This is a genomic window from Chitinophaga rhizophila (genome assembly GCF_019492185.1).
Classification (GTDB): Bacteria; Bacteroidota; Bacteroidia; order Chitinophagales; family Chitinophagaceae; genus Chitinophaga; species Chitinophaga rhizophila.
Genome location: NZ_JAICCF010000001.1, coordinates 2,133,850 through 2,191,152, shown reverse-complemented (window position 1 = coordinate 2,191,152; position 57,303 = coordinate 2,133,850). Strand labels below are relative to the sequence as shown.

The 57,303-nt window shown below is 45.6% G+C and carries 56 protein-coding genes (2 of these 56 cut by a window edge); 38 read left to right on the top strand and 18 right to left on the bottom strand.

Annotation, left to right across the window (positions count from 1 at the left end; translation table 11 throughout):
* Both K1Y79_RS08340 and speD read right to left on the bottom strand, forming a co-directional pair.
* Positions 1-1,815, bottom strand: the 5' portion of a protein-coding gene (locus tag K1Y79_RS08340; protein WP_220249518.1) for a DUF4178 domain-containing protein. It extends 87 nt beyond the left edge of the window; the window shows 1,815 of its 1,902 coding nt (coding positions 1-1,815); its start codon is at positions 1,813-1,815; its stop codon lies off the left edge, out of view.
* A 5-nt stretch (positions 1,816-1,820) separates the two neighbouring features.
* On the bottom strand, positions 1,821-2,174 hold the full coding sequence (gene speD / locus K1Y79_RS08335; RefSeq protein WP_220249517.1) for an adenosylmethionine decarboxylase: 354 nt from the start codon (positions 2,172-2,174) through the stop codon (positions 1,821-1,823).
* Positions 2,175-2,294: 120 nt separating this feature from the next.
* Between speD and yiaA the strand changes: the two genes are divergently transcribed.
* The gene (gene yiaA / locus K1Y79_RS08330) at positions 2,295-2,720 is read left to right on the top strand and encodes an inner membrane protein YiaA (RefSeq protein WP_220249516.1); all 426 of its coding nucleotides are present in this window, start codon (positions 2,295-2,297) and stop codon (positions 2,718-2,720) included.
* A gap of 83 nt (positions 2,721-2,803) precedes the next feature.
* Complete coding sequence (locus K1Y79_RS08325; protein ID WP_220249515.1) at positions 2,804-3,136, top strand: DUF4870 domain-containing protein; 333 nt, start codon at positions 2,804-2,806, stop codon at positions 3,134-3,136.
* Between the two features lie 107 nt (positions 3,137-3,243).
* On the opposite strand, the gene K1Y79_RS08320 is transcribed toward K1Y79_RS08325, so the two are convergent.
* Positions 3,244-4,308, bottom strand: a complete 1,065-nt coding sequence (locus K1Y79_RS08320) for an isoaspartyl peptidase/L-asparaginase family protein (protein WP_220249514.1) — start codon at positions 4,306-4,308, stop codon at positions 3,244-3,246.
* Positions 4,309-4,441: 133 nt separating this feature from the next.
* Here K1Y79_RS08320 and K1Y79_RS08315 point away from each other — a divergent pair, with 133 nt between their 5' ends.
* The 4 genes from K1Y79_RS08315 to K1Y79_RS08300 all read left to right on the top strand — a co-directional run bounded on the left by K1Y79_RS08315 (position 4,442) and on the right by K1Y79_RS08300 (position 11,767).
* Positions 4,442-6,604: a hypothetical protein gene (locus K1Y79_RS08315; RefSeq protein ID WP_220249513.1), complete on the top strand. Its 2,163-nt coding sequence runs from the start codon at positions 4,442-4,444 to the stop codon at positions 6,602-6,604.
* Positions 6,605-6,633: 29 nt separating this feature from the next.
* Positions 6,634-7,773, top strand: coding sequence for a glycoside hydrolase family 88/105 protein (locus K1Y79_RS08310; protein WP_220249512.1), 1,140 nt, complete (start codon positions 6,634-6,636; stop codon positions 7,771-7,773).
* A gap of 168 nt (positions 7,774-7,941) precedes the next feature.
* Positions 7,942-9,099, top strand: a complete 1,158-nt coding sequence (locus K1Y79_RS08305; protein ID WP_220249511.1) for a PepSY-associated TM helix domain-containing protein — start codon at positions 7,942-7,944, stop codon at positions 9,097-9,099.
* A gap of 214 nt (positions 9,100-9,313) precedes the next feature.
* A complete protein-coding gene (locus tag K1Y79_RS08300) occupies positions 9,314-11,767 on the top strand; it encodes a glutaminase family protein (protein ID WP_220249510.1) in 2,454 nt (817 codons plus the stop codon).
* 1,077 nt (positions 11,768-12,844) lie between these two features.
* On the opposite strand, the gene K1Y79_RS08295 is transcribed toward K1Y79_RS08300, so the two are convergent.
* Positions 12,845-13,084 (bottom strand): hypothetical protein, encoded by a 240-nt coding sequence (locus K1Y79_RS08295; protein ID WP_220249509.1) that lies wholly within the window; start codon positions 13,082-13,084, stop codon positions 12,845-12,847.
* Positions 13,085-13,246: 162 nt separating this feature from the next.
* Between K1Y79_RS08295 and K1Y79_RS08290 the strand changes: the two genes are divergently transcribed.
* The gene (locus K1Y79_RS08290) at positions 13,247-14,707 is read left to right on the top strand and encodes a sialate O-acetylesterase (RefSeq protein WP_220249508.1); all 1,461 of its coding nucleotides are present in this window, start codon (positions 13,247-13,249) and stop codon (positions 14,705-14,707) included.
* Positions 14,708-14,737: 30 nt separating this feature from the next.
* Positions 14,738-15,625: a DMT family transporter gene (locus K1Y79_RS08285; protein WP_220249507.1), complete on the top strand. Its 888-nt coding sequence runs from the start codon at positions 14,738-14,740 to the stop codon at positions 15,623-15,625.
* A gap of 60 nt (positions 15,626-15,685) precedes the next feature.
* On the opposite strand, the gene K1Y79_RS08280 is transcribed toward K1Y79_RS08285, so the two are convergent.
* Positions 15,686-16,105 carry a hypothetical protein gene (locus tag K1Y79_RS08280; protein WP_220249506.1) on the bottom strand — a complete coding sequence of 140 codons (420 nt, stop codon included), beginning with the start codon at positions 16,103-16,105 and terminating at the stop codon, positions 15,686-15,688.
* A gap of 98 nt (positions 16,106-16,203) precedes the next feature.
* Positions 16,204-16,446 (bottom strand): hypothetical protein, encoded by a 243-nt coding sequence (locus K1Y79_RS08275; protein WP_220249505.1) that lies wholly within the window; start codon positions 16,444-16,446, stop codon positions 16,204-16,206.
* Positions 16,447-16,953: 507 nt separating this feature from the next.
* On the opposite strand from K1Y79_RS08275, the gene K1Y79_RS08270 reads away from it, so the two are divergent.
* The 7 genes from K1Y79_RS08270 (at position 16,954) to K1Y79_RS08240 (ending at position 26,696) form a co-directional block, all read left to right on the top strand.
* Positions 16,954-17,553 (top strand): RNA polymerase sigma-70 factor, encoded by a 600-nt coding sequence (locus K1Y79_RS08270; RefSeq protein WP_220249504.1) that lies wholly within the window; start codon positions 16,954-16,956, stop codon positions 17,551-17,553.
* A gap of 41 nt (positions 17,554-17,594) precedes the next feature.
* Positions 17,595-18,605 (top strand): FecR family protein, encoded by a 1,011-nt coding sequence (locus tag K1Y79_RS08265; RefSeq protein ID WP_220249503.1) that lies wholly within the window; start codon positions 17,595-17,597, stop codon positions 18,603-18,605.
* A 52-nt stretch (positions 18,606-18,657) separates the two neighbouring features.
* Positions 18,658-22,149 carry a TonB-dependent receptor gene (locus K1Y79_RS08260; RefSeq protein WP_220249502.1) on the top strand — a complete coding sequence of 1,164 codons (3,492 nt, stop codon included), beginning with the start codon at positions 18,658-18,660 and terminating at the stop codon, positions 22,147-22,149.
* A 24-nt stretch (positions 22,150-22,173) separates the two neighbouring features.
* Positions 22,174-23,793: a RagB/SusD family nutrient uptake outer membrane protein gene (locus tag K1Y79_RS08255; protein ID WP_220249501.1), complete on the top strand. Its 1,620-nt coding sequence runs from the start codon at positions 22,174-22,176 to the stop codon at positions 23,791-23,793.
* 65 nt (positions 23,794-23,858) lie between these two features.
* Positions 23,859-25,004 carry a SusE domain-containing protein gene (locus tag K1Y79_RS08250; RefSeq protein WP_220249500.1) on the top strand — a complete coding sequence of 382 codons (1,146 nt, stop codon included), beginning with the start codon at positions 23,859-23,861 and terminating at the stop codon, positions 25,002-25,004.
* Between the two features lie 46 nt (positions 25,005-25,050).
* Entirely contained in the window at positions 25,051-26,193 is a 1,143-nt protein-coding gene (locus tag K1Y79_RS08245) for a glycoside hydrolase family 76 protein (protein ID WP_220249499.1), read from the top strand.
* A gap of 215 nt (positions 26,194-26,408) precedes the next feature.
* On the top strand, positions 26,409-26,696 hold the full coding sequence (locus K1Y79_RS08240) for a GIY-YIG nuclease family protein (RefSeq protein ID WP_220249498.1): 288 nt from the start codon (positions 26,409-26,411) through the stop codon (positions 26,694-26,696).
* Between the two features lie 10 nt (positions 26,697-26,706).
* Here K1Y79_RS08240 and K1Y79_RS08235 read toward each other — a convergent pair whose 3' ends face one another.
* The 8 genes from K1Y79_RS08235 to K1Y79_RS08200 all read right to left on the bottom strand — a co-directional run bounded on the left by K1Y79_RS08235 (position 26,707) and on the right by K1Y79_RS08200 (position 34,315).
* Positions 26,707-27,420, bottom strand: a complete 714-nt coding sequence (locus K1Y79_RS08235; RefSeq protein ID WP_220249497.1) for an RloB family protein — start codon at positions 27,418-27,420, stop codon at positions 26,707-26,709.
* Entirely contained in the window at positions 27,401-28,690 is a 1,290-nt protein-coding gene (locus tag K1Y79_RS08230; RefSeq protein ID WP_220249496.1) for an AAA family ATPase, read from the bottom strand. Before K1Y79_RS08230 ends, K1Y79_RS08235 begins: the two co-directional genes overlap by 20 nt.
* A gap of 104 nt (positions 28,691-28,794) precedes the next feature.
* Positions 28,795-28,956, bottom strand: a complete 162-nt coding sequence (locus tag K1Y79_RS08225; protein ID WP_220249495.1) for a phosphatidate cytidylyltransferase — start codon at positions 28,954-28,956, stop codon at positions 28,795-28,797.
* A 301-nt stretch (positions 28,957-29,257) separates the two neighbouring features.
* The gene (locus K1Y79_RS08220; RefSeq protein WP_220249494.1) at positions 29,258-31,849 is read right to left on the bottom strand and encodes a mechanosensitive ion channel family protein; all 2,592 of its coding nucleotides are present in this window, start codon (positions 31,847-31,849) and stop codon (positions 29,258-29,260) included.
* 225 nt (positions 31,850-32,074) lie between these two features.
* The gene (locus K1Y79_RS08215; RefSeq protein WP_220249493.1) at positions 32,075-32,656 is read right to left on the bottom strand and encodes a nitroreductase family protein; all 582 of its coding nucleotides are present in this window, start codon (positions 32,654-32,656) and stop codon (positions 32,075-32,077) included.
* A 44-nt stretch (positions 32,657-32,700) separates the two neighbouring features.
* Positions 32,701-33,138, bottom strand: a complete 438-nt coding sequence (locus K1Y79_RS08210; RefSeq protein WP_220249492.1) for an acyl-CoA thioesterase — start codon at positions 33,136-33,138, stop codon at positions 32,701-32,703.
* Between the two features lie 49 nt (positions 33,139-33,187).
* Positions 33,188-33,784 carry an RdgB/HAM1 family non-canonical purine NTP pyrophosphatase gene (gene rdgB / locus K1Y79_RS08205; protein WP_220249491.1) on the bottom strand — a complete coding sequence of 199 codons (597 nt, stop codon included), beginning with the start codon at positions 33,782-33,784 and terminating at the stop codon, positions 33,188-33,190.
* Positions 33,785-33,817: 33 nt separating this feature from the next.
* On the bottom strand, positions 33,818-34,315 hold the full coding sequence (locus tag K1Y79_RS08200; protein WP_220249490.1) for a hypothetical protein: 498 nt from the start codon (positions 34,313-34,315) through the stop codon (positions 33,818-33,820).
* Positions 34,316-34,509: 194 nt separating this feature from the next.
* Here K1Y79_RS08200 and K1Y79_RS08195 point away from each other — a divergent pair, with 194 nt between their 5' ends.
* The 4 genes from K1Y79_RS08195 (at position 34,510) to rpsG (ending at position 37,351) form a co-directional block, all read left to right on the top strand.
* Positions 34,510-35,619 carry a branched-chain amino acid aminotransferase gene (locus tag K1Y79_RS08195; protein ID WP_236059525.1) on the top strand — a complete coding sequence of 370 codons (1,110 nt, stop codon included), beginning with the start codon at positions 34,510-34,512 and terminating at the stop codon, positions 35,617-35,619.
* Between the two features lie 430 nt (positions 35,620-36,049).
* Complete coding sequence (locus K1Y79_RS08190) at positions 36,050-36,352, top strand: hypothetical protein (protein WP_220249489.1); 303 nt, start codon at positions 36,050-36,052, stop codon at positions 36,350-36,352.
* Positions 36,353-36,469: 117 nt separating this feature from the next.
* Complete coding sequence (gene rpsL, locus K1Y79_RS08185; protein ID WP_012789278.1) at positions 36,470-36,850, top strand: 30S ribosomal protein S12; 381 nt, start codon at positions 36,470-36,472, stop codon at positions 36,848-36,850.
* Positions 36,851-36,883: 33 nt separating this feature from the next.
* Entirely contained in the window at positions 36,884-37,351 is a 468-nt protein-coding gene (gene rpsG / locus K1Y79_RS08180; RefSeq protein ID WP_220249488.1) for a 30S ribosomal protein S7, read from the top strand.
* Between the two features lie 512 nt (positions 37,352-37,863).
* Here rpsG and K1Y79_RS29265 read toward each other — a convergent pair.
* From K1Y79_RS29265 to K1Y79_RS08160, 4 genes are read right to left on the bottom strand one after another with little or no spacing between them, the layout of a single operon-like run.
* On the bottom strand, positions 37,864-41,181 hold the full coding sequence (locus K1Y79_RS29265) for a collagen-like domain-containing protein (RefSeq protein ID WP_220249487.1): 3,318 nt from the start codon (positions 41,179-41,181) through the stop codon (positions 37,864-37,866).
* A gap of 30 nt (positions 41,182-41,211) precedes the next feature.
* The gene (locus K1Y79_RS08170) at positions 41,212-41,703 is read right to left on the bottom strand and encodes a hypothetical protein (protein WP_220249486.1); all 492 of its coding nucleotides are present in this window, start codon (positions 41,701-41,703) and stop codon (positions 41,212-41,214) included.
* A gap of 33 nt (positions 41,704-41,736) precedes the next feature.
* Positions 41,737-42,909 carry a type IX secretion system outer membrane channel protein PorV gene (porV, locus tag K1Y79_RS08165; RefSeq protein WP_220249485.1) on the bottom strand — a complete coding sequence of 391 codons (1,173 nt, stop codon included), beginning with the start codon at positions 42,907-42,909 and terminating at the stop codon, positions 41,737-41,739.
* A 17-nt stretch (positions 42,910-42,926) separates the two neighbouring features.
* Entirely contained in the window at positions 42,927-43,430 is a 504-nt protein-coding gene (locus K1Y79_RS08160; RefSeq protein ID WP_220249484.1) for a T9SS type A sorting domain-containing protein, read from the bottom strand.
* Between the two features lie 413 nt (positions 43,431-43,843).
* On the opposite strand from K1Y79_RS08160, the gene fusA reads away from it, so the two are divergent.
* From fusA to rplF, 19 genes are all read left to right on the top strand, one after another.
* Positions 43,844-45,991, top strand: coding sequence for an elongation factor G (gene fusA / locus K1Y79_RS08155; RefSeq protein ID WP_220249483.1), 2,148 nt, complete (start codon positions 43,844-43,846; stop codon positions 45,989-45,991).
* Positions 45,992-46,456: 465 nt separating this feature from the next.
* A complete protein-coding gene (locus K1Y79_RS08150; protein ID WP_220249482.1) occupies positions 46,457-47,056 on the top strand; it encodes an outer membrane beta-barrel protein in 600 nt (199 codons plus the stop codon).
* A 1,699-nt stretch (positions 47,057-48,755) separates the two neighbouring features.
* On the top strand, positions 48,756-49,061 hold the full coding sequence (gene rpsJ / locus K1Y79_RS08145; RefSeq protein WP_012789286.1) for a 30S ribosomal protein S10: 306 nt from the start codon (positions 48,756-48,758) through the stop codon (positions 49,059-49,061).
* Between the two features lie 214 nt (positions 49,062-49,275).
* Positions 49,276-49,893 carry a 50S ribosomal protein L3 gene (gene rplC, locus K1Y79_RS08140; RefSeq protein ID WP_220249481.1) on the top strand — a complete coding sequence of 206 codons (618 nt, stop codon included), beginning with the start codon at positions 49,276-49,278 and terminating at the stop codon, positions 49,891-49,893.
* Between the two features lies 1 nt (position 49,894).
* Positions 49,895-50,533, top strand: coding sequence for a 50S ribosomal protein L4 (gene rplD / locus K1Y79_RS08135; RefSeq protein WP_220249480.1), 639 nt, complete (start codon positions 49,895-49,897; stop codon positions 50,531-50,533).
* Between the two features lie 58 nt (positions 50,534-50,591).
* Entirely contained in the window at positions 50,592-50,891 is a 300-nt protein-coding gene (gene rplW, locus K1Y79_RS08130; RefSeq protein WP_089809394.1) for a 50S ribosomal protein L23, read from the top strand.
* An 85-nt stretch (positions 50,892-50,976) separates the two neighbouring features.
* Positions 50,977-51,810 carry a 50S ribosomal protein L2 gene (gene rplB / locus K1Y79_RS08125; RefSeq protein ID WP_220249479.1) on the top strand — a complete coding sequence of 278 codons (834 nt, stop codon included), beginning with the start codon at positions 50,977-50,979 and terminating at the stop codon, positions 51,808-51,810.
* An 85-nt stretch (positions 51,811-51,895) separates the two neighbouring features.
* Positions 51,896-52,162, top strand: coding sequence for a 30S ribosomal protein S19 (gene rpsS, locus K1Y79_RS08120; protein ID WP_012789291.1), 267 nt, complete (start codon positions 51,896-51,898; stop codon positions 52,160-52,162).
* Positions 52,163-52,248: 86 nt separating this feature from the next.
* Positions 52,249-52,608: a 50S ribosomal protein L22 gene (rplV, locus tag K1Y79_RS08115; RefSeq protein WP_220249478.1), complete on the top strand. Its 360-nt coding sequence runs from the start codon at positions 52,249-52,251 to the stop codon at positions 52,606-52,608.
* Between the two features lie 43 nt (positions 52,609-52,651).
* Complete coding sequence (rpsC, locus tag K1Y79_RS08110; protein WP_220249477.1) at positions 52,652-53,452, top strand: 30S ribosomal protein S3; 801 nt, start codon at positions 52,652-52,654, stop codon at positions 53,450-53,452.
* A gap of 42 nt (positions 53,453-53,494) precedes the next feature.
* Positions 53,495-53,914 (top strand): 50S ribosomal protein L16, encoded by a 420-nt coding sequence (rplP, locus tag K1Y79_RS08105; protein WP_220249476.1) that lies wholly within the window; start codon positions 53,495-53,497, stop codon positions 53,912-53,914.
* A 72-nt stretch (positions 53,915-53,986) separates the two neighbouring features.
* Positions 53,987-54,193 carry a 50S ribosomal protein L29 gene (gene rpmC / locus K1Y79_RS08100; RefSeq protein WP_220249475.1) on the top strand — a complete coding sequence of 69 codons (207 nt, stop codon included), beginning with the start codon at positions 53,987-53,989 and terminating at the stop codon, positions 54,191-54,193.
* 61 nt (positions 54,194-54,254) lie between these two features.
* A complete protein-coding gene (rpsQ, locus tag K1Y79_RS08095; RefSeq protein WP_176842403.1) occupies positions 54,255-54,512 on the top strand; it encodes a 30S ribosomal protein S17 in 258 nt (85 codons plus the stop codon).
* A gap of 71 nt (positions 54,513-54,583) precedes the next feature.
* On the top strand, positions 54,584-54,952 hold the full coding sequence (gene rplN, locus K1Y79_RS08090) for a 50S ribosomal protein L14 (protein ID WP_012789297.1): 369 nt from the start codon (positions 54,584-54,586) through the stop codon (positions 54,950-54,952).
* A 159-nt stretch (positions 54,953-55,111) separates the two neighbouring features.
* Positions 55,112-55,450: a 50S ribosomal protein L24 gene (gene rplX / locus K1Y79_RS08085; RefSeq protein ID WP_162334092.1), complete on the top strand. Its 339-nt coding sequence runs from the start codon at positions 55,112-55,114 to the stop codon at positions 55,448-55,450.
* The gene (gene rplE, locus K1Y79_RS08080; protein WP_220249474.1) at positions 55,450-56,025 is read left to right on the top strand and encodes a 50S ribosomal protein L5; all 576 of its coding nucleotides are present in this window, start codon (positions 55,450-55,452) and stop codon (positions 56,023-56,025) included. Before rplX ends, rplE begins: the two co-directional genes overlap by 1 nt.
* A 70-nt stretch (positions 56,026-56,095) precedes the next feature.
* On the top strand, positions 56,096-56,365 hold the full coding sequence (rpsN, locus tag K1Y79_RS08075) for a 30S ribosomal protein S14 (RefSeq protein WP_220249473.1): 270 nt from the start codon (positions 56,096-56,098) through the stop codon (positions 56,363-56,365).
* Positions 56,366-56,482: 117 nt separating this feature from the next.
* A complete protein-coding gene (gene rpsH / locus K1Y79_RS08070; RefSeq protein WP_220249472.1) occupies positions 56,483-56,881 on the top strand; it encodes a 30S ribosomal protein S8 in 399 nt (132 codons plus the stop codon).
* A 149-nt stretch (positions 56,882-57,030) separates the two neighbouring features.
* On the top strand, positions 57,031-57,303 hold the beginning of the coding sequence (gene rplF / locus K1Y79_RS08065) for a 50S ribosomal protein L6 (RefSeq protein ID WP_220249471.1). The gene runs 282 nt beyond the window's last position; only the first 273 of its 555 coding nucleotides appear in the window; it begins with the start codon at positions 57,031-57,033; its stop codon lies beyond the right edge, outside the window.

Genomic DNA, 57,303 nt, shown 5'->3' with positions numbered 1-57,303 from the left:
CCATATCAGTAACAGTCCGAGGCAGATCCACAGGTTATGCATACTGGATACATTGTAGTAAGCAGTAACATGGTAAGAGTGTGCAGGCCGGAATGATGCATCACGCATAGCTGTTAGTTGCAGGGTGTAGTCGCCTCCGGGAATGCTGCTCATGTATACTTCTGCCTTTCTGTTACCTTCCGACCAGCTCTCGCCGTCGTCCATACCGCTGTAGTATTCAATGCCCTTGCTCACACTGTATTCTTTACCACTACTCTTATTCACAAGCGTAGCTTCTACTTCCACCCAGGTATTATCCAGCGAAGAACTGATTTCCAGCATCACATTGCTGCTGCTTTTATTCAGATATACATCGCCTACTACGGATGTTTGGGTATTTGTGGAATCGTTAAAATAAACTTCATTGTCAACCAGTAACTTCCGCTCATTGACACTGGCCACTGAAAGGTGTATCAGTATCAGTATGGCAACAGCTGCAAGGGTATACTTTACCATGTCTTTCAGATTGACATAGCCGTTAGGTTGTAATGCGCCGGTACCAAGTTTTATAGGCAGAGTTGCAGCATCTCCGAATGCTTCCTGTAATTCCTTGTCAGTAACATGTTGCCCTTTAAACCAGGCAATACCTTCGGTTGCACTTTCTTCCCTGCTCCACATAATAGGAGGGGAGATGAACTCCCAGCACTGTACGCTGCCATCATTAAACGGATTAGCAGGAAATTCTCCCTGCGCACTGATTACGCTGAAGCTATAGGAGTTGAAAAGGTCATATTCTTTTCCCTCATACCGGAAACCTTCTGTCAACATGTCCTGTGGAACCGGCGTTTTCCCGTATTCCCGCAGGTAGATCCAGTGGCCTTCAAATTCGCTCAGGAAAGCATAACCTTCCTGCTCGTTGAATAATGTATACTCCGTCCACCTTGCCTTATGAGGATTTCGCTCTTCCTTCATAATATATCCGATCACCTTATAGTTGATCCCTTTGATCATACCGGCAGCGCCAGGTGTGATACTTGGGCTGGGCTTTGCCTTTTTATTATATGTGGCAGGAGTGAAATCCAGCAGGTTTTTATATACATATGGCTGGCTGCAATTGCCGCAGGCTGCACTTTGTGCATATGGGAAGGTGCTGACCTGAATGACATTACCGCATTGGCAGCGGAATGTCATTCCATTGTTTTCATATGGTCGTTTGTTCGTTAGTGACAGGGCGGAAAAAGTGGTATAGTGTACTTCAAATGCTGGTTGTACCTGTGGCCAGTATTCTATGATATGAATAATATTCCCTGAGGCACTGGAAAAGTCGTAGGTCAGGAATGTCGTATTACATTCCGGAATATACAGTTCACCTTCCACATCCCACTTTCTGCTGGTTTCCTTGCGCAGCAGCATATACTCTTCCCCATTCAGGACCTTTTTATTGCCGGGTTTCAGGTTCCTGATCACATCTCCTTTCAGCTCTGATGGTGTTTGTCTGGGCAGATGAATGGCATATATACCATACCCTTCTACCAGGTAGGCTGGATTTTCATCCTGGAAGATGATAGTCCAGTAATTGATAACGGTCTCTTCATTCCAGGTACGGAATCGGCCAAGAACTGTAAACGTCTTTCCGTTCCACTGTCCGTGGGTACCGGGTGCAATAACCGAAGCTTTGTCTGCAATAGTGTGAAACGGTCTGGGAATAAAACTGCCATCTCCCATTTTATTGATAACGGTACCACACTCACATACTTTGACGGTAGTATGAGGTGATGTAAAGGTAATGGTACGACTACAGGAAGGGCATGGATAGGTAGATGTAGGCACGGGCATTTTGTTTAGCGTTTGAGGAATTGTTCCTGTTCGACAGTCGCATTAAAATGATCCTTGATCGCGCTGTATATCTTATCTACCGTACCATCATTATTCCGGAGATAATTGCTCAGGTATATGTCTATATTGATTTTACCATGTTCCGGCCAGGTATGAATGGAAAGATGGCTTTCACTCAGGCATACCACGCCCGTATAGCCCTGGGGGCTAAAATTATGATACACTTCCCCCAGTTTTTGTAACTGATGGGTCTTAATAAGGCCATCTGCCAGCGTTCTAAAGGCTTCAAATGTATTAAGTGCTTGATGCTCAGGTGTATATAGGGTCGCGATTAGGTGGGTCCCCTTGTTGTAGTGCATAAGTATCACGGATAATTCACTGCCAAAATAATGAATCCTGACGATTTATACCTGAAAACCGCTATTCCGGGCAGCACTATTTTGCGCTACTTTTGATTTCGTAATCAGTTCACAACGCAAATGAAGCAAAAACCATCGCTTGCCTTTATTGCTACCTCCTGGCTCGCATTATTGATAGGAGTGTTAGGTTATATCATTGGATTGTGGAACGCAGAAATGCAACTCAATGAGAAAGGCTACTATTTTACCATACTGATGTATGGTCTGTTTGCAGGTGTTTCTGTACAGAAATGTGTTAGAGACCGCCTTGAAGGAATCCCGGTTACAGATATCTACTACGGTATCGCCTGGGTATCCACCCTACTCAGTATCGTTCTGCTGACTGTAGGCCTCTGGAATGCGACACTGTTGCCAAGTGAAAAAGGGTTTTATGCCTTCGCTTTCCTGCTGAGCATCTTTGGTGCTATCAGCGTACAAAAGAATACACGTGATACTCAAGCCGCAAAAGCTAGTAACACGACCATAGACACAACTTCTGAAAGGTAACCCACCCTGATATTGATGGCAAACGGAAAGGCTGTAGTAGCAATACTCGTCCCTATCCGCCCAAAATTTAAACCATATCTTTTATGAAAAACCAAACGTTGGCTATTATTGCCTACATCACGTTGATCGGATGGATATATACCTATGTCCGGTACAGAAATAGCCCTGTGAAAAGCAGGCTTGTACAGTACCACCTTAACCAGGCCCTGGGCATATTTATATTCGCTGCGATTCTGTGGATTGGTATTCAGATTATCTCAGCAATCATCCCGTCAATAGGCTCAATATTAGCGGTTGCCGGCCTTCTTCCATTGGTCTTAATGACTTTTGGTGCAGTTGCTGCATCAAAAGAAATTCTAAGCCCTGTCCCCGGAGTTGGAAAATTGTTTGAGAACAGGTTTAATTTTTTGAACTGATCTGTTCATGGATCTTTAGCCGTTACTAATTGACTATATCCTGATACCCTATACTAACTGAAAAAGAATACCGGGAGCCCCGTCCTGGGGCTACCCGGACCTCAGTCTTATTTATAGATCTCTATGGTGATTTTGCCATCGGCACTCACCATTCCCCTGTACATACCTTCAGTATTAAACGGAAGTGCCGCATGGCCATCTTTGTCCAGCGCTATCAATCCGCCATTGCCACCCAATTTGCCTACTTTATCTATCACCGCCTTTCCCGCTTCCTCTACGCTTAAACCCTTATAATCCATCAGTGCTGACAGATCATAGGCAACCACACAACGGATAAAATACTCTCCCCAACCTGTACACGAAACAGCTACGGTCTTATTATTGGCATATGTACCTGCTCCGATGATAGGTGCATCACCCACTCGTCCATACTTCTTATTAGTCATTCCACCGGTAGACGTTCCGGCTGCAAGATTGCCTGCTTTGTCCAGCGCGACCGCTCCCACCGTACCAAACTTGTTATCAATATTTTCTATGCCCAGTTTCCCCGCCGGCTGATAACTATGATCCAGCTTACTTTTAAGCGAATCCTGACGTAGCGCTTTCTGTAGCCCCTCCCAACGCTCCTGTGTGCGGAAATACGAAGGATCTACGATCTCCAGTCCCACTTCCCTGGCAAATTGCTCTGCGCCACTACCTGTCATCATTACATGTTCAGATTTCTCCATTACGGCTCTTGCTGCTGTGATCGGATTGCGGACGACTGTCACCCCTGCTACTGACCCGGCCTCCAGCGTCTTTCCATTCATGATGGCGGCATCCATTTCATTCCGTCCATCATGAGTAAATACAGCGCCTTTTCCGGCATTAAATAAGGGATTATCTTCCAGTACCCTGATCGTAGCTTCAACCGCATCCAGGCTACTCCTGCCTGCCTGTATCACTTTATAACCTGCTTTTAACGCATCTTCCAGCCCCGCTTTGTAGGCAGCCTCCTTCTGTGCGGTCATATTCTTCTTCAGAATAGTACCGGCCCCGCCATGGATAACCAGTACATATTTTTCCTGGCGGATACTGTCTTCATGTGCACATATAGTGCTGGTGCCTGCCCTCAGACTGCTGCATACTACAAGCATCCAGGTGGCGGATAGTAGAAAGGAAATTGTTTTCATACGGACTAAATTATAAAATCCGCTCCAGTTGTTAGTAGGACACCATGGGATACTTTGTAAGCCTAGATATTGGAAATTAATAATCCGTTTTTGCGCAAACGTTTACATACATTTATCGAAATGTGTTTCCACGATGATGAGTAATAGCATATCCGCCCGGCTAATCGCGCTTTCTTTTTATGTCTCTCTGCTGCTGATCACCTCCTCTTCCAGGAGCCAGGAGCGTATAGACCGTATGGCATTAGTACAGCGACATACTGTAACTAACAACAAATTTGATTCTCTCTCGGCATTGACGCTGGGCAATGGTGCCTTTGCCTATACCGTAGATATTACTGGTATGCAATCCTATCCGGAGGCATATGCACAGGGCATCCCCCTGGGTACACAGTCTGAATGGGGATGGCATAGCTTTACTGATACCGCTGGTTATCGCTTTGAAGAAAGTCTGAAAACATATCACCTCAACAACAGAGATGTTACCTATGCGGTGCAATGGAATACGCCTGATAGGCATAAACGAGCCTCCGATTGGTTCCGCCAGAATGTACACCGCCTGCAATTGGGCAATATCGGCTTGTATATTACCTTGAAAAATGGTACGGCCTGTACCCTCGCGGATATAAAAGATGTGAACCAGCAATTGGATCTCTGGAATGGCGTCGTTAAAAGCCGCTTCACCGTAGAAGGGGTTCCCGTAGAAGTACAGACTGCTGTTCATCCCGAGGTTGACGTCATCGGTGTAAAGATATCATCTGCCCTGCTGAAAGAAGGTCGTATCAAACTGCGGGTCCGCTTCCCGTATCCCACCGGCGCATTCACTGATGCGGGTGTGAACAGGGAGTTTCCCGACAGGCATACTTCCCGCATTATCGACTATGATCAGCGTTCCTTCACGATGGAACATACGCTTGATAAATACCGCTATTACTTAAAGGTATCAGGTACTGAAGCGCTCACCGTAACACAACAGCAACGTCACGATCACCTCGTTACGCCTGCCGCTGCCGGCGGTGTTCTTGAATGCAGCTTCCGTTTCAGTGAGCAGCTGCCTGCCTATCGCAATGTGCCTAACTTCGGCACTGTGCGCATGCTTAGTGAAGATCACTGGCAGCATTTCTGGCAAAGCGGAGGCGCAGTCGATTGCTCAGGTAGCACGGACCCCCGGGCTAACGAACTTGAAAGAAGAATTATCCTTTCCCAATACCTGATGGCAGTACAATGTGCTGGAACAGTACCTCCACAGGAAACCGGCCTTACCTATAACAGCTGGTTTGGCAAACCACACCTGGAAATGCACTGGTGGCATGCCGTCCATTTTGCTCTCTGGGGGCGCCCCGATATGCTGGAGAAAGGACTGAACTGGTATACAACTGTTGCCGGTAAAGCAGCAGCAATTGCTAAACGTCAAGGCTATGAGGGCATCCGCTGGCAGAAAATGACAGACCCCGCCGGCAATGAAAGCCCGTCTTCTGTAGGCGCATTCCTTTTATGGCAGCAACCACATTTTATATATATGTCTGAATTGCTCTATCGGCACTATCACGATAAGGGCACTCTTAATAAATATAAAGACCTTGTATTTGCAACGGCAGATTTTATGGCTTCCTACCCCGCATTTGACAGTGCCCGGCAGCGCTATACCCTGGGACCCGGCATGATACCGGCACAGGAACGCTTTAAACCCGAGAGTACCTTCAATGCTACTTTCGAGCTGGCCTACTGGCGCTGGGGCTTATCTGTTGCGCAGGAATGGCGTACCCGCCTGGGATTGCCCCGTAATCAACGCTGGGATAATGTGCTCGACAGCCTTTCACCGCTTCCTCAGCAGCAAGGCCTTTATCTGGCAGCTGAGAGCGCCCCTGATTCTTACACCCATCCTCCATATATGACAGATCATCCGGCTGTATTTGGCGCGCTGGGTATGCTGCCCGCTCGTCCCTATGTAGACACGGCTGTCATGCATCGGACCTTTAATAAGATATGGACGTCCTGGAATTGGCAGGAAACCTGGGGCTGGGATTTTCCGCTTACTGCCATGACTGCTACCCGCCTGGGATTACCTGATAAAGCAATGGATGCACTCTTCATGCCGGTACAGACCAATACCTGGCTGACGAATGGCCACAATTACCAGGATGGCCGTTTGCGCATGTATCTGCCTGGAAATGGTGGTCTGCTGTCGGCTATCGCCCTGATGTGTGCAGGATATGATGGCTGTAAAGAGGCATTGCCAGGAATACCCGACAATGGTAAATGGCGGGTCATGTGGGAAGGACTGAATCCCATGCCTTAAACTGATCATCCACGTAAAAACTATACATAATGAAGATGCGTCTTTTAGTAGCTGCGGCCTTGCTGAGTATCTGTACTTATGTGCCGGTACAGGCACAATCATCTCTGCCGCCAAAAAAGGAAGTTCTGAAAACCCTTACCCTTGCTAACCGCTACTTCATGAATAAGTGGCCCGATGCCGGCAAACAGATCGTTCTGCATAAGACCTGGCCATCCAATATCTGGACCAGAGCCGTGTACTATGAAGGACTAATGGCATTGCATCAGATAGATCCGCAGAAAGAGTATTACGATTATGCTATACAATGGGGCGAAAAACATAAATGGGGACTTCGCGGTGGTATCACTACCCGCAACGCAGATAACCAGGCATGCGGACAAACCTACATTGACCTCTATCTGATAGATAAAAAGAAACACGAACACCGCATTCACGATATCAAGGCTTCTATCGACAGCATGATGAAGACCGAGAAAGTAGATGACTGGAACTGGATTGACGCCATCCAGATGGCAATGCCGGTAATGGCGCAATTGGGCAAACTATATAATGACACAGCATATTTCCGTCGGATGTATGAAATGTATGCCTATAGTAAATTCCAGCATGGCACAGAGGGGCTTTATAATGCGAAAGAGTCTCTCTGGTGGCGCGATAAAGATTTTGTTCCTCCTTATAAAGAGCCTAACGGCGCTAATTGCTACTGGAGCCGGGGCAACGGCTGGGTGCTGGCTGCACTTGTACGTACCATGGATCTGCTGCCTGAAAAGTCTCCCTACTATAAAATATTCCTGCAGGACTTCAAAGATATGTCTGCCGCTATCCTGAAGATTCAGCGTCCTGATGGTTTTTGGAATGCCAGCTTACATGACCCCTCAAACTATGGCGGTAAGGAACTGACAGGTACTTCTCTGTTCGTGTATGGCATGGCCTGGGGAGTACGTAAAGGCTATCTTGATAAGAAAACGTATCAGCCTGCTATTACCAAAGCCTGGAATGCCCTGGCAAAAGAATGCGTTCATGAAAATGGTATGCTGGGATATGTACAGAGTACGGGTAAACAACCTTCTGATGGTCAGCCAGTCAGTTATGACAAGATCCCTGACTTTGAAGATTTTGGCCTGGGTTGCTTTCTGCTGGCGGGTTCAGAGATTTATAAAAGCAAGTAATTTGGTTTGACTTGATATTAACGGTCGGCGGATATCTCAAAAGATATCTTCCGGCCGTTTCTCTTTATATATTACCAGTCACGAAAAAATTCCCTTTTCGAGCATACATTCCCTGTAATTTGTCGCAATTTTATCCTATTGGCAACCTTCGAAGGAATGCAATTGCGTATGACTGTAAAAAAACTCATCGGTAAAGTCCACCTCTGGCTTGGCTTTATTTCCGGCCTTGGCGTGTTCATCATTGCTGTTACCGGCTGTATCCTTGCGTTCCAGCAGGAAATAGAAAGTATCACTAAACCTTATCTGCATACTCCTTCCCGCCAGGGAGAGAAGCCCCTGCCTCCGTCGGTACTAAAGGCAATTGCCATGAAAGAAGTCACCGACAAACAACCCAATGGTATCAATTATCCAGGTGCTGATAAGAGCGTCTCCGTAATGTTCTACGGTGCTGAGCCTGATTACTACTACCAGGTTTTTATGGATCCCTATACCGGTAAAGTCATTAATGTATGGAGCGAAGAAAGCGACTTTTTCCACTTTATCCTACATGGGCATTATTACCTGTGGCTGCCGCCAAAGATCGGCCAGCCTGTAACGGCATCTGTCACCCTGATCTTTGTGGTTATGCTGATCTCCGGACTCGTTCTGTGGTGGCCAAAGAATAAAGCCGCCGCTCGTCAGCGCTTTACTATTAAGTGGGATGCTAAATGGAGAAGGAAGAATTATGATCTGCATAACGTGCTGGGATTTTATATACTGGCAATAGGGCTATTACTGGCAACCACTGGCCTGGTTTGGGGCTTTGAATGGTTCAGTAAGTCATTGTACTACACAACCTCCGGTGGTAAGGAATTACCTCCATACGCGCCACCATTATCTGACACAACAAAGCTGGCCAGGTACACAGCACCCGAAGACCAGGTGTGGGAAAAGTTATATAATAAAGCTCCGCAGGGTGCCGCTATCAATATTGGGTATGTATCCGGTAAGTCTGACGCTATTGCAGCATCTGTCAACTACCGTCCCGGTACTTATTATAAAATGGATAACTACTATTTCGACCGGAATACATTGGCAATATTGCCTGCTGAAGGTCCATATACAGGAGAATACGCCAAAGCCAGCTTCGGCAACAAGTTAAGACAGATGAACTACGATATCCATGTCGGCGCTATCATCGGATTGCCGGGTAAGATCATCGTTTTTATGGCAAGTCTGATCTGCGCCAGTCTGCCGGTGACTGGTATTTATATCTGGTGGGGCCGCAGACATAAAAAGGTGAAGAAGAGTCCCGTATCCGTGCCTGCCGCCCGTGCTACTGTCTGATTTCTATACACTTCATAAAAAATAAGCGTAAATACTACGTTTCAAAAGAAATAATTTCTATTTTTCAGCAGTGAGGATGTTCACTGTGTTGTTGTATTAATCCACGTATCATTTATAAAACAGGTCCATGAGTCTCAACAATTCTGCAGCTATTGCGGATGGAGCGACGCATTTCCACGTATTCTATTATTATCATATAAAGCTCCACAAAATCATGAAGAGAATTTTTGGTATTGCAGCCATATTGCTGTCACAGCAGTTGTATGCGCAGCAACAGCAGGCTCCCGCTTATCCGCTGATTACACATGATCCGTACTTCAGTGTATGGTCAACGACCGATCAGCTGAATGCGTCTACAACCCGCCACTGGACAGGCACAGAACAGTCGCTGACAGGCTTTGTTAAAGTCGATGGCGTTATTTATCGTGTACTTGGCGCTCCCGGACATCTGTATAAGTCCCTCGCTGCCACTGCCGATGCCGCGCCGTATAGCGTACGTTACACAGAGTCAAAGCCTGCCAATGGATGGGAAGATCCAGCATTTAATGACGCAGACTGGAAGACTGGGAATGCGCCGTTTGAAAAAGAACAGAAGACTCAAGGTACTCCGTGGTTTTCTGATGACGTATGGGTACGCAGAACATTCACAGTAGATGATATCAATGTGGATAATCTGCTGCTGAAAATCAATCACGATGATAATGTAGAGGTTTACCTGAATGGAGAACTGATCTACAATTACGTGGGATGGTTAAATCATATGTCATATTTCCCTATCAAGGAAGAAGCGAAGAAGAAACTGCGTAAAGGCAACAATGTACTGGCCATGCATTGTACCAATACTAAGGGAGGCGCTTATCTGGACGGAGGTATAGTTACGGAAGTGAAAGACAAGTGGGCAGATAAGGTGCAGCTTGCAACACAGAAAGATGTTGAACTGAGTGCAACACAAACTGCTTATAATTTCACCTGTGGGAAAGTAGATGTGAAGCTCACCTTCACTTCTCCGCTGTTGATGAAAGATCTGGATCTGATGGCACGCCCTGTCTCATATGTGTCTTATAAAGTAAAGGCCAATGACGGTGCTAAACACAATGTAGAAGTGTATTTCGGCGCTTCTTCAGATCTGGCGGTTAATACGTCTGCACAGGAAGTTATTGCACAACAGTACAATAGTGAAGGCTTATCTATTTTGAAAACCGGTTCTGTTGCACAACAGGTATTGGCAAAAAAAGGAGATGACCTGCGCATTGATTGGGGATATCTATATGTAGCAGTTCCACAGTCTTCCAATGTAAAGCAGTATACTACTAAAGAAGGTATTGCAGCAGGTGCATTTGCCGGTAAAGATAAAATTGAAAAGGTAGATAAGGGCACGCAACTGGTGCTGAACACCACTGTATCATTGGGTAAAGTCGATGGTACTGAAAAAGAACAATTGTTCCTGGTAGGTTATGATGACATTTATTCAATACAATATTTCGGCACTAACCTGAGACCTTGGTGGAAGAAAGACGATAGTTATACTATTGAAAAAGAATTAAAGAAAGCGCAGGATGAATATGCTACCATTATCGGTCGTTGTAATGCGTTTGATAAAGAGCTGTATGAGGATGCAAAGAAACGAGGCGGTGATAAGTATGCTAAATTATGTGTACTGGGTTATCGTCAGAGTATCTCCGCACACAAGCTGGTAAAGAGTCCGCAGGGAGAAACACTGTTTCTTTCAAAGGAAAATTTCAGCAATGGCTGTATCAACACAGTAGATGTGACATATCCTTCCGCACCGCTGTATTTGATTTATAATCCGGAGCTGATGAAAGGAATGCTGACAGGAATTTTCTATTTCAGTGAGAGCGGAAAATACAAAGAACCATATGCGGCACATGACCTGGGAACTTATCCGCTGGCGAATGGTCAGACCTATGGAGAAGGCATGCCTGTAGAAGAATCTGGCAATATGATTATTCTGACAGCTGCAATTGCAAAGGCAGAAGGTAATGCGAATTATGCAAAGCAACACTGGAAGACGCTTACCACATGGGCAGAATATCTGTTAAAAGAAGGTTTTGACCCCGCTAATCAGTTGTGTACAGACGACTTCGCAGGTCACCTTGCGAGGAATGCCAACCTATCAGTGAAAGCTATTGTCGGACTTGGTAGTTATGCGCTGCTGGCGGATATGCTGGGAGAAAAAGCAACAGCAGAAAAGTACAGGAACGCTGCAAAAGAGATGGTGCCTAAGTGGATGCAACTGGCAGATGATGGCGACCACTATACCCTTGCATTTGAAAATAAAGGAACCTGGAGTCAGAAGTATAACCTCGTTTGGGATAAGGTGCTGAACCTGGATCTGTTTCCTGAATCAGTGTACCAGAAAGAGATCAAGTACTATCTGACCCGTCAGTTAACCTACGGCTTGCCGTTGGATAGCCGTAAGAATTACACTAAATCTGACTGGATTATCTGGACAGCTACACTGACTGATAATGCTGCAGATTTCTCAGCTTTCATTGATCCGCTATATAAATATGCACAGGAGACTTCTTCCCGTGTACCTATTAGTGACTGGCATGAAACGGCGGATGGAAAAATGGTCGGTTTTCAGGCAAGAAGTGTAGTAGGAGGATATTTTATGCCCCTGTTAAGCAATACAATAAAAAAATAATTGCAAAGCCATGCGGCTGAAAGTGAATAGGGTGGCTCGTTTACAGCGGGACCATCCTATTCTTGTTTAAGTGTAGTAATACTACTACAAAAGAATATCAGAAGCGGTCATATATTTGTATCAACAAAGAAAGAAATAATAATAGTAACGATATTTCTACTGTCCTATCTCATAAAAAAGGTGCCCCTTTCCCTATTTAATTTAATGTTGATAAATCTCATTCAAGATATTAAGCATTGTATGCTTTGATGCGTACTGTGTAAAGAACTTGGTTTTTATTAGGATATGGTTAGATAGGGTTGTCATTCTTGGCGACCTTCTTTTTTTTATACAACTCCCCATTCCCGGTTATCCACTTTCAAAGTTATGTTGACACTTATATACCCATAAGAGATCAATGATGTCAGGTGTATACTATGCTTTAATTGTATATGAGGTGGAGATTATTATAAATAATTGTATTTCAGTTTATTACGAGCTGAATAGCTGCTTCACTACTATTGAATATATACCGCTTTTTCTACTCTCTTTAGTCTTGCCCTAATACCCCGGAACAACGGGGGCGGGGGCTATGATATCCTGCTCCATAGTTATTATTGAACCGGAAAGATCAGGGCGCTTAAATTCCGGGTATTGTCAGGATAGTCTGTGGACGAACAAGCGACGAACAAGCGACGGCCAAGCGACGGCCAAGCGCACTGCAAAAAATAGCCAGGTGAATGGCTGGAATAGACTCCTGAGGTAGAATTACGTCATGCATATTATTAGTACCGGCTAGGTAGACTGGTTTGAAAAAAGAGCAGATCAGGGCAAAAAAAAGAGTCCGCAAATATGACTTTGCGGACTGCTCACTTTTTTGGGTAATGGACATATTGAGGTTTAATTACATGGATGCTTGCCTAGGGTACAATGAATGCTGGGGAGCACAATGAATGAAAACCCGGGGGCAGACAATGAATGTATTGGAGCTAAACAATGAATGTATTGGAGCTAAATGGATGAAAATATCAATGGATGGTTGGGGAAATAATGGATGAATGGGGTATGGATGTTTTGGGGAACGAACCGATGAAATAATTAGTTCTGACTAAATTCACTGAAGAAACGACGTGCGACGTGTTTGAATCTGATTACATCGTTTTCGTCTTCCAGTTTTATATCCGGATGATTTGTTGTCGATTGATAATAGCTTAAAGCTGCTGACGCGATATCCAGGTTTCCGCTTGCATCCGCACTAGCTTTGATATAACGGCTATTGCTATGCAGGTAGTGCAGGGCTTTGATGTCGAAATCTAAAGTGATAACACCGCTTATCATAGTTGAATCGTTTTATGCATAGAGGTATAAAAATTTCGTGCCAAAGTGTAAATGCCCTCTGAAACCGGCACCCAAAGCCATTATATAGGATACTTTGCTGATAGGGGGTTGTGGATCTATTCCCCATTTTGTATCTTGACGAGTGGAAAAAAACAATAATTCATGCAACTGACCACGTTACTAAAACCCGTTCTTACCGGAGTGCTATCATGTGCTTTAGTGATAAATAGCTATGCTGATGTTCGTTTACCCTCGCTGGTCGGTAGCAATATGGTATTGCAGCGCAATAAGCCGCTGAACGTCTGGGGCTGGGCTGATAAAGGGGAGAAGGTAACTGTCTCCTTCCGCAACGGTACTTATTCAGCTGTTACCGCGGCCGATGGGAAATGGAAGGTACAGCTTCCTGCGCAGCAGGCAGGCGGCCCTTATACAATGACTGTATCCGGCCACAATACGATCAAACTGGAGAATATACTGGTAGGCGAAGTGTGGATTGCTTCCGGCCAGTCCAATATGGAGATGCCGCTCAAAGGTTGGGGAAAGATCCTGAATTATGAGCAGGAGATCAAAGCAGCTGATTATCCTGAGATTCGCCTGTTCCAGTTGAAACATACTACTAGCACCGCTCCGCTGGAAGATGCGAATGCATGGGACGGTGGGTGGCAAGCCTGTACGCCACAAAGTATTCCTGAATTTTCCTCAGTTGGTTACTTTTTTGCCCGCGAGATCTACAGTCACCAGCATGTACCCGTAGGTGTTATCCATACATCCTGGGGGGGAACGGTGGCCGAGGCGTGGACAAGTGGGGAATCTATCAGGAAGATTCCCGCATTTGCTGATACCGTTAAAGCATTTGAAACTTTGCCGGCCCCGCAAGCTCCTGCCAATCCCAATAAGCCTACGTTATTATATAACGGTATGATCCATCCACTGCTTTCCTATGCATTCCGGGGTGTGATCTGGTACCAGGGTGAAGGCAATGCCAACAGGGCTTACCAGTACCGTGAGGTATTTCCTACGATGATTAAAGACTGGCGCAAACATTTTAATAATGGCAATTTCCCGTTCTATTTCGTCCAATTGGCCAACTTTAAGGAAAAACAGTCACAGCCTATGGAGTCTGATTGGGCCGAATTACGCGAAGCCCAGTTAATGACGCTGTCACTGCCCAATACCGGTATGGCCACCGCTGTGGATATCGGAGACGCCAAAGACATTCACCCTAAGAACAAACAGGAAGTTGGCAGGCGCTTGTCGCTCATTGCGCGTGCAAAGGTATATGGTGAGAAAATACCGTTTTCAGGCCCCATTTATCAGTCTAAGAAGGTAGCGGGTAACAAGGTGACGCTTACTTTCAAACATGTCGATAACGGGCTTAAAACAAAGGAAGGGAACATATTAAAAGGCTTTGAGGTAGCTGGAGCTGACAAGAAGTTCCATCCTGCAGAAGCAACCATCAAGGGAAATATGGTTATAGTTACCAGCAAAGATGTGGATAAACCCGTTGCAGTACGTTATGGCTGGGCAGATAACCCGGATGGTAATCTTTATAATGGTGCCGGATTACCAGCCAGTCCATTCCGTACAGACAATTACCAGGGCATTACCTATGGTAAGTTCTGAATCTTATATTCTTAATTCCTATTTTGCACAATGCGTCAGCTGATTATAGGAATCCTCTTTGCCCTGCTATGGGCTTCCGCCGCAGTAGCGACTAAATTCGGTATATACTCCGCAGATCCGCTCATTCTTGCCAATGTCAGGTTTCTGATGGCAGGAGGGGGGATGCTGCTTTTTGCATACCTGGGTAAGCCAGACGAGCACCGATTACCTAAAGGAAAGGAATGGAAGCAGCTGCTGATATTCGGTGGACTGAATACCACCGTCTATCTCGGGTGTTTTGTAATTGCTATGAAATATGTCTCTGCAGGTATTGGTAGTTTATCCACAGCTACCAGTCCCCTGTTTATAATGGTGATATCTGCGCTGTGGATGAAGCGGGCTTTGAAGTGGTATGAGATTACAGGTATGTTGCTGGGGATGGCCGGCGTAGGGCTGGCTACATGGCCGCTGTTACAGGATAGTCATGCCACGGTAGGAGGTGTGCTCATCCTGCTGGCAGGCATGCTGGCAGTCTCGGTGGCCACTGTTTACTACGCCCGTATTGAATGGGACATGCCCAACCTGTTGATCAATGGGTGGCAGGTCTTCCTGGGTGGACTACTGTTTCTTCCTATCACCGGGATATTTGCTGATTTTAAGACCACCCGCCTGGATCTGCGCTTCTGGCTGTCAGTCGGTTGGCTCATTATCCCCGTTTCAGTAGTTGCCCTGCAATTATGGTTTTACCTGGTGAGGAAAGATGCAGTGCGGGCCTCTTTGTGGTTATTTCTTTGCCCGGTATTCGGATTTGTATACTCATGGATGCTGCTACGCGAACCAATTACCTGGTTTACGTTTGCAGGTACTTTCCTGGTTATCGGCGGACTGTATCTTGCCCAGAAGGAGAAGTTTCAGGGAAAGGCAGCGGAGGTCAAATAAGAGACAATAATTTCCCTGGCTGTCTGCGATAGACAGTCAGGGTTACATATCACTCCTCATTTATTCTTCAAAATCAATGGATTTGATCTTGTTGGCCAGGTTGTCAATGCTCTGAAGCTCGATTTCGGCCATTTTCCTTTTCAGGGTGGCTGCTTCTTCAGGGGAGATGATACCGTTTTGTAAAGCTGCCTCGATTTTCTTCTGCAGCAGTTTCTTAGACCTTTCTACTTTCTTGACTTTGAAATATGCATTGGACTTCCGGGAAATGAATTTCCAGAACAAGGACAATACGATGGACACGCTGGGTGCAATGATTACCAGCCATGACTTGAGGGCGTATGTATCAGGAAGATTATTTGCAAGCAGCACCAGTAAAGTACCACCTCCTGCTCCGGCTATACTGGCAGATGTTGAATTTGGTTGCTGGGTATTAGAAGCTTGCTGGGATGGGTTAGCAACCAGTGAATTTTCTTGTTCCAACGAAAAAAAATGGTTTTATAGGATAATATTATAGTTGATATAGTGGATGATGGTATGTTGGCCAGGCGATAGTAATAAGGTATAAATGAAGTATGTAACTATTTCCCTAATAATACATCGAGGGTACGGAGTATCTGTTGTGTATCATTCTGTTTTTCGAGATCAAGCACTACAATATGTCCTGATTTGTCTTCCACTACCAGCGCCTTTGGCGTATGTCTGCGGATTCTCTTAAGCCTGGCTGTCTCCCGGGATGCATTTAACAGCATTAACGCCGGAAAAGATAGTGTGGCAAACGCCGCAATGATCACCAAGATGGTTGAAAAGGTAGCTGACATCATAACTGATTTTATGGTTTACTGGTTTTAGTCATAGCTATTAAATTTACGCAAATTCTGTCAGAAAAACACTTATTATATGTTTCATATATAGCCCCTGCGCGATTTAAAATTATTCCTAATCTGAGACTTCCCAAATATTTTTTTTACTCCTGTAAGTAGTTCGTCTTTTTTTCCTGTCCTTCTGTATATACTGGTCCAAAGTCCGGGCCAGCTACGCATCAGACTGGACAAGCACTAGCAAGAAACTAAGGGGGTAATACACGTAGAAAACTGATACTAAAGCCATAATGAGTACTATGCCAGCCCGGGCCATAAACCGATACCACATAACAGCGTTATGTAGACTGATAAGATCTTAATAAATTGGAGAACATTTTCCAAGGATTGGGGTTAATTTAAGACTATACCGAAATTGAAACTGGGGACAAATTCCGCGATAATGATGATTATATTTACTACCCGGGGGAACGTTCCGTTTGTAAACGGTAGCTCAGCACAGCACAGAGTATGAGTAACAGTGAAAACATCAGGTATTGGCAGCAGCAGATTGCTTGTGAAAATGATGAGAAAGCTTTTTCAGAGCTCTTCCGGCATTTTTATGACCGGTTATTATACTTTGCTGTCCAATATGTCTACGCCCGTGAGGCGGCGGAAGAGATTGTCTCTGACGTGTTCGTTAAGATATGGAACCGGCGGGAGGAGCTGGACAAAATTGCCAATCTGGAAGTATATCTCTTCGTGGCAGTGAAAAACCATTCGCTTAATTACCTTGAACAGTATTCTTCTCTGCGTATTTCGCCGCTCAGTGACGATGCCGGTATTGCCCAGCTGACCAATTCCATTGATCCCGAAAGAACAATGGAATGGAAAGAGATCCTGTTTAAAATGGACCAGGAGGTAGGCCGCCTGCCCGATCAGTGCCGCCGCGTTTTTAAATTGATCAAAGAAGAAGGCTTTAAGTATAAAGACGTCGCTGAGATATTGAACATCTCACCACGTACTGTGGAAACGCAGTTGTTCCGTGCTATGAAGCGTCTCAACGAAGTGATTGGTCCTTATATCTCCAACAGGCTGAAGTCAAAAAATAAAAATCAGGATCGGCTGTAAGTAGTTTTTCCTTTTCGTCTGTCCTTCTACTACAACCACATATGATCAACGAAGAATTATTTACCACGTTAGCCGCCAGGAAACTGGCAGGAGAAGCTACTCAGGCAGAGTTGCTGGAGCTAGAAGCCTTGATGCAGGAAGAACCTGCATTACGCGAACGTTATCAGCTGCTGCAACAGTACTTCAAAGTGTCCTCATATCATACATCTGCAGATACAGAACAGGCTTTGCAACGCACGATGTCCCGTTTACATATTCCTGCCGCTGTTACACCGGTGAGAAGATTGTTTCCGTGGAAATGGATGGCCGCAGCTACAGCCGCTGTATTAATTGGTGTAGCCTCGTTGATGGTACTCAGGCCCAATGATCGTCCTGCCGAAATGGCGAAACTGATGGAAAGACAGAATGGGAAAGCTACAAGGGCTTCTATTGAACTCGCTGATGGTAGTAAGATATGGCTCAATGCTGAAAGTAAGTTGTCTTACCCGGATGTATTCGACGGCAATACCCGTGAAGTGTATCTTACCGGAGAAGCATTCTTCGATATTGCACCCAATCCGGATAAACCTTTTATTGTGCATTTCAGTGCCGGGAGTGTCCACGTACTCGGTACCTCATTCAATGTACGCGCTTATGACAATGAGGCCGTACAGACGTCTGTAAGAACAGGGAAAGTAGCATTCATCCCTAACAGCAGGCAAGGGGCGCAGCCCGATACTATCTTTATCACACCTGATGAGAAAGTAACGCTGCAGACAGCTGTTGTTACCAATAACAGCAATAGTATTGTAAAGGAAATCACATCCGCAGAAGATGATAAGGCATGGACAGAGGGGCGACTCATATTCAGAGATAAAACACTGGAAGAAATAGCTTCCGAGCTGGAAAGAACCTTCGGCAAGAAAGTTACCTTCGGTAGTGAAGCTCCCCGGTATTACAGGCTTACCGGCGCTTTCCAGGATAACAGCCTGCAGGATATCATGTATTATCTCGCAAGATCAAAAGCATTTCATTACACCATCACCGATAGCACATTACTGATCACAGAATAATAGTTCACGTTCACATTAACAATCAAATCAATCATTCACAAACAGCTGCGTTATGAAAGAAAGACCGCTACCCATGCGTTTTTCAGGAATTTTCCGCTCGTTGTTTTTCCCGCTGCTGGTCTGCATGGCGTTCGTAAACATGCTGGATCTGAAAGCGCAGAGTGCATTTGCTGCGAATGCAAATCATCCTGCCTACAGCCAGGGGCAACAGGCAAAAGATACTGAACTCCCTTTTGAAAGCCGAATTAGCCTGGAGGTTAGCAATGAGCACCTCGGTCAGGTACTGGAGAAAATCGAGAAGCAAACTTCCTTTGTATTCGTCTATTCCAATGACGAAATCCGGGCCGCCCAGAAAATAACACTGTCTGTAAAAGACAGGAAACTGGGTGAAGTACTGGAAATGGTACTGGCTCCGCTGGATATCAAATTTGAAATGATCAGTAACAAGATCATTCTCCGCCAGCAGGGAACTACCACCACATATCAGCAGAACGATATCACGATCAATGGCCGGGTCGTTAATAATAAGGGAGAAGGTCTCCCAGGTATTAATGTTCGTTTGCAGGGTACCAGCACCGGTACCACTACAAATGACCAGGGTTTTTTTACGTTAAAGATCCCGAATGGGCAAGCCAATGGTACCTTAGTTTGCTCTTCCGTTGGTTACATCCCATCGGAAATAGGGATCAGCGGGAGAACCAATATTACCGTAATGCTCACTGAAGACTCTAAGGACCTGGGAGAAATAGTGGTTACTGCTTACGGTTCACAAAAGAAAACGCAGGTAACAGCGGCTATCAATACTATCTCCACTAAAGATATTGAGAGCCGTCCTGTTGCCAACATGTTTCAGGCGTTACAGGGTACTGCTCCTAACCTGATCCTTCAGCAGAACAATGCTGAACCGGGTGCACAGATGAACCTCAACATCCGCGGTGTAGGTAGTCTGACCGGCAATGCTCCGCTCATTATCATCGATGGTGTACAGGCAGGTAGAGACGGTTTACAGAACCTTAACCCTTACGATGTGGAAAGCATCTCTGTACTGAAAGATGCGGCCTCCTCCGCCATCTATGGGTCACAAGCTGCCAATGGCGTTATCTACATTACTACAAAGAGAGGTTCTAAAGATGAGAAACCCAGTGTTTCCTACAATGGTATGTATGGTATTCAAACACCAACCACACTGCCACGTAACGTAGAAGCATGGGAATATATGACACTGAAAAACGAAGCACTGGTTAACTCCGGTAAAACGCCTCAGTTCTCAGCAGATCAGATCAGTCAATGGCACCAGCGTGGTTCTGAACCTGCTTACCTGAGGGAAATGGTGCGCGACCGTACTCCTATGCAGAACCATAGCCTCAGTATGACTGGTGGTGGTAAAACCAGCAGCTACCTGGTATCCTTGGGCTACGTTGATCAGGGTAATATGCTGCAAAACTCTTACGTAACAGACGACTTCTATTACAAACGCTACAATGCCAGGGCAAACCTTGCAGTAGACGTAAGTCAATATGTTAAGGTGAATGTGAACCTTGCTTATACAAAAGGTATCAAACGCAGGCAGCAGTCCGACATCGGATTCCTGATCCGCGACGCTATCCGTACTCCGCGTATCTATCCGGTACTGGATACCCTGGGCAATTTTGTGGTGCCTTCCCTGAACAGTAACAATGTACTGGCTCAGCTGAAGTACGGTGGTTTTAACAGAGAAGAAAAAGATAACCTGCTCGGTGGTCTGGACATCACAATCTCTCCGGTAAAGCACTTCAAACTGAACTTTAACGCATCTGGTACTTATACTATCACTAACGAACAGGACCGTCAGAATAAATATTCCTACGCACCATACTATACAACAGCAAACCCTCCGCTGTTTAACAGAATGTACGAGTATGAATATAAAGACCTTGCCTCCAACGTATATGCTACCGCTGAATATGAAAACACGTTCAACAAGCATTATGTAAAAGCACAGGTAGGCGGTCGTAGCGATGCGATTAATGAAGTATATGGTCTGAAAGCAACCCGTTACGGTACTACCAATCTGGATGATGACTGGACTATTGGTGGCGGATACATTCCTAAGCCTGATGGCACATTTGACTATGCCAATATCGGTACGTACAACGAGATCATCAATCCTAAGCTGTATGCGCTCAACTCGCTTTTCGGTAGAGTAAACTATGCATACAATGACAAGTATCTTGCAGAGATTACCTGGCGTTATGATGGATCTTCCAAATTGGCTCCTGGCCACCGCTGGCAATTCTTCCCTGCCTTCTCCCTGGGTTGGAGAATTACAGATGAAGAGATTTTCAGTGACTTTAAGCAACGCTTTGGTAACGTAAAGTTCCGCTATTCCTGGGGACAGGTGGGTAACTCCAACATCGGTGGCTTCAACTACCTGGCAAGAGTTACGCTGAACAGCGGGAAATATCCTTTCAACAATACGCCAAATGCCGGTGCCGATTTCTCCGCATATAACGAAACATTGCAGTGGGAAATCTCAACCATGAGCAACTACGGTGTGGATGTAGATTTGTTTAATAACAAGATCTCTGCATCCTTCGACTACTTCAATAAAAACACTGATGGTATTTACCTGTTCCAGGTAGTACCAGGTACGGCCGGTATCGGGTCCTCCCTCCAGAACGTTGGTAAAGTGCAGAACAAGGGCTGGGAGCTGACAGTTTCCTATCATGCAAAAACAGGAGCGGTGAACCATACTGTTTCCGCTAACCTGTCTGACAACCTCAACAAAGTGGTGAAATACGGAGAGCAATCCATACAGGGTAGTGACTTCTCCTTTATTGTTAAAGAAGGTTTCCCGATTGCCTCTTATTTCGGTTACAAGTCAAGCGGCCTGTATCAGAACCTGGATGATATCAAAAATGCGCCTCGTGTACCTTTTGCTTATAATCAACAGGTGATGCCTGGTGATGTGCGCTACATCGACCGTAACCAGGATGGCGTTATTGATGCGGATGATCGCTATGTATTTGGCAATCCTTTCCCTCGTTACACTTTCGGATTCAACTATTCAGCCAGCTGGAATAACTGGGATTTCTCTATGTTCTGGCAGGGTGTAGGTAAAAGAAGCCAGTTCCTGCGTGGCGATATCGTAGAGGCCTTCCACAATAATGAAGACCATGCTTTCGAGCAGCACCTGGATCGCTGGACGCCTACCAATGCTGATGCATCTTATCCTCGTCTGACAATTGGTAATGCTAACGCTAATAACTTCGCGTATTCTGACTACTGGTTGTTCGATACGAAATACCTGCGCTTAAAGAATCTGCAGTTTGGTTATACACTGCCTCGTAGTGTTAGTCAGACGTTGCATATCCAGAGCGCGAGAGTGTATTTCACAGGACAGAACCTGCTCACATTCACTCCACGCCGTTTCCGCGAACTAGGTGTAGATCCGGAGTTTACACAGTTTGACGATAAACTGTCATTCACCAATTACAACGCTATTGCAGGACGTAGTTATCCGAATGCAGCTACTTTCTCGTTTGGCCTCGATCTGAAATTCTGATGATAGTGTTTAATGATTAATCGTATGAAGAAATTAATATTATCCATACTCTGCGTATCTGTACTGTTTGCCTGTCGCAAACTAGATCAGCCTATCACGACTGATTATACAGATGCTGCTTACTGGCAGACCCAGGACGATGCACTTGCTGCGCTGGCCAGTTGTTACGAAAACCTGTCTGATGATCAGTATTATTTCGGAGATGAGGCACTGAGCGACAATGGTTATGTAAGTGGCATCGGCTACAAAGCGGTGTCATTGATAGCTGCCGGTGCTTATGATCCGTCTAATCTGCGTGTGTCTGATGAATGGAAATACCGTTACACATGTATCCGTAAGTGTAACATCGTTACTAACAACATAGACAGAATACCTACAATAGACTCTACACTTAAGCGCCGTATAGTAGCTGAAGCAAGATTTATTCGTGCATATTCATACTTTCAGCTGGCTACCTGGTTTGGAGATGTTCCATTCTATACTAACCTGATCACTGTAGAGGAAGCGCGTAATATCACCCGCTCTAAAAGGGAAGATGTGCTCAGCTTTGTCGAGTCTGAATTAGCCGATATCCGTGCTGCACTGCCTGTTAATAACTACAGTGGCAGCGCCGGTTACTCTGATAAAGACAAAGGCCGCATTACCCGTGGCGCTGCTATAGCATTAAGTGCGCGTTTACACATGTTCAAAAGTGAATGGCAGAAAGCTATCACTGACTGTGAGTTGCTGATAGGCAATGCAGCTAATGGTAATTATGCTTTGCAAAGCTCCTACGCTAATATCTTCAGCGCAGCGAATGAGTTTAACAACGAGGTGATCTTCGATATTCAGTATGGTGGTGGTCGTACCAACAGTGCACAGCGTACCTTCATGCCACAGACAGTGGCGCTGCTGCGTAGTACGCTGGTCCCCACTCAGGACCTGGTGGACGATTATATCATGTTGAATGGAAGAGGTATCAGAGAGACCGGCTCCGGATATAGCGAGAATGACCCTTATACAAACAGGGATCCTCGTATGAACGCTACCATTTTACACCATGGCTCTACTGTTACTGACTTTGACGGCAGACTGCAGACTATTCTGACAAGACCGGGCTCGACTCCATCAACTAACAGTGTAGATGACCAGGGTGCTTCTCCTACCGGTTATTATTTCTATAAATATTATGACCGCACAGCCACTAACTATAATTCCGGTCTGAACCTTATTGTCATTCGTTATGCTGATGTGCTGCTGATGTATGCAGAAGCTAAGAATGAGCTGGGCCAACTGGATGCAGCAGTATGGAATCAGACAATCCGTGCACTGCGCTTACGTGCCGGCTTTAATGATGCTGGCGCAACCGAGTTTCCCGGTGTAGGACAGGATGTGCTTCGTACCATTATACGCAGGGAAAGAAGGAGCGAACTGGCATTTGAAGGCGTACGTGCGCTTGATATCCGCCGTTGGAAGATAGCAGACCAGGTAATGAACAGACCTGTAAGAGGTATAAAAGTTAATGGGGGCGCTTTCAGAACTGATGCCAATGGCTACATCATTGTAGAGGATAGGAGATTTATAAATCCTAAACATTACCTGTGGCCGGTGCCAACCTTTGAACGTGACCAGAATACGAACCTTGGTCAGAACCAGGACTGGTAAGCGTCATATATCTCTTAACTACTAAGAACTAAGAATTGGGGAATACCACTTTCAAACTGATACATATGAAAACATTTTTCAGCAATATACTTCTCGCATTACCGGTAGCACTGGGTGTTATCCTGACCGGATGCGGTAAAGATGATAATGATCTCAACACTAATCTGCAACCAGTAAGCAGGCTTAATGCTCCGGTAAACGATAAATATATCAAGCTGCAGCCTACTACCAGCGCCACTGTAACCTTTGAATGGGATCAGGCGCGTGCACAGGATGGTTCACTGGTGTTATACGAAGTAGTGATTGATAAAGATAACGGCGACTTCTCTGATCCTATTGCCAAGATTACTTCCGATGGTGGTGGTGTACAAAATAAACTCACGCTGTCACACAAAGACCTGAACAGCATTGCAGGGAAAGCTGGTATTGCCGCGCTGGCAACTGGTAAACTGAAATGGACAGTAAATGCGTCTAAAGGTTACAACATACAGCCAGCTGCTGAATCCCGTACAATAGAGGTAGAAAGACCTAACGGGTTCGCAGAAATTCCTGTAGATGTGTTTTTGACTGGCGAGGCGACAGAAGCAGGAGCAGATCTGGCACAGGCTGTAAAACTGAAGTCTACCGCACCTGGTGTCTTTGAAATCTACACTTCACTGAAGGATGGTAAGTACAAATTCGTAGATAGAAACAGTGGTACTCCAAATAGCTTCTCTATTGATGGTGGCGCATTGAAAGAAGGTGGAGAAAGTACACAGTCCGGTGGTACTAAAGTGTATCGTCTTCGTATCGACTTCAATAATGCAGCATCTACTGTTACAGAAATCACAGCAATCGGTTTGTGGTTTGCACCTGAAAATGGCATTATGTACGATCTGAACTATACTAGTAATGGTGTATGGGCATTTGAAAATAAACAGATCAATTTCTATCAGGAGTCATGGGGACGTGATGAGCGTTATAAGTTCCGTGTAAGTGTGAAAGCTGCTGATGGTACAGCTGGTACTGAATGGTTCGGTAGCTCAAATGCAGACAATAATCGTCCTTCTGCTACTACGCCGCTTTCCTTCTGGGAACTGCGAGCAATTGCTAACAGTGATCAATACAATTACTGTTACAAATTCGCTTCTGAAGTAGATACTAAAAACTGCGACGTTAAATTGTATTTCTCTCCTGAAAGAACTTACACACACGAAGTAATTGTGCGTTAATCGGGAGACTGGAATCAAATCATGCAAACGATCAATTAAAAAGCTTATGCGTCGAATCTTTCTGCTATTTGCAATAACAGCGGCTATGGCCACTACCTTTACAGGTTGTTTAAAAGAGCCTATAGACGATGGTCCGGGACCAGGAGCCGGTAAGACAACCTACAAATATAACTGGCCGGCTATTGCTGATTCCTCTGCTTCATCTCTGATCAGTAATTTTTACAATCAGAGTGGTAAGTACTTTAATAAGAACAATGCCGGTGACAATACTTTTCATTACTGGCCGAATGCACATGCACTCGACGTGCTCGTAGACATCTATCTGCGTACTGGCAATCCTGCTATTAAGACTCGTATGGAAGAGTTGCTGGATGGTATGAAGACTAAAAATGGTAATACCTATCTGAACCATTTCTATGATGATATGGAATGGATGGTATTAGCCTGCCTCCGTGCATACGAAGCCACCAGCGATAATCGCTATAAGACAACTGCTGAATTGTTGTGGAATGATATCAAGGGTGGATGGGATGAGACCTGGGGTGGAGGTATCTACTGGACCAAGGACCGTCAGAATAAGAACACGCCTGCCAATGCTCCTGCTTCTATCATTGCCTCCCGCATGTATCAGCTGAACAGAAACGGTGAAGACCTGGCCTGGGCAAAGAAGATTTATGACTGGCAGAAAGCTAACCTTGTAGATCCTGTGTCAGGACTGGTATGGGATGGATTGGATGCTTCGGGTACTAACAAAGCCTGGAGGTTCACTTATAACCAGGGTGTATATATTGGAGCAGCAGTTGAGCTGTATAAGATCACTGGTGATGCCGTGTATATCAATGACGCATTGAGAACTGCCAATAACTCTCTGACGGGTGATTTGACTACTGGTAACATTATGAAGGATGAAGGTGGTGGAGACGGCGGCCTGTTCAAAGGCATCCTGGTTCGTTATATGATGTTACTGATCACTGATGGTAGTATTAACAGTAGTGATGTTACGAAGTATGTCAATTTCCTGCAGCTGAATGCCCAGACCATGTGGTTGCAGGGTACCAGCCGTCCACAGATATTGTATAATACCAGCTGGACAAAAACAGCAACTACAACCGATCTTACCACACAGCTCAGCGGAGCTATGCTGATAGAAGCGGCTGCCAGATTGAAAGAGCTGGAACTGATTGATTAAGCTCCTTTCGCCATAATAAGGACTATTAATTTACAGGAATCAGGCATTTGAGTAAAAGATAAACATGCGCAGGACGGACCTGTCTGTGCAGTGATTCTGATACGGATGCCTGATTCCTGTTTTTTATGAGTATATTCGTCTACCTATGAATCGAAGGCAATAGAAGGTTACCTCCATGGGGGTAACCTTTACTTGTTTCAGGAATAACTCTATTTATGTATACCGTCTACGTCCTTTTTTCCCGCCAGTTCGAGAAGATCTATACTGGTCATACCGCCAATCTGGTCAAACGTTTCCATTTCCATAATGATCATGGCCGGCAGAAGGGTACAAGCCCTTACCGCCCTTGGGAAGTCGTCTATATGGAACACTTTGAAGATAAGCAACTGGCGCTCAAAAGAGAGTGGTTGCTTAAATCAGGTAAAGGCCGTGCATGGATATGGGGGCGTATCCGGGAAGAATATTACCGCGACGGGTATATTAGCGGCGAACCCTTAAGGTGAAATCTGCAGGTTATTGTACATACTTGAGAATTTCTTCTACTAACCGGAACACAGTCGTAGATGATTCCTGTTCAGCGGGACTTAAATGAATTAAAGACTGAAGATTTCTTTTCGCGCGGCTAATTGCAAGTGTTGTCCGGTTTCTTTTCGTTGCAGGATCGATGCCGGTTAACAGGTCAAAAAGGTCATCTGTGATCTGTTTGTCGTCTTTGCCGTTAAATGTAGTGCCCAAATACCGGATATAATTATTGATAACGCTGTGGTAATCCTTTCGGCTCATTCTATTTCCCTGATGATCTGCAAAATGCAATATTAGCCAGTACTCGAATGCCTGATTGGACCACGCTACTCCAAAATTATTCTTTTGAGCCAGTTTAATAGCATCATTGAAATCCTGCGAAGGAAAATTGTCTTTATCAAATACGCACCATACCTGTTGATACTTTTGTTGCGCTGCCATCTTAATTGCCTGTTTAACCAATCCCGACGTGCTATGACCACTGCTTGCAATCTTTATTGTTGCAGAAGAAAGACGGAATTTCCTGAAATAGGAGGGCTCTGTATTCTTACCTTCACAAACAATGAGTATGGTTGGATGTTCAGCAAGTTTCGGTAATGGCCGCTTTAATGATGGTGGTTTACTTCGTTGTCTTTTTAGCTGGTTGGCTACCTGATTGGCAGTCCTTTCCTGAACATGAATGGTATCATGTGTTTGTGTTCTCATCAATGGATATTTTGGATGCAATGAATTGGCTGAAATCATTTAATATGGGTACCGCTCCATATTTGCCTACAATGTAATTATGTTCAAAATTGTCCTTTCTTCTTACATCAGATTTAATATCACTCAAAGAATATAGCTTAGCCGCGCCATACCTGTTTTTCTCCGTAAACCATATCTGATCTCTTCTGAATAGGCTAGAGCTGAGTAAATTGGTATCATGCGTATTAAATATAAGTTGTGCATGCAGGCGGTTAGTCGTATGCGAGTGATATAGCTCAATTAATTTGCTGACAAGATTAGGATGTAACCTGGAATCCAGTTCATCGATAAACAACGGATATCCATGCTCCAAAGCATACAGTATAGGCCCTGCCAGCGCGAAAAGTTTCAATGTACCTGAAGACTCATCTTTTTCCAATGATAACTGTACATCGTCTATATAGTTACCATCAGCATCATAACGTCGGTGTGAAGTAAGAATATTTAAGAGTGTTTTTGCCGGTTTTGACAAATCAGATGATACATTGTCAGGATCCGCTTTTTCAAGAGTAATATCCTGTATACTTAGATCTGCAACTGAAAGCAACGCAAGTATCTTTTTCTTTTGTAGGCTGTCAGCTGCCTGAGTAACCGTAAATTCCCGGTGATAATCTTCTCTTAGTCCAGAAACAATCTGTAATTGCTGAAACCAGTCTAATACACTGCCGGCAGTGTTATCATTAAATTGCGCGGCTACAGATATCAACAATGCATTTTCACGTACTAGTTTTTCTTTGGTCAATATATGCCCCTTTGAAAATCTTCTGACGTGGTACTCAAATCGTTGTCCTTCCCTATAAAAGATTTCAATTTCTTTGGTCTTGGGCCTATGATAGAGCCATTCCGCAAGCACTACCTTACGAGATATTTCAAAGCCATACCGATATAGCTCATCATTGTAAATAAAGATGATTTCAAATACGGAGGATGTATTTTCTGAAGCTGGATCAAGCCTGAAAGGATCAATATTTATCTCATCCCCTTTCTGACTATCTACCGATGAGCGCATTACAAACGCTTTCATAAATGCAAGCGCATTAATAAAAGTGCTCTTTCCACTGGCGTTGGCACCATAAATTACGGCACCAGTTAATATGCGTATGCCGAAAGTAGGATTGAAAGTGACATTTTCTGATTCGCGGGTGTCCTTATCATAGTTAGACGCGATCAGGCTGATTGTCGCCTTCTCCTTAAAAGTCTTAAAATTGGATACCGAGAACTCGATAATCATAATAATAAATCCGTTTTTTGAGGTATTTATTCAAAAATCGGATTTATTATGCAATAATGTTAATAATAGAAGGGTATTGTCAAGAATTATTACTTTGAGAATTTCTATCTCCTTCCTCTTCCAATCAGCCACAGAATGATTCCCACCACAAAAGCCACTGCCAGTACACCTACCCATACTCCGGCTTTGAAAATACCTCCTACCACTTCACAACTGCTCAGGAACATAACGGAAAAGGCCAGCAGGCCAAGATATAAGTTTCTCATATACTCTTTTTTAAACAATATATCATACTCTGTGCCAGCGACTGCTTTAATCCTGTTTTGCCTGATCTCTTATATCAGCGAAATATTACAATCTTAACGCCCGTGCGGACCCTGCTGATACGTACATTCAATGCGGTGCTGCCCGCAGCCTTGTGCAGAAATCGGACTCAAATAAGACCCTGCTGCCTTCCGGGAATGGGCTTCCTGGAATCATGCGCAGCGCTGATGCCATGGGGAAGTTACACCGCCCACGGGGCAGGTTTTCCACTTTTGGGGTATTCTGATACTTGGAAGACAGTTATCAATCTCCTGCCGTTGGTGGTAAAGTCTCTCCCGAACGGCCTGTTGCGGATGCTGCCGGTGTAGGAGTAACTGCCGCTACCGGCTGCGCCGGGGTAGCTGGTGTTGTTGCCGCCGGTGGCTGTTTCCACATACCAGGTTCCATATTGATCTGTAACTGTTGCGGTCTGGGGTGGGCAATACTGATACCTGCCTCCTGGAGTCTGACATAAATATCTGTCAGCACTTCACTTTTCATTACTCCCGCTTGTCCCAGGTCGCTGATCCAGAACATAGATTGTATGTCTACGCCGGTGTCCCGGAAGTTCTGCAGTAGCACTACCGGTTCAGGGGTCTTTAGTATATCGTCGAGGTTGAGGAGGTAGTCTTTAATGATAGTTAGTGCTTTCTTCAGGTCAGTGCCATAGGCAACGCCTACTATCACGTCTACACGGCGTGTTCTGCTGGTGAGCGTCCAGTTTACGAGTTGTTGTGCAATCAGATCGCCATTGGGTACAATCACTTCCGAGCCATCACCGGCGGATATTTTGCTGGATCGTATACCAATCTCTTTGACTACGCCGGTTCTTGTTCCTAGCTCTATGACATCGCCCACTTCAATTGGCTTTTCAAAGGCCAGTATCACGCCCGATACCAGGTTATTCACAATATTCTGTAAGCCGAAACCAATGCCTACACCAAGTGCGCCTACCACAATCGCCAGTTTATCCATCGGTATCCCCGATGCGGCAAATGCCAGTAAGGTTCCTGCTCCTAAAATAGCCAGTCTTATCAGTAGCATGGCGGAACCCAGTTTTTTCTGCGGCTGAGATGACTGTCCGGTGTAGCCCAGCAGATAGGAGATGATCTGCGTAACAACGGTTGACAACCAGATGATGAGCAGGAAAATGATAACGCTGCTGAAAGAGAAGGTAAAATTGCCAATCTTTCGTTCCGCCATCAGCAGATTACTAATGATCTCATATAGGCCATCATACAAGTATAGATTTCTTGCCAGCAGCGCTACCCAACCGATAGATGCTACAATATAGAAGATCGTCTTCAACCGTGACTTGATGTTCTGATAGTCTATCATGGAAATGAAGGTGCTGGAATCCTTCTTGGCTTCTACCTGTATATAGATGGCTTCCATCAGTATCTCCACCGTCAATACGATGGCCAGGGCCATTGTGATACTTACAACACTGGCTGCTCCCATAATCTTTGCTGCTGCTACCCGCGCCATTAATACCAGTAACACAGATAATCCGCTCAGTATGGTGAATGTCCAGATAGCGGAACGGGAATATTTTGGTAATGGCAATGTGGTATTCCTGAGTGTTTTTAACAGGTACAAACCCAGTATAACCGAGAGTATGCCGCCTGCAAAGATGCCCCATTGCTCAAAGAAGGTTACCTGTATCAACAGGTTGTTCACACAATACAGCGCCAGCAGAAACACCAGTAACAGCCAGCGTTTGAACAGGTTATCAGGGACATTGTTGCGGATAATGAATGTTGTGGCTACTGCCGCTATCATCCAGCAGATACCTGAATAGAAGATAGGATACTGGATGGATACCAGGAAGGAGAGTGTTGCTGTGAGCACCACTGTACTTGCCAGCTGATGCCGGTACAGGTAACGGGAATGTTGCAGGATGCTCTCTGCCTCCCGGTCCTCATGTTTGCGTTTGATCTTTCCTGCATTTACGCGTACCCACCAGAGAAATAACCCTGCGCCCAATATCCAGAACAGATAAATCGGTCCGCTTACGGCAAAGAATATCTTGAGTATGTTAAGGTTTTTACGCACAGAGCGATGCAGTACCTCCGGGAATCTGGGGCCTTTCTTACCCGGTAGCGGTGGCTCCCACAGATAACTGAAGTCCTTATTAAACATGCGCTGATTGAACCGGGTTAACTGGTAGTCCATATCTTCCAGCAGATTAGTCACGTCAATATATCGTTTTGCTACCCGGTTCTGTAACAATCCCAGGTGCAGCAGGTTTCTCTTATTCGCACTATCCACCTGCCGCCATTTCTGGATCAGGGAGGCCATTTGTCCTACATAAATATCGCGTAGTTCGTTCTCGGCAGGTATATTACGCATGGAAGTATCCTGGCGGAGTATCTGCAGTGTATCTGTAATATTTACGAGCCTGTCATGAAACTTGAATAACTGGTCCTGCCATTTGTCCAGCTTCCGTTCCAGCTGCACCAGCAGCACCCGGTTGGTGTACAGGTCATGTACGTTGTTGGTACTACCGAAAGCAGTCATATCCTTTTTCACTACTCTCATAGAAGAGTCTATCAAGGGAATGCTCTCACTGATCTCCACAGTATCCATCCCGCGGCGCAGTGTGCTCATTACCTGATTCAGCATCAGGGTATATGTTTCCAGTCTGGTGATAATAATTGCGACAGAAGTGTCTGATAACCTGATAGCCGATTTGCCGGAAGTATCTTTTACCTGTTGAGAGATGATTTTGCTGAGTGTAGCGCTGTCAATAGGTTTCGGGGAATTAATAGGAGACTGTGTTGAAGTACGCGACTGACCAGTGGCCAGCAGGGTCGTACAACAAAGAAGTATGAAGAGGCAGATATGGCGGAACATGTTAACAAATTAGAAATTAAGAATCAGGAATTGGAATTGGTTAGTCGTCCATCATTGATGAAGTGCCGGATTGTTAACCGATTCGTATTTCCTGGCGGGCAGTATCCACTTAAGGAGAAGCCATCGATGAATGAAAATAACAAATATCCCGATTCAACAAATGAATCAAACTTCGGCCACCGGTACAATCTTCATTCCTGATTCCTGATTCTTACTTTCCGGTTACTAGCTTCTCCAGCGGAACTTCTCTTCCGCAGGCTTAAGCCTTTTACCTGCAGGGATCTCCTCATCTGTATATCCCAGATAGAAGAAACCTAATACTTTATCCGCTTCACCCAGTTCCAGGTATTCTTTCATAGCAGGGTGAAAGGTCATCCCGCCTGAACCCCAGTAACCGGCAATCCCTTTTTCAGTTGCTCCCAACCACATGTTTTGTGTAGCGCAGGCTACGGCAGCTATTTCTTCCAGTTCAGGAATAGCTGGTTTCGTGCCTCTTTTCATACAGATCGCTATCACATGTGAAGCCAGGTCACCCTGCTGCTGCAGCTTTTCATAGGTAGACTGTGAAAACTTGTCAGCAGGCGTATTAGCCTGATAGATGTCAGCGTGTGACTGGCAGAAGCCTTTTACACCTTCGCCGCTGAATACAACGAAGTGCCATGGTTCTGTATAGCCGTGGGTAGGTGCCCAGTCAGCCAGTTCCAGTAATTCGCGTACCTGTTCATCGGGAATCCTTTTCCCGTTCATACTTGCCGGCTTGATATTGCGGCGTTGCCTGATAATACTCGTCAGATTTCCGTTTTCCATTCTTAAGCTTGATTGTTTATGTTAGCGGGAGATAAACTCCCTGTTTACATGTAAGCAGATAATTTTTCCTTCCATTCTTCCGGGAGCCTGGCCACCTTGCGATGGGTATAATCAAAGAAGATCATTCCCGACTTGGCTTCTGCAATAATGATCGTTTTGTCGTTACGTACCGTCGTGATCCGGTAGTAAATATCGAAACCGAAAGGTGCAATGTCAGCAGCGCCTATTGCGATGTCAAACACATCTCCCAGGAAACCTTCGCCTTTATAGACAAGGGCCGCATCCGCCATGATCAGACCTGTATCGCCTGCACCACGTTCTTCGTATCCCATAGATTGTAGAAAGTCAATCCTTGCCTGGTGGATAATTGACAGGATGGAATCATTACCAACATGTCCGCCGTAATTAATGTCTGTAACCCTAACCGGAATCTGAGTGGTGAAACCCAGTTTTTCCGGCATATCTATCTTAACTCTTGCCATGCTTTATAATATTATTCTGTTACTGATGTTGATGGTAGGTGGCCCTTGTTCAGAGACTGAGACTTTTCTTCCCCTCTTCTCTCAGGAAAGTAATCAGCTGTTGTAATGCTTTTGCCCGGTGACTGAATTTGTTCTTGCCGGCGATATCCATTTCTGCAAATGCAATATCAGACCCATCTGGTATAAAGATGGGATCATATCCGAAGCCGTCGCCACCACGTCTTTCTGTGGTGATAGTACCCGGACATACGCCGGTGAACTGAAACTCCTGTCCGCCGAGTATCAGGGAAATGACCGTCCGGAAGTGGGCCTTACGGTTCTGCTGACCATCCAGTTCCTGTAACACTTTGTTGATATTGTCTTCCGACCGTTTCTGTTCACCTGCATAGCGGGCAGATAGCACACCAGGTGCGCCATTGAGTGCATCTATTTCCAGACCGGTATCTTCTGAGAAGCAGTCTTTACCGGTCATTTCAAAGATGACAGTCGATTTCTCTCTGGCATTCTCTTCCAGGGTCTGATGCGGCTCGGGAATATCAATGTTGATACCGGCTTCCTGCAAAGTGATGACAGAAAAGCTGTCTCCCAGCATTGCGCGGATTTCCTTCACCTTATTCTCATTATTGGTTGCAAATACAAGTGTCATTCGAAAAGCGGTGTTTATATCTTAGGTAAATAATCAGACGCCAAGCAATTGTTTCAGTCCCATCCATAGCTTTCCCTTCAGCATCTTATCCTGGGAAATGATCGTAAGGTCGTCAGAAAAGATTAACGGACAACCATTCACCTGCAACAGCTGATAGTTGGAAATTCCCTCCAGTCCCATTGCAGCCGGAGATAAACCAAAGATTACAGCCTGTTTCATAGGAACGGCTTCCTGCCAGCTGGTAAAAGGAAGATTGCCGTACTGAGCCGTGTTGATCAGTGCAATATCCTGCATACCCAGTTTACAGGCGTTTAATATATTAGTTAACAGATTAAATAATTCGTCGTTTAAGTATGCTTCACCCTCATTTTGTATGAACAGGGCTATGTTTTTTTGATTTTCACCTAAAAATTTGACTTTAGGAGGCGTTTCAGCTACGACTGCAACAGGCTCCTTTTTGCCCGGAATGATAGGCTGGTTGTATATCCTGGCCAAAATGTAAGGATCAAGCTGCAATTTATCAAAAGACATGTTTATGTGTATTTTACTTAATATATCGTTCCCCTTTGGGGAAAAAATCAGTTTATTTGCATCTGACAGTGAGCAAATGTAAGAGTATTCAATTTTAGATTCAGGATTTCCGACTTTAGATTTTAAACGGGAACAGGGCCAGGAATTGAAATTTATTCAGACACCAAAACAACTATAACTTTTTAAAGGTCCTTATGATGGTAGACAATCCAACGACAAACGCATTATTCGAAGAGGCGGTTAAGAAGATTAAAGTGAACCGGATAGCCAACACCCGGATCAACGAGATTGATTTTAACAATCTGGTATTCGGAAAGAAATATGCCGACCACATGCTGGTAGCAGATTTTGACGGTAAAGAGTGGAAAAATGCAGAGATCCTGCCTTTTCAGCATATTTCCGTAAGCCCATCCAATGCCGCCTGGCACTACGGTCAGGCTATCTTCGAAGGTATCAAGGCCTACAAAGATCAGGAAGGTAACCCGATGATCTTCCGTCCCTATGACAACTACGCGCGTTTCAACACATCCGCAGAAAGAATGGGTATGCCTGATGTGCCGGAATGGTTATTCATCGGCGGTATGGAAATGCTGATTGATCTGGATCGTGAATGGGTACCTGCGAATGAGGGTTGCTCACTGTACCTGCGTCCTTTTATGATTGCAGCAGATGAATTTATCGGTGTAAGACCATCTGATACCTATAAATTCGTTATTATTAATTCTCCTTCCGGCCCGTATTTTAATAAACCTATTAAATTGCTGGTACAGGATAAATATATACGTGCTTTCCCTGGTGGTGTAGGTTATGCAAAAGCTGCCGGTAACTATGGCGGCGCAATGTATCCTACTATGCAGGCCCGTAAACAGGGATTCGATCAGATCCTCTGGGTGGATGGAGTGGAATACAAATATCTCCAGGAGTGTGGTACGATGAATGTCTTTGCTATCATCGGTAACAAAGCCATCACGCCAGATCTGACCCAGGGTACAATCCTGGCAGGTGTAACCAGGGCAAGTGTAATGGATGTGCTTTCTGATATGGGACTTACCGTGGAAGAACGTCCGGTGTCTATCGAAGAAGTGGTTGCTGCCTGGAAAGATGGTTCACTGCGTGAGGTATTCGGTACCGGCACAGCTTCCAGTGTTGCTTACGTGGAAGAACTGCACTATAAAGAACATGAAATCCGCCTGGATACTGCTAACTATGCAGTAGGAGCAGAGCTGCTGGAGCGCCTGGACGCTATCCGTACCGGAAAGGCAGAAGATACCAGGAACTGGAACTACAGAGTATCAAAACACTAAAAATAGTCTTAGTTGTGTTAGTTAGGGGCCATTCGCTGTATGCGGATGGCCCCTTCGCTTTAGGAAGATATGCGGCAGGGCGGGAAGATATATTGTCCTGCTGAGGGCAGGGTCAATAACAGGGTTGACCCAGGGTGCTTCGCCTGCCTGATATCGGTTAGTATTCTATATGATGCCGTTGCTAAGAGGTCACTAAAAGGTCACTTCAATATCCCCGGGATATTGAAGTGACCTTTTAGTGACCTCTTGGTATTAATATAATGTGAAGACTAAAGCGGCATTATATCGTATCCTGAGCTACGTTATAATATGTCTTATTAAGGGGGTAGCAAGCTGTAATTCAGTACATTGTGCAGGCGGTTAGCAGTAGGACTGCAGGGATGCAGGTAAAACATTATGCATTCCCGGTGAAAAACTGCATCTTTGCAGGATGACACTTTCTGCTTTTCTGGAATCCCTCAGCCAGGCAACGCCTCCAGCAGGCATCTCCCCTTACCTGGCCTCCCTATGGTGGGAAGGCAAAGGAAACTGGCAAAAGGCTCATGATATTATAGAACACCTGGATGGCGATATAGCTGCCTGGGTGCACGCTTATCTCCACAGAAAGGAAGGTGACCGCGGTAACGCCCGTTATTGGTATTCCCGCGCAAACCGAACTATGCCGGAAGTGTCTCTTGAACAGGAATGGAAAGACATGGTGACTGTTCTGTCAGGTCGCCAGGAGGGTTTCTAAAAAAATGTTTAAAACATTTTGTTATTAATAGGGATAAATGTACCTTTGCCCTCCCAAATTCCCATTCTGGGTGATTTGGATGTCATTGTAAACCGACAGAAAAAAAACTTAGGTAGAATGCCTACTATACAACAATTAGTAAGAAAAGGAAGAGAAATTATCCGGGCTAAATCCAAGTCCAGGGCTTTAGATAGCTGTCCTCAGCGTCGTGGTGTATGTACCCGTGTGTACACAACCACCCCGAAAAAGCCAAACTCTGCGCTGCGCAAGGTTGCAAAGGTGCGTCTGACAAATAAAGTAGAGGTGATCGCTTATATCCCTGGTGAAGGACACAACCTTCAGGAGCACTCCATCGTGCTGATCCGTGGCGGTAGGGTAAAAGATCTGCCAGGTGTTCGTTACCACATCGTACGTGGTTCTCTGGATACTGCAGGTGTTAAAGATAGAAAGCAGAGCCGTTCCAAGTATGGTACCAAAAAGGAAAAGGCTAAGAAATAATATTTTTACAAATAGTTGAAATTTTCCAAATAAATGAGAAAGCAAGCCGCAAAAAAGATGCCTCTGGCTCCGGATCCGCGCTTTAACGACAAACTGGTTACCCGGTTTGTAAACAACGTGATGGAACAGGGCAAAAAGAGCATTGCCTATAGGATATTTTATGATTCAATTGACAGAGTTAGCCAGATAACCGGTGAAAACGGTTACGAGGTTTGGAAAAAAGCTCTGACAAATGTAACTCCTGCTGTAGAAGTTAGAAGCCGTCGTATCGGTGGTGCTACCTTCCAGATTCCATCTGAGGTTCGTCCTGACAGAAAGATTTCTCTGTGCATGAAATGGTTGATCCGTTTCGCTGGTGAAAGAAATGGTAAGAGCATGGCTGAGAAACTGGCGAACGAAATCGTAGCTGCAAGCAAAGGTGAAGGTGGCGCTTTCAAAAAGAAAGAAGATACTCACCGTATGGCTGAAGCTAACAAGGCATTCTCCCACTTCAGGATCTAAATCTACTGCCGCAAGGTAGATGGTTTATAAAGATATAGGAGAAACATCCTCCGGGCTATACCGGGGGATGTTCTCTTTTTTTGTGCCCGGATGGTTGATATGCCTCCCGTTTTCCACAGCATTACAGCAATGATGTAAACCCTGTACGATGCTATCCCCGTCAAACCAGGTCTATTCACATCAGTGCGCCAACAGTTCGCCCTCACCACGCAACTGTTCTCCATTCAATTTAACAATACAGTCCATCGCCAGGAGATGCTTCCGGCGAAACAGGAAAGGTACGCCCGCTGCCTGACAGGTTGCCCGCACAGGTGATCTGCTTTCCCATTTCTGTAACTACCCACTTACCTTACTGTCAACTGTCGCTGATATCTCAGGCGTAATGATGTTCCCTGAACAAAAAACGAAATAGATATCTCCCATACTTTAAAGGTTCGCTGTTTTCATAGGCATAAAAAAACGGCCAGACAACCCTTCGTCGCCCGACCGTTCACATATACAAGTACCCCCTGTTATCTTACATTTACCAGTACCCTGATCATACCATTGCCATTACCATCAAACGTCTCCAATGCCTTACCAATCACCTGGCCAGGCTTCACTTTATCAAGATCGGCTTTCATCGCATGACCAGCTTTGCTGGAGGTAACCAGCAGGTCGCCTCTGCGGATTGCACCACCTTCTCCACATACCTTGGTAGGAATAACGCCAATCACACCCATTGGTACCTTGTCAGCCAGATCATTGTCAATATCTTCCTCTGTCAGTAATACACCCGGTTTGGTGGCATATACACCAGCCACCAGGGTGGAATAAGGTTGAGAAGATAACTCTACTGTCCTGTCAGCATCTGCTGCAATCACCAGTACATCGCCAGGTGCATACTGGCTGACATGACCCGTTACATCAAAAGCCTCTGCTACGTCAGCGCCACTGTTCTGAGTACCACCGTTAAAGAAGCCGCGGCCTGCCTTATTAATACGCGCTACGTTAGTAGCCCCGCTCTGGAATACCGCTACGCTACCGGAAGCGCCGCCATGATTAACCAGCAGTGTGTTGCCGGTACCAGTGGTAGTGATCTGTACAACTGGTTGGCTGTTAGCATTGTTGAAATTGGAGAAACGTGCCGCTTTACCACTGCCAAAGTTGGGGACAAAGCCATAAACAGCATTACCTGTACCGTCGCAGCTGGCCTCTATACCATCTCCTGAACCACCGGCGTTGACAGTGATACCGTTACCTGAGCCTTCTGTCAGTGCCAGTACGGCCGGACCATTTCCCGCGGGGTTAGAGGAATAAAAAAGACCTGCATAACCACCAGTACCTGAAGACTGCCCGAATATACCTGCTGTACCAAAGTTGGCAAAGATGGAATTGACTTCGCCTTTTACTGCCGGAGATGTACCAGTTGTTCTGTCTACCAGGAAGTTACCCGCTGTTCCATTACCCACCGTTTTTACCGTAATAACAGGATTTTCGTTGTCTTCATTGAAGATCTCAAACCGGCCAGCACGGCCTTCGCTAAAAGTAGGTACCCAGGCATACAATGCAGTACCTGCGCCATCAATATTGGTTTCCACACCATTACCATCTTTACCTGCATTCGCAGTGATCGCATTACCATTACCATCGGTAAGAGCAATCAGGGAAGCGCCATTACCTGCAGGGTTAGATGCATAAAACAAACCTGCTCTACCGCCGGTACCGGAAGAAATTCCAAATATTCCGGCTGCACCGAAATTTCCGAAGATGGTATTGACTTCTGCCCTTACCGCAGCACCAACGCTATTGGTATTATTCAACAGGAAGGAGGAGGCATTACCAAGTGTGTTATCGGGGATGTTACCATTACTGTTGCTGGTTACCTGCAGGATATTAGCCTCAGTATTGTCCTGGTTAAAGTTTTCAAATTTACCCGCCATACCAGTACTGTTGTTCAGCCCCACCTGGCCTAACACGCCTACCCCGGTATTAGCTGTACTGGTTGCAATGAAGCCTCTTACGCCATATCCGCCACCGTCATTGCGGCCCACTACTGCACCGGCAATATCTGAGGTGGTGCGGCCTACGATAGCTTCACCTGCACCGTTGTTATCACCCACAATACCGGCAGAAGTCTGCTGGGAGGTGATACCATGAACGCCGAAGCCTGCTCCGGCACTACTCAGAATACCAGTACCATTACCGCTTGTGCTAACGTTTACAACAGCACCGTTACCTACTGTAGAGACATTCAGTGCATTATTGTTGTTTGCATTGTTGTTGATGGTGATATTGGCTGCAACACCGTTGGTAGATGTGGCATTCAGACCTGTACCGCTGTTACTGTTAGCAAATACACCATAACCATTGGCTGTAGAGTTGCCATACACGCCAAGGCCATTAGGGGTAGTGCCGTATACACCCCATCCGGAGCCGGCCTGAGATCCCCATACACCAATACCTAATCCACCTGCACCATTATTGATACCGCGTACAGCACTGGCGAAACCGCCGGGCGCTGTACTGTTTACAATACCTCTGATAGCTGCAATGCTGGATGTTGTGGTGTTATTGATTGCTTCGATGGAAGTACCATCACCATCATTAGTGATGGAAAACAGGGTAGCAGCATTGTTTTCCACTGTTGCATATGGCAGGGTGAATCCTCCGCCGCCGGCCGCTGCGGGGGCCCAGTTAGCGCCATCATATCTTAATATCTGTCCTGCAACGGGTGCCGTGTTTGAAACTGGAATATTCTGCAGTCTTACCACATCCGGGTTAGGATAAGTACCACCCAGATCTCCACCTGCAGCCACACCGTTAATGTCTCCTGCTGGTCCGGCAGGTCCTACTGGCCCGGTAGGTCCAACAGGTCCGACAGGTCCTGCAGGTCCGATAGGTCCTATTGGTCCTGCAACACCAGCAGGTCCAGCAGGTCCAGGATCACCCTGAGCACCGGTAGCGCCTGCAGGTCCGACTGGTCCTATGGGTCCTATTGGTCCTGGTACGCCAGCAGGTCCAGGATCACCCTGAGCACCAGTAGCGCCTGCAGGTCCGACTGGTCCTATGGGTCCTATTGGTCCTGGTACACCAGCAGGTCCAGCGGGTCCAGGATCACCTTGAGCACCGGTAGCACCTGCAGGTCCAACGGGTCCTACTGGTCCTGGTACGCCTGCAGGTCCAGCGGGTCCAGGATCACCCTGAGCACCGGTAGCACCTGCAGGTCCAACGGGACCCTGTGGGCCAGCTGCACCGGGTACACCAGCATCACCTTTAGGTCCGGCAGGTCCAACAGGTCCTATCGGTCCGGCAGCTCCCTGCGGACCAGGAATGCCTGCTGGTCCAGCAGGGCCCTGAGCACCGGTAGGTCCGGCAGGTCCGGCAGTACCTTGTGGTCCCTGCGCTCCGGCGGGACCAGCAGGGCCTTGGGGACCCGCAGGACCAGGTGTGCCGTTAGCAGCATACAGGGCATAAGGAACACTTAGTAACTCATTGGTGCCAAGTGTTACATAGCCGTTGCCAGTATTGACTTCAACTTTTACATACTGATTGGCATTTGCCCAGGGAACAGCGGCGAAAGTACCAGTAGTTGCATTTCCTTTACCGATCTGCAGGTTAAAAAGTCCCAGCGCGCTGGTTCTTACTTCATGCGTTTCTTCGTATTGCACCACGCCGGCGGCAGAGCCACCAAGGATAGAGATGCGCACAGTAATATCTCTGTTAGCGACAACAGTGCCGTTTGTATTGCGGACTACAGCCTGATAGTTTGTGCCAGACAGCCCGTTCTGGGCGTAGACCCCTGCGCAGGCAGCAGTGAGTAGTATGAGTAGGATATATAATTTCTTCATGGTTACGTGTTTTGTATGGTGTGACGAGCGTTATTGTTTCTTGCGCTGGAAAGATTTATTGACAGCGCCATTTGCAGGCGCAGTAGTACCTGGTTGACCCTGGTTGCTTTTAGCAGGGCTTATCACAGGGGATGAAGATTTTACCGGCGCATTACCAGAAGTCTCGCCGCCCTGGTCGGGAACAATGACCTGAGCTGGTAACTGGGGCTGTCTGGCTTTGTGTGCTTTCAGCGCTTCCTGACTGCTGATGTCTGAGGCATTTTTACCAGTAGGTTTGTTTGTTTTTGGGAGATTGCTGCTACGGGTAGTCATGTTCTGCGGACGATAGTCGGTAAACAGCTGTTCTTTGGTTGAACGGGTAGCAGTATTACGTTGCGTGGTCTTCAGCTTCTCTTCTTTCTGCTGCATTTTTGCGTAGTCTTCCTTAAACTGAGGGAATAGTTTATCCCGTGTACGTTCCTGGGCGATGGTCGCACTGAGTCCGGAGAAAAATAGCGTAATCAGTAAAGCGTACGGCTTCATATGTTGGAGTTAAGGGGTGATTGATGAATAGCGTTATGGTCTGGTGTTACCGAAATGGTAAGCGAGTGAAAACTTCAGTGTTTTCCTTTGATAGAGACTGTTTGCGGTAGGCATGATATAGGCCATATCAAGGGATACGCCTTTAATGCGGGTGCCGATACCGGCAGAGAAATGTTGCCGGTAGCCTTTCTGTGGATGTTCGTAAAAGTAGCCGGTGCGGATGAATAGTTGCCGCTGGTAGGCGTATTCAAGTCCGCCGGCTGCAGTGAACTCCCTGATTTCTTCCTGGAACCCCCCGGGGGCGTCCCAGAAGGAAGTAAACAGTGATTCTGTCATGCTGCGGTTAGGATCTTTACCGTCAATGATCTCACCGGTAGGTTGTCCGCTGCCATCTACCGCGTATATCGGGGGCGTAGGAATGAGCAGTTTATTCACATCTGCCAATACAGTAAACTGATGTTCTTCGGTATTGACGAAGGTATAACCGCCGCCGATGCGCAGGTTGGCGGGCAGGAAGGCTTTACGGTCGTTATCGTCAGTGTAATTCACTTTTGTACCGATGTTAGTGAATGCGATACCCCAGGAGTAGCGGTTGCCGGCAGGATCGCTTTTACCATAGTTCTGGGAATAGAAACCGATATCCCCTGCAAAGGCGCTGGCCGGCTTTTGCTGAAGGCCGTTGAAGCTGCCTTGTCCGAGGTCGCTCCTGATGTACCGCAGGGTGATGGCCAGGGAGTAGCGTGCGCCTAGTTTACGCGCATAAGTAGCGTCTATAGCGTATTCTCTTGGTTTATAGCGTTGCAGTTCAGTACCGTTATCATCCCGGAAGATGATGGTTCCGTTAGAGAAGTAGCGCATGGAGACACCGATAGCTTCTGTATTGTCTTTGAAGTTTTTGTAGCCAGCGAGGTAGCCGAGATTGGTACGCTGATCATTATTGTTCAGGTCCCACATCCAGGGAGCGTAGGAGGCACTGACCCCCCAGTTATCGGCAAAGACTATTTTGGCAGCATTGCCAAACAGGGAATTGGCATCTGCCTCCAGGCCTGTCATAGCGTCTCCGGTACCGCTGCTACGGGCGTCGGGATTGACGAGGAGGAAGGCCGCGCCGGTATTGATGGCCTTAATGCCCTTCACCTGAGCAGAGAGTGGGGGGTGGGCAAGCAGACCAATAGCGCAGAGCCATAGTGTAAAATTCTTTTTCATGATCTGTAGTTTTGAGGTTATTGGATCACCAGTTTTTCTTCATACGCGTGACCACCGGCTCTGAGTACGACAGTGTAGATACCGGCTGCGAATCTGGTGACCGGCAGTGTGATCAGCACTTTTCCTGAGCCGTAGGTTCTGCTTTCCTGGTGAACGACTTGTCCGCTGCTGTTGACGATAAAGAATACAACAGCATTGTTGGAGAGCATGTCAAACTGGATTTTGAGTACGGAGGATACCGGGTTGGGATATAGGATTAGGTTGACGACGACTTCAGCGCCAGGTATGGCAGGGGGAATTTCTTCCGGCTGATGGAATCCCTGGGTAAGCATGATAGCTGATTTCTGGAGGGAGCTGACGGTGATCTCGCCGATGGTGTACTGGAAGATGAAGTCGCCGGCGGGGCCGCCACCTCCTGTACTGGCGTTGACCTGCCTGTTCAGTATCAGCTGCGCGCGGGCCTGGGTAATGCCGCTGGCAGTAAGACACAACAGCAGTAGCTGTTTGTAAATAATCTTCATGAAAAGATATGTTTGGGGGTGAATAAATGACTAATGACGATACAGCACTTTGCGGGACGGCGACGATATATAACTAGCGTATGGGGCGATCAGGACTTTTTGGGTCATGATTTTAACAAAATCATATACAAATATGTTTTAAAGGAGAAATAATTGCAATGGCAAATTCCTGGCTGGCAGGATTATATGCAAAAACGGTAGGGGAGAAAGGACAATTGGTTTGAGGGGACCGGAAGGGTGCTGGAATGATGGTAAATTTGGCGTAACTTTGCGCCGTTAACAGCCGGGGCAAATGCCTTTCTGTAAAGCAATTCTTAAATAATGATTTGGTAAATCAGCCAGTTTTATTTATTGGTAAAAATCATTTACCTTTGCCCCCCAAATTGCATTAGTAATACAGTCATTTTAATATTATGGCAGACTTAAAATTTCAAAGAAACTTTGGTATTGCGGCGCACATTGATGCGGGTAAAACCACTACCACAGAGCGTATCCTGTACTATACAGGTAAATCCCACAAGATAGGGGAGGTGCACGAAGGTGCTGCCACCATGGACTGGATGGCACAGGAGCAGGAGAGAGGTATTACCATCACATCTGCTGCTACTACCTGTTTCTGGAAATTCCCGACTACGCAGGGAAAGCTTCAGCCAGACACTAAAGAGTACAAATTCAACATCATTGACACTCCGGGTCACGTGGACTTTACTGTAGAGGTAGAGCGTTCACTGCGTGTACTGGATGGTCTGGTAGCATTATTCTGCGCTGTATCTGGTGTAGAACCTCAGTCTGAGACCGTTTGGCGTCAGGCTAACCGTTACCGTGTACCACGTATTGGTTTCGTTAACAAAATGGACCGTGCTGGTGCTGACTTCCTGAACGTGGTTAAACAGGTGAAGGAGATGCTGGGTGCAAATCCAGTTCCACTGATGCTCCCTATCGGTGCTGAAGATACTTTCAAAGGTGTGGTTGACCTGATCACCATGAAAGGTATTATCTGGGATGAAGAGGGTAAAGGTGCTACTTACCAGGAGATCGAGATTCCTGCTGACATGAAAGATGAGGCAGAAGAGTGGAGAGCTAAACTGGTAGAAGCAGTTGCTGAGTACGATGATACTCTGTTGGAGAAATTCTTCGAAGATCCAAATTCAATTTCTGAAGCAGAGATCCACGAAGCTATCCGTAAGGCTACTATCGACATCGCGATTATCCCGATGCTGTGTGGTTCTTCCTTCAAGAACAAAGGTGTTCAGAAGATGCTGGATGCGGTTTGCCGTTACCTGCCTTCTCCACTGGATATCGAAGCAGTAAAAGGTACTAATCCTGACACTGGCGCTGAGATTGAGCGTAAACCAGATGCAAAAGAACCATTCTCTGCACTGGCGTTCAAAATCATGACAGATCCTTTCGTAGGTCGTCTGGCGTTCTTCCGGGCTTACTCTGGTCACCTGGATGCGGGTTCTTACGTACTGAACACCCGTACCGGTAAAAACGAGCGTATCAGCCGTATCATGCAGATGCATGCTAACAAGCAGAACCCTATCGATTTCATCGAAGCTGGTGATATCGGAGCTGCTGTTGGTTTTAAAGATATCAAAACAGGTGATACCCTGTGTAACGAAGACCATCCGATTGTTCTGGAGTCTATGACATTCCCAGAGCCGGTAATCCACATCGCTATCGAGCCAAAAACTCAGGCTGATATGGATAAAATGGGTCTTGCAATTGCTAAACTGGTAGAAGAAGATCCTACCCTGAAAGCAAAAACTGACGAAGAAACCGGCCAGACCGTATTGAGCGGTATGGGTGAGCTTCACCTGGAAATCATCGTTGACCGTATGCGTCGCGAGTTCAAGGTAGAAGTTAACCAGGGTGCACCTCAGGTTGCGTTCAAAGAAGCATTCACTGGTGTAGTTACTCACCGTGAGGTTTACAAGAAACAGACTGGTGGTCGTGGTAAATTCGCTGACATCCAGGTTGAGATCGGTCCTGCTGATCCAGAATGGCTGAAAGAGAATGATGGTAAAACATTCCAGTTCATCAATGATATCTTTGGTGGATCTATTCCAAAAGAGTTCGTACCTCCTGTACAGAAAGGTTTCGAGTCTGCAATGAACCAGGGTGTTCTGGCTGGCTATCCGCTGGACAACCTGAAAGTTCGTCTGTTTGACGGTTCCTTCCACCAGGTTGACTCTGACGCAGTATCATTCGAGCTGTGTGCAAGATCTGCTTTCCGTGAAGCTGGCCGTAAGGCTAAACCAGTTCTGCTGGAGCCAATCATGAAAGTTGAAGTACAGACTCCTGACCAGTACATGGGTGACGTAACAGGTGACCTGAACCGTCGTCGTGGTATGCTGGAAGGTATGGAAATGAGAAATGGTGTACAGGTGATCAAAGCTAAAGTTCCGCTGAAAGAAATGTTCGGCTACGTAACTCAGCTGCGTTCAATGTCATCAGGTCGTGCAACTTCCATCATGGAGTTCTCACATTACTCTGCTGCACCTAACAGCATCGCTGAAGAGGAAATTGCAAAAACAAAGGGTAAAGTGAACGCTGACTGATAATTTTCAGAATCATTTTATAGAGGAAAGGGGATGCCGTCTGGCATTCCCTTTTTTCATTTGCGGAAGTCAGGGCCGGTAATGGCAAGCTGTCAGTGCGGAGGGGGCTATGATACTGGTTTAAGTGTAGCTAACCGTTCGTGATTCGGGGTGGTTGTTTTCCTGTTTTTCAGCAGTGTGGAGTCTGCGTGCAGGCTAAATGAATGCCGATGTTCCTCATATGTAGTGGTTTAGCCCCGATATCGCCCGTTAACGCCACGGAGAGGAGCTGAGGGAGTGTATATTTTGTTCATTTTCAGCATATTTTAAGGAGCTGATGCATTTGATGGCATCAAATTTGGATGCGAATGTTAACCCACTTAACTGATTAAAAGTCACTGTGTAATGTTTACAGAAGCTCCTTCCCTGCAATGGGCAACAAATATTTTGATGGCAAGTATTTCATACATTTAAACTTCACAGAACATGAAAACAATTCGTCTCTTAACCCTGGCGCTGACAGCATTATTTTTCGGCAGCACGGTATCAGCGCAGACGCAAAAAGGAAACCTCATGGTAGGTTCGGAGATTACTGACTTCGGATTTAATTTTCAGAAAGAGAGCACTATTTTTCATTTTGATTTAAGCCCCAAGCTCGCTTATTTTGTTCAGGATGATCTGGCATTAGGTGCGTATGTCAGGTTAGGATTACAGACTACAGGCGGTAATGGTACAAATGTTAACTATGGAGTAGGTGCGTTAGCGCGTTACTATTTCAGAGATGAGAATGTGCGTAAGCTGGAGTTTTCTAAGAGAGTACGTTTCTTTGGTGAGGCGAATGCCGGTTTTGGCGGTAGCAATCCTGCCAACGGTGCATCTACGAATGGTATTGAGTTAGGAGTAGGACCTGGTTTGTCTTATTTCATTACACCGAATGTAGCATTAGATGCATTGGTTAAGTACAATGTGATTATTGGCGGAGGTAATTCTACAACCTCTCACAATTTGAATTTTGGTTTAGGTTTCCAGATATTCCTGCCTACGGCGAGAGCACGTGCTATTATGCGTGAGGAGATGAATAAATAAGGGAAATGAGTTAAACGGCGGCGGCGTATGTCCATTTTATGTAATGAATGAACATTGCCGGCGATGTAAGACTGCCCTGATTGGACGCTTAAGAAAGGTATTACGCAGTTTGTAATTCCACAGACATTATTAAAATGTTGAGGCCCTGGCATATTTGCCAGGGCTTTTTTGTGGGTGGTTGTGGCGCAGTAGCTGTTCATTTTAGTACCGGCCTTGACTTGAACGGAATGATCTAACTACTTGAAAATGAACGAAACTGAATAAGGCGTTGTATGTGGGGCAGTCTATTTTTACAGCAGGACAGATGATCATCTCCTTTGGGATTACCGAAAACCAAGAAAAGAGTAGGTACGAACCACCAAAACTTAAAGTAATGGATCTGTTGAATCAATTACTGGCAACATTGATTGCGTTGCTCAATTCACTACTGGGCGGTCTGTAATAATAGTCCCCTTAGTTCCCCGGAAATGGTTTAGCCTGCCACGAGGTTAACTATTCCACATTATTGAAGAGCCTCTTTGAGTCGGAGGCTCTTCGCTTTTTCTGTAGTTGGGGCTGTATCATAATTAACCTGATGGCGCTAGGAATTTCTTATATGGAAATTCTCTGCATCAGATACCCGAATAAATTTGGGTATAAGTTATTTATGAGACAGCACCATTTTTTTGTACCTCAGCCGTTCATTCTGAGAAACGTTGTTCATTTCTGTTCACTCACATTTTGCCGTTAAAACCCCTTGACAATGAATGAAATGAATGCTTTTTAATTCCGTTGATGCCACTAAATTACAGCCATGCTCCAGTCAGTGGGTCGCATTTGGGATTGCCGAAAACCAAGTAACAGAGTAGGCTTAACCTTATGAAAAACCTTTCAACAACTATGGATTTATTGAACCAGTTATTGGCTTTAGTTCTGGACTTGCTGAATACGTTAGTGGGAGAATTACCCATCTGAGTTTTGACAGGTTGAGAAATATTGCTTATTGCATTCCCAGACAGGACAGGCCACCGGTTCCCCGGAGGCCTGTTTCATTTTAGGGGATGGCTGGTAGGCAGGGGCTGATGATAGCCATAGCGTGCGGAAGAGGCAGCTGGTGCCGGTTGTGGGTAGGATGAGTGCGGATTAGGTGCAAAGGTTATTTGAAGGCTGCTGGTTATGAATTGCATAGGCGGTAGTAGAAAAGAGGTGGTACCTGATCAAACGTCCAAAGGTCTATTTTCGGTAAAGGGTAATATTGATGGCTAGGCGCGGGAGATGATCCCATTAAATGCGTCTGAGAGGCGGCTAGGAGCCATGGAGTCGGGTAGCCGGACCAATTATCCGTAGCAGTGCTAAAGGGGCAGGATTTCCCCGTAATGGGTTATTAGGAGGGGGAGGGAAAAATTGTCAGCGCCGGATGATCGGGCTGTACCGTGGAAAGTGAGTATTTGCGGGGTTATTGGGAAGTGAATGCTAAGGTTGGAAGCCTTATCAGCAGGGATTGTAGCGGCGTGGACAACCTTTTTTTGGTAGTTTATTGAAAAACAGTATTTTGCTGAACCTCACCACATAACTTCTGCGTGTATTGTATCTGGTCTCTCCGGCAGTAAATACACAGTTCCTGATTATTTTTCCACAAAATTATTTGTGATGTAAAAAAAACGGGTTACCTTTGCCCTCCCAAATTGTAAGGGTAAAAACAAGAAGAAGTTCATTGCATATGTCTCAGAGAATTAGAATCAAGCTGAAGTCCTACGATCACAATCTGGTAGATAAATCTGCTGAGAAGATCGTTAAAACCGTGCGAAACACGGGCGCCGTGGTAACAGGTCCAATTCCTTTACCAACTGAAAAGAAAATTTTTACGGTGCTGCGTTCACCGCACGTTAATAAGAAGGCACGTGAGCAGTTCCAGTTGTGCACGCACAAACGTTTGCTGGATATCTACACTTCTTCTTCCAGAACAGTAGACGCGCTGAGCAAGCTCGATTTACCTTCCGGTGTTGAAGTGGAAATTAAAGCGTAGGACATCAGCCAGGTGGGCAAAAGGTCTGCCTGATTTGATTTAATATGCCTGGTTGTTTCCTGGTACGGGTTACTGTATCACCTGGCCGGGGTATAAACAACATTAAAGAAACATCGGTCACGCCTTCTGGGTGGCCAACCAATAAAGCATTTAAACCGCTCATCCTGGGGATAGCTAGATCCACCCCCAGGCGCTGGGCAAAATATATATAGTAATGAAAGGTATTATTGGAAAAAAGATCGGCATGACCAGCATCTTCGACCAAAGTGGTAAGCAAGTAGCTGTAACCATTATCGAAGCCGGTCCTTGCGTTGTAACTCAGGTAAAGACAGTTGACACTGATGGGTACAACGCTATTCAAGTTTCATTTGGTGAGAAGAAAGAAAAGAACACTCCCAAAGCAGAACTTAATCACTTCGCGAAAGCAAGCACCTCCCCTAAAAGATTTGTAAAAGAGTTCCGCAACCCGGATGTACAAAAAGCTCTTGGTGAGACCATTACCACCGAAATATTTGCAGAAGGCGAAACAATCGATGTAGTCGGTACCTCTAAAGGTAAAGGTTTCCAGGGTGTTGTTAAACGCCATGGTTTCTCCGGTGTGGGTGAAGCTACACACGGTCAGCACGATAGAAGCAGAGCGCCTGGTTCCGTAGGTGGTTCCTCTTATCCTTCCCGCGTTTTCAAAGGTATGCGCATGGCTGGTCAGACTGGTAACGAACAAGTGAAAGTGAAAGGTCTGAAAATCGTGAAAATTTTCGCTGAGAAAAATTATATCCTGGTAAGTGGTTCCGTTCCCGGCCACAATGGTTCAATCGTTTTAATCCAGAAGTAACATGCAAGTTGATATTTTAAATAAAGAAGGTAAGAAAACCGGAAGGACAATTGAGCTTCCTGAAGAGATTTTCGGTGTGGAGCCTAATAACCACGTTATTTACCTGGCAGTAAAACAGTTCCTCGCCGCTCAGCGTCAGGGTACTCATAAGGTAAAGACAAGAGCTGAAGTGAAAGGTGCTTCCCGCAAATTGCACAAACAAAAAGGTACTGGTGGTTCCCGTAAAGGTAACATCCGTAACCCGCTGTATAAAGGTGGTGGTACCATTTTCGGTCCAAAACCACACAAATATGAAATTAAGCTGAACAGAAAGGTGAAGGATCTGGCAAAGATCTCTGCCCTGTCTACCAAAGCTAAAGAGAACAGCATTATCGTGGTTGAAGATCTGGCTTTTGATGCACCAAAGACTAAAACCTTTGCTGGTATCCTGAGCAGTCTGAACGTAAATGTATCTGGCCGTAAGACTTTGTTCGTACTGCCTGAGTACAATGATAATGTTTACCTGTCTCTGAGAAACATTCCAACTGTGGATAGCGTGATGCTGAGTGATATCAATACATATGAGATCATGAACAGCAACGTTCTGGTATTCACGGAGAGTGCAGCTAAGATCTTCACTGAAGAGCCGGTAGAAGCTTAATTGTCAATATTACAAAAACACAAGCTTGCGGGTAGCCCGCAACTCAAAGCTATATAAGATGAGACTTTCAGACGTTTTAATCAAACCGGTGGTTAGTGAAAAAGTGAACAAAGCCACTGATAAATTCAACCGCTACTACTTCATAGTGGATAAAAAATCCAACAAACTGGAGATCAAGAAAGCAGTGGAAGAATTCTACGGTGTAACTGTAGCTGAAGTGAATACTGCCGTAATGCCAGGTAAAGCTAAGCAACGTTTTACCAAAGCTGGCTTCATCGCTGGTAAAAAGCCTTCTTACAAGAAAGCTGTTGTTACACTGGCGCAAGGAGAAACTATAGATCTGTATGCTAACATATAGTGCTCATTCCTGTTAACAACAGGATGATGGATGTATATGCAGATCACTTTTTATAAACAGAACCTAGTTAAACGAACACTAGATCATGGCACTGAAGAAATACAAACCGATGACAGCCGGTACCCGTTGGAAAATAGGCAACGCGTTCGCTGAGCTGACCACGGATACCCCTGAAAAAAGCCTGCTGGAACCTATTAAGAAATCCGGCGGTAGAAACGTACAGGGTAGAAGATCTATGCGTTACATTGGTGGCGGCCACAAGCAGCACTACCGTGTAATAGACTTCAAACGCGACAAATTCAATATTCCGGCTACTGTTAAGACTATCGAATATGATCCAAATCGTAGCGCATTCATCGCACTGCTGAGTTATGCAGATGGTGAAAAACGTTACATCCTGGCTCCTCAGGGTCTGCAGGTTGGCGCTACCGTATTAAGCGGTCCTGACGCTGCTCCTGAAGTTGGTAATGCGCTGGTGCTGAAAAACATGCCGCTGGGTACTGTTGTTCACAACATCGAATTACAGCCTGGCAGAGGTGGTGCTATCGCGAGAAGCGCTGGTACTTATGCTCAGCTGTCCAACAAGGAAGAAAAATATGCCGTACTGAAAATGCCTTCTGGTGAGCTGCGTAAAGTGTTGATCACTTGTGCTGCAACTGTAGGTACAGTTTCCAACTCAGATCACGCGCTGCAGTCAATTGGTAAAGCGGGTGCTAACCGTTGGAGAGGTATCAAGCCTCGCAACCGTGGTGTGGCGATGAACCCAGTGGATCACCCGATGGGTGGTGGTGAAGGTAAATCTTCAGGAGGTCACCCAAGATCCAGAACAGGTAAATATGCGAAAGGTCTGAAAACAAGGAAATCGCATAAGAGCTCTGACAAACTGATCATCAGCAGGAAAAACGGTAAGAAATTATAATACTTAACGCCTTAAGCAGTTCCGCTGACGCAGGCAACGCGAAAGCGGAACTGTATAAAGCGATCTGGAATAAAAACAACAAGACATGGGTCGTTCCATAAAAAAAGGTCCTTACGTTGACCAGAAATTAGAGCAGAAAGTTGTGAAAATGAATGAAGGCACCAAGCGTACTGTAATCAAGACCTGGAGCCGTCGTTCTACAATCACGCCTGATTTTGTAGGCCACACATTTGCGGTACACAATGGCAACAAATTTATCCCTGTTTACGTGACTGAGTTCATGGTAGGCCACAAACTGGGTGAATTTGCTCCTACCCGCAACTTTAAAGGACACGCTAACAAGAAAATGTAGTAAATCGTTTGAAGTTTAAAGTTTGAGGTTTTGACTTACCTCTAAACCCCAAACTTCGAACCTCAAATATCAAATTATAATAGAAAATGGAAGCAGTAGCTAAGCTTAATAATAATCCGACATCTACCCGCAAAATGCGTTTGCTGGCGGACCTGATCCGTGGTCTGGATGTGGAAAAAGCTCTGAATATTTTGAAGTTCCATCCTAAGCATCCCAGCGTTCCGTTGGAAAAACTGCTGTTGTCTGCTATCGCTAACTGGAAAGTGAAGAACGAAGGCACAAGAGTAGAAGATGCTAACCTGCAGGTAAAAACCATCTTCGTTGATGGTGGCCGTATCCTGAAAAGAATGCGTCCGGCACCACAGGGTAGAGGTTATCGCGTTCGTAAAAGAAGCAACCATGTAACCATCGTTGTTGATAGCCGTCCTGCAGTGGAAGCAAAATAAAAGAAACTAAAACTATTTATCTAATAGACAAATAAACCAGAACATGGGTCAGAAAACAAATCCTATTGGTAACAGGTTAGGTATCATCAGAGGATGGGACTCCAATTGGTATGGTGGCAAAAAAGATTATGCTACCAAACTGATCGAAGATAACAAGATCAGAACTTACCTGAATGCCCGTATCAACAAAGGTGGCATCTCCAGGATAGTGATTGAAAGAACTTTAGGTAAACTGATCATCACCATTCATACATCTAAACCTGGTATCATCATAGGTAAAGGTGGTGGCGAGGTAGACCGCATCAAGGAAGAGCTGAAGAAACTGACAGAGAAAGAAGACGTACAGATCAACATTCTGGAAATCCGTCGTCCTGAGATCGATGCGAATATCGTAGCTGAAACCATCGCTAAGCAGATCGAAAGCCGTATCAACTATAAACGTGCGATTAAAATGGCTATCGCTACTGCGCTGAGAATGGGTGCTGAAGGTATTAAGATAAAAGTAGGCGGTCGTCTGGGTGGTGCTGAAATTGCACGTTCAGAAGAAATGAAACAAGGTCGTGTTCCGTTACATACTTACCGTATGGATATCGACTACGCTTCTCTGTTTGCACTGACTGTATATGGTAAAATCGGTATCAAAGTATGGATCTGTAAAGGTGAAGTACTTGGTGAACGCGATCTGAACCCTAACGCAATTTCTGCGAAAGATGGTGAAGGTGGTGGACGCTCCGGTGGCGGCGACAGAAGAGGCGGTGACAACCGTGGCGGCGACAGAAGAGGTGGCGACAGAAGAGGTGGTGATAACCGTGGTGGCGATAACCGTGGTGGTGGCCGTAGATAAGCTTACTTAACAATTAACATTAACAATTAACAACATACCAAGATGTTACAGCCAAAGAGAACGAAACACAGGAAGATGCATAAAGGCCGCATCAAAGGTAACGCTAAGCGTGGCGCGGCACTCTCCTTTGGTAGTTTCGGTCTGAAAGCATTAGAACCTAAGTGGATCACCGACAGGCAGATTGAAGCTGCCAGGGTTGCTCTGACCAGGCATATGAAACGTGAAGGTAACGTGTGGATCCGTATATTCCCTGACAAATCTATTACTGCCAAACCACTGGAAGTGAGGATGGGTAAAGGTAAGGGTGCTCCAGATCATTGGGCTGCTGTAGTGAAACCAGGCCGTATCTTATTTGAAGCGGATGGCGTTCCTTTACAGGTAGCAAAAGAGGCAATGGAACTGGCTGCACAGAAACTGCCTATTAAAGTGAAATTTGTAGTGCGTCCCGATTACGTTGCATAATCCCCCGCAACTCGCAGGAATGCAAACGCAAAGAGATAAACTATAAACGATAAACCAGAAATTTTATAAACAATGGCAAAAGATAAGCTGGATCTTAAAGGCTTAAGCGACCAGGAACTGAAAGAGAAAATCTCTGAAGAGCAATTACGCCTGAAGAAAATCACCTTCAGTCACGCAATCACGCCAATTGAGAATCCAATGAGCATTCGCTCTCTCAGACGTCAGATTGCACAGCTGAAAACCGAGCTGCGTAAAAGAGAACTGGGCGCACAAGCCTAAATAATAAAATTCATTAGCACTGCCGGCAACGGGAGAGGTTAAAGAGTAAATACTTTCAACAATGATCGAAAGAAAATTAAGAAAAACCAGGACTGGTGTGGTATCCAGCAACAAGATGGATAAAACTATCACTGTAAGCGTTGAGCGTAAAGTGAAGCACCCTATCTATGGTAAATTCGTTAAGAAAACTACCAAGTTCATGGCGCACGACGAGAAAAACGAGTGCAGCATCGGCGATACCGTAAGAATTATGGAAGTTCGCCCTCTGAGCAAAAACAAATGCTGGAGACTGGTAGAAGTTATCGAAAAAGTAAAATAATTAATTGTTTCAAGCTCCATCCGGCATACCCGGTTGTAGCCGCTGAGTAAACAACATACAAATCTCATAAGATGATACAACAAGAATCAAGGCTGAATGTAGCTGATAACAGCGGTGCCAAAGAAGTACTGTGTATTCGGGTATTAGGCAACTCCGGCCAGGATTACGCTAAAGTGGGCGATAAGATCGTTGTGACTGTGAAGGACGCAATTCCAGGCGGTGGCGTAAAGAAAGGTATGGTAACCAAAGCTGTTATCGTTAGAACTAAAAACAAGCTGCGCCGTAAAGACGGATCTTATATCCGTTTCGACGATAACGCCGTTGTATTGCTGAATAACTCAGACGAGCCACGTGGTACCCGTATTTTCGGTCCGGTTGCCCGTGAGCTGCGCGATAAGGGATACATGAAGATTATCTCTCTGGCTCCCGAAGTGCTGTAAATCACAGCCTTATACAGAGCTGAAAGCATAAAGCCGAAAGTAAAAAACTTTAGGCTTTGTGCTTTCAGCTTGAATGCATATCTTTGCAGCCCGTTTCAAAAACGAAAATATTAATCAAGCGGAACGAGGGTTTCGCTTGGCGTTTTAAATAAACAAATAATGAAAACGAGATTCAAGCCTAAGTTCAACATTAAGAAAGGCGACACGGTAGTGGTGATTGCCGGTGATGACAAGGACAGGACTAAGCCCCGTAAGGTGCTGGAAGTGATCCCTGACAAGGCACGCGTTCTGGTTGAAGGTGTGAACATCATCACCAAACATACCAAACCAACTGCGCAGAACACCAAAGGTGGTATTGTTAAGCAGGAGGCACCTATCGCCATTTCCAACATAATGTTGTGGGATGCTAAGGCTGGTAAACCTACCAAAGTTAACAGGCAGCGCGAAAATGGTAAATTAGTTCGTATAGCTAAAAAATCAGGGGAGGTAATTAAATAATGGCAAACACTACATATACACCCAGACTGCAGACTAAATACCGCAACGAAGTGGTTAGTACACTGCATAAGAAATTTAATTACAAAAGCGTAATGCAGGTGCCTCGTCTGGTGAAGATTTGTCTGAACCAGGGTATCAACGGCGCTGTTGGTGATAAAAAACTGGTAGATATTGCTGTTGATGAGATGACCCGTATCTCTGGTCAGAAAGCAATCGCTACTTTATCTAAAAAAGATATCTCTAACTTTAAACTGAGAAAGCACATGCCGATTGGCGCTCGCGTAACTCTGCGTGGTACCATTATGTATGACTTCCTGGATCGTCTGATCGCAGTTTCCCTGCCTCGTGTACGTGACTTTAAAGGTGTGAATGAAAAAGCTTTCGATGGCCGTGGTAACTATACCCTGGGTATCACCGAGCAGATCATTTTCCCTGAGATTGATATCGATAAAGTAACTAAGATCTCCGGTATGGATATCACTTTCGTTACTACTGCCCAGACCAACGAAGAAGCTTACGAGCTGCTGAAAGAACTGGGTATGCCTTTCAAAAATATCAAGAAGGATAATCAATAATCTGATATCAAATTCCAAACCCTTACCGGATTTGGAATTTGGAATTTATAACTGGAATCATTAACTCATCATGGCAAGAGAATCCGTAAAAGCTCGCGAAAGAAAGAGACAAGCACTGGTAGCTAAGTTCGCAGAAAAGCGTGCCACTCTGAAAGCAGAAGGTAACTACGCTGCACTGGACCAGCTTCCTAAAAATGCATCTCCTGTTCGCCTGCACAACAGATGTCAGCTTTCTGGTCGTCCAAGAGGTTACATGCGTCACTTCGGTATGTGTCGTAACATGTTCCGCGACCTGGCACTGGCTGGTAAAATACCTGGCGTAAGAAAAGCTAGCTGGTAAGCCGACACCAGACTGTACCGCCGAGCAGGTACAGTATAAACAGGCAAAGTTTTTTGATTTTCCTATCTATTACTGATTGGATATCGCATTGTAAATAGTTTTTAAATTTTAAGAACAATGGTTACTGATCCAATAGCAGACTTCCTGACCAGAATCCGGAACGCGCAAATGGCCAACCACAGGATTGTGGAAATTCCTGCCTCTAAACTGAAAAAACGTATCACTGAGATCCTGTACGACAAAGGTTATATCCTGAAGTACAAATTCGAAGAAGATAACAAACAAGGTGTTATCAAGATAGCGCTGAAGTATGATCTTCAGACTAAAGTACCTGCTATCACAGATATGCAGCGTATTAGCCGTCCTGGTTTACGCCAGTACGCTAAACCAGGTGACTTTAAGCGTGTGAAGAACGGTCTGGGTATAGCTATCGTTTCTACTTCTAAAGGTGTAATGACCGATAAAGAAGCTAAAGCTCAAAATGTAGGCGGCGAGCTCGTTTGCTACGTCTATTAATATATATGGCCGGTTAACGGTCCTGACAGCTATTGCTCTCAGTAACCGGTAACAGGCCACAACCAATTGGACCTTCTGACAATTAAGCTTTCTATACGGGGCTGAACACTGAAGATCCGGATTCAAACATAACAGTAAAAACTGCAATTATGTCTCGTATAGGTAAAAGTCCTATCAAATTAGCAAGTGGTGTAACAGCTACTGTTTCCGCTGCTAATGAACTGACTGTAAAAGGTCCTAAAGGTGAACTGAAAAGAAGCATCGACAGGGACATCAAGATAGAAGTGAAAGATGGCGTTCTTACAGTTGTACGTCCAACTGACCAGATCCGTCACCGTGCACTTCACGGTCTGTACCGTGCGCTGATCAACAACATGGTGATCGGTGTAACTGACGGTTTCAAAAGACAACTGGAACTGGTG

What these genes read in the sequence shown, in the direction of transcription:
- K1Y79_RS08150 (WP_220249482.1), top strand. Translation starts at nt 46,457, where the DNA reads ATGAAAACAATTCGTCTCTTAACCCTGGCGCTGACAGCATTATTTTTC.
- speD (WP_220249517.1), bottom strand. Translation starts at nt 2,174, where the DNA reads ATGCACTACAACAAGGGGACCCACCTAATCGCGACCCTATATACACCT.
- porV (WP_220249485.1), bottom strand. Translation starts at nt 42,909, where the DNA reads ATGAAAAAGAATTTTACACTATGGCTCTGCGCTATTGGTCTGCTTGCC.
- rpsC (WP_220249477.1), top strand. Translation starts at nt 52,652, where the DNA reads ATGGGTCAGAAAACAAATCCTATTGGTAACAGGTTAGGTATCATCAGA.
- rplD (WP_220249480.1), top strand. Translation starts at nt 49,895, where the DNA reads ATGCAAGTTGATATTTTAAATAAAGAAGGTAAGAAAACCGGAAGGACA.
- rplC (WP_220249481.1), top strand. Translation starts at nt 49,276, where the DNA reads ATGAAAGGTATTATTGGAAAAAAGATCGGCATGACCAGCATCTTCGAC.
- K1Y79_RS29265 (WP_220249487.1), bottom strand. Translation starts at nt 41,181, where the DNA reads ATGAAGAAATTATATATCCTACTCATACTACTCACTGCTGCCTGCGCA.
- rplB (WP_220249479.1), top strand. Translation starts at nt 50,977, where the DNA reads ATGGCACTGAAGAAATACAAACCGATGACAGCCGGTACCCGTTGGAAA.
- rpsL (WP_012789278.1), top strand. Translation starts at nt 36,470, where the DNA reads ATGCCTACTATACAACAATTAGTAAGAAAAGGAAGAGAAATTATCCGG.
- K1Y79_RS08190 (WP_220249489.1), top strand. Translation starts at nt 36,050, where the DNA reads ATGACACTTTCTGCTTTTCTGGAATCCCTCAGCCAGGCAACGCCTCCA.
- K1Y79_RS08240 (WP_220249498.1), top strand. Translation starts at nt 26,409, where the DNA reads ATGTATACCGTCTACGTCCTTTTTTCCCGCCAGTTCGAGAAGATCTAT.
- rplX (WP_162334092.1), top strand. Translation starts at nt 55,112, where the DNA reads ATGAAAACGAGATTCAAGCCTAAGTTCAACATTAAGAAAGGCGACACG.
- K1Y79_RS08160 (WP_220249484.1), bottom strand. Translation starts at nt 43,430, where the DNA reads ATGAAGATTATTTACAAACAGCTACTGCTGTTGTGTCTTACTGCCAGC.
- rpsG (WP_220249488.1), top strand. Translation starts at nt 36,884, where the DNA reads ATGAGAAAGCAAGCCGCAAAAAAGATGCCTCTGGCTCCGGATCCGCGC.
- K1Y79_RS08270 (WP_220249504.1), top strand. Translation starts at nt 16,954, where the DNA reads ATGAGTAACAGTGAAAACATCAGGTATTGGCAGCAGCAGATTGCTTGT.
- K1Y79_RS08220 (WP_220249494.1), bottom strand. Translation starts at nt 31,849, where the DNA reads ATGTTCCGCCATATCTGCCTCTTCATACTTCTTTGTTGTACGACCCTG.
- K1Y79_RS08290 (WP_220249508.1), top strand. Translation starts at nt 13,247, where the DNA reads ATGCAACTGACCACGTTACTAAAACCCGTTCTTACCGGAGTGCTATCA.
- rpsJ (WP_012789286.1), top strand. Translation starts at nt 48,756, where the DNA reads ATGTCTCAGAGAATTAGAATCAAGCTGAAGTCCTACGATCACAATCTG.
- K1Y79_RS08255 (WP_220249501.1), top strand. Translation starts at nt 22,174, where the DNA reads ATGAAGAAATTAATATTATCCATACTCTGCGTATCTGTACTGTTTGCC.
- rplN (WP_012789297.1), top strand. Translation starts at nt 54,584, where the DNA reads ATGATACAACAAGAATCAAGGCTGAATGTAGCTGATAACAGCGGTGCC.
- fusA (WP_220249483.1), top strand. Translation starts at nt 43,844, where the DNA reads ATGGCAGACTTAAAATTTCAAAGAAACTTTGGTATTGCGGCGCACATT.
- K1Y79_RS08295 (WP_220249509.1), bottom strand. Translation starts at nt 13,084, where the DNA reads ATGATAAGCGGTGTTATCACTTTAGATTTCGACATCAAAGCCCTGCAC.
- K1Y79_RS08305 (WP_220249511.1), top strand. Translation starts at nt 7,942, where the DNA reads ATGACTGTAAAAAAACTCATCGGTAAAGTCCACCTCTGGCTTGGCTTT.
- K1Y79_RS08230 (WP_220249496.1), bottom strand. Translation starts at nt 28,690, where the DNA reads ATGATTATCGAGTTCTCGGTATCCAATTTTAAGACTTTTAAGGAGAAG.
- rpmC (WP_220249475.1), top strand. Translation starts at nt 53,987, where the DNA reads ATGGCAAAAGATAAGCTGGATCTTAAAGGCTTAAGCGACCAGGAACTG.
- K1Y79_RS08265 (WP_220249503.1), top strand. Translation starts at nt 17,595, where the DNA reads ATGATCAACGAAGAATTATTTACCACGTTAGCCGCCAGGAAACTGGCA.
- K1Y79_RS08285 (WP_220249507.1), top strand. Translation starts at nt 14,738, where the DNA reads ATGCGTCAGCTGATTATAGGAATCCTCTTTGCCCTGCTATGGGCTTCC.
- K1Y79_RS08250 (WP_220249500.1), top strand. Translation starts at nt 23,859, where the DNA reads ATGAAAACATTTTTCAGCAATATACTTCTCGCATTACCGGTAGCACTG.
- K1Y79_RS08210 (WP_220249492.1), bottom strand. Translation starts at nt 33,138, where the DNA reads ATGGCAAGAGTTAAGATAGATATGCCGGAAAAACTGGGTTTCACCACT.
- rplV (WP_220249478.1), top strand. Translation starts at nt 52,249, where the DNA reads ATGGAAGCAGTAGCTAAGCTTAATAATAATCCGACATCTACCCGCAAA.
- rplE (WP_220249474.1), top strand. Translation starts at nt 55,450, where the DNA reads ATGGCAAACACTACATATACACCCAGACTGCAGACTAAATACCGCAAC.
- rplW (WP_089809394.1), top strand. Translation starts at nt 50,592, where the DNA reads ATGAGACTTTCAGACGTTTTAATCAAACCGGTGGTTAGTGAAAAAGTG.
- K1Y79_RS08195 (WP_236059525.1), top strand. Translation starts at nt 34,510, where the DNA reads ATGATGGTAGACAATCCAACGACAAACGCATTATTCGAAGAGGCGGTT.
- rpsH (WP_220249472.1), top strand. Translation starts at nt 56,483, where the DNA reads ATGGTTACTGATCCAATAGCAGACTTCCTGACCAGAATCCGGAACGCG.
- K1Y79_RS08200 (WP_220249490.1), bottom strand. Translation starts at nt 34,315, where the DNA reads ATGTCTTTTGATAAATTGCAGCTTGATCCTTACATTTTGGCCAGGATA.
- K1Y79_RS08215 (WP_220249493.1), bottom strand. Translation starts at nt 32,656, where the DNA reads ATGGAAAACGGAAATCTGACGAGTATTATCAGGCAACGCCGCAATATC.
- K1Y79_RS08310 (WP_220249512.1), top strand. Translation starts at nt 6,634, where the DNA reads ATGAAGATGCGTCTTTTAGTAGCTGCGGCCTTGCTGAGTATCTGTACT.
- K1Y79_RS08170 (WP_220249486.1), bottom strand. Translation starts at nt 41,703, where the DNA reads ATGAAGCCGTACGCTTTACTGATTACGCTATTTTTCTCCGGACTCAGT.
- rpsN (WP_220249473.1), top strand. Translation starts at nt 56,096, where the DNA reads ATGGCAAGAGAATCCGTAAAAGCTCGCGAAAGAAAGAGACAAGCACTG.
- K1Y79_RS08275 (WP_220249505.1), bottom strand. Translation starts at nt 16,446, where the DNA reads ATGATGTCAGCTACCTTTTCAACCATCTTGGTGATCATTGCGGCGTTT.
- K1Y79_RS08325 (WP_220249515.1), top strand. Translation starts at nt 2,804, where the DNA reads ATGAAAAACCAAACGTTGGCTATTATTGCCTACATCACGTTGATCGGA.
- K1Y79_RS08315 (WP_220249513.1), top strand. Translation starts at nt 4,442, where the DNA reads ATGATGAGTAATAGCATATCCGCCCGGCTAATCGCGCTTTCTTTTTAT.
- yiaA (WP_220249516.1), top strand. Translation starts at nt 2,295, where the DNA reads ATGAAGCAAAAACCATCGCTTGCCTTTATTGCTACCTCCTGGCTCGCA.
- K1Y79_RS08260 (WP_220249502.1), top strand. Translation starts at nt 18,658, where the DNA reads ATGAAAGAAAGACCGCTACCCATGCGTTTTTCAGGAATTTTCCGCTCG.
- K1Y79_RS08300 (WP_220249510.1), top strand. Translation starts at nt 9,314, where the DNA reads ATGAAGAGAATTTTTGGTATTGCAGCCATATTGCTGTCACAGCAGTTG.
- rpsQ (WP_176842403.1), top strand. Translation starts at nt 54,255, where the DNA reads ATGATCGAAAGAAAATTAAGAAAAACCAGGACTGGTGTGGTATCCAGC.
- K1Y79_RS08235 (WP_220249497.1), bottom strand. Translation starts at nt 27,420, where the DNA reads ATGAGAACACAAACACATGATACCATTCATGTTCAGGAAAGGACTGCC.
- rplP (WP_220249476.1), top strand. Translation starts at nt 53,495, where the DNA reads ATGTTACAGCCAAAGAGAACGAAACACAGGAAGATGCATAAAGGCCGC.
- K1Y79_RS08225 (WP_220249495.1), bottom strand. Translation starts at nt 28,956, where the DNA reads ATGAGAAACTTATATCTTGGCCTGCTGGCCTTTTCCGTTATGTTCCTG.
- rpsS (WP_012789291.1), top strand. Translation starts at nt 51,896, where the DNA reads ATGGGTCGTTCCATAAAAAAAGGTCCTTACGTTGACCAGAAATTAGAG.
- rdgB (WP_220249491.1), bottom strand. Translation starts at nt 33,784, where the DNA reads ATGACACTTGTATTTGCAACCAATAATGAGAATAAGGTGAAGGAAATC.
- K1Y79_RS08320 (WP_220249514.1), bottom strand. Translation starts at nt 4,308, where the DNA reads ATGAAAACAATTTCCTTTCTACTATCCGCCACCTGGATGCTTGTAGTA.
- K1Y79_RS08245 (WP_220249499.1), top strand. Translation starts at nt 25,051, where the DNA reads ATGCGTCGAATCTTTCTGCTATTTGCAATAACAGCGGCTATGGCCACT.